The 57,671-nt window shown below is 40.2% G+C and carries 53 protein-coding genes, 2 riboswitches and 1 other annotated feature (2 of these 56 cut by a window edge); of the genes, 26 read left to right on the top strand and 27 right to left on the bottom strand.

All coding sequences use genetic code 11. The features are described 5' to 3' along the window. The 4 genes from R4146_RS00610 to R4146_RS00625 all read right to left on the bottom strand — a co-directional run. Positions 1–730, bottom strand: the 5' portion of a protein-coding gene (locus R4146_RS00610; protein ID WP_339959532.1) for an ABC transporter permease. 299 nt of this gene lie to the left of the window's left edge; 730 of the gene's 1,029 nt are visible here — the first part of the coding sequence; the start codon lies at positions 728–730; its stop codon lies beyond the left edge, outside the window. Positions 731–733: 3 nt separating this feature from the next. Further along, positions 734–1,663: an oligopeptide ABC transporter permease gene (gene opp3b / locus R4146_RS00615; protein ID WP_339959533.1), complete on the bottom strand. Its 930-nt coding sequence runs from the start codon at positions 1,661–1,663 to the stop codon at positions 734–736. A gap of 96 nt (positions 1,664–1,759) precedes the next feature. After that, the gene (locus tag R4146_RS00620) at positions 1,760–3,400 is read right to left on the bottom strand and encodes a peptide ABC transporter substrate-binding protein (protein ID WP_339959534.1); all 1,641 of its coding nucleotides are present in this window, start codon (positions 3,398–3,400) and stop codon (positions 1,760–1,762) included. 239 nt (positions 3,401–3,639) lie between these two features. After that, the gene (locus R4146_RS00625; protein ID WP_339959535.1) at positions 3,640–4,710 is read right to left on the bottom strand and encodes a M24 family metallopeptidase; all 1,071 of its coding nucleotides are present in this window, start codon (positions 4,708–4,710) and stop codon (positions 3,640–3,642) included. Between the two features lie 149 nt (positions 4,711–4,859). Between R4146_RS00625 and hflX the strand changes: the two genes are divergently transcribed. Next, positions 4,860–6,140: a GTPase HflX gene (hflX, locus tag R4146_RS00630; RefSeq protein ID WP_339959536.1), complete on the top strand. Its 1,281-nt coding sequence runs from the start codon at positions 4,860–4,862 to the stop codon at positions 6,138–6,140. A gap of 45 nt (positions 6,141–6,185) precedes the next feature. Here the strand turns inward: hflX and R4146_RS00635 are convergent, their stop codons facing one another. From R4146_RS00635 to R4146_RS00650, 4 genes are all read right to left on the bottom strand, one after another. Continuing rightward, positions 6,186–7,007, bottom strand: coding sequence for a DUF6681 family protein (locus tag R4146_RS00635; protein ID WP_339959537.1), 822 nt, complete (start codon positions 7,005–7,007; stop codon positions 6,186–6,188). A 14-nt stretch (positions 7,008–7,021) separates the two neighbouring features. Continuing rightward, the gene (locus tag R4146_RS00640) at positions 7,022–7,507 is read right to left on the bottom strand and encodes a hypothetical protein (RefSeq protein ID WP_339959538.1); all 486 of its coding nucleotides are present in this window, start codon (positions 7,505–7,507) and stop codon (positions 7,022–7,024) included. Between the two features lie 91 nt (positions 7,508–7,598). Beyond that, positions 7,599–8,177 (bottom strand): guanylate kinase, encoded by a 579-nt coding sequence (locus R4146_RS00645; RefSeq protein WP_339959539.1) that lies wholly within the window; start codon positions 8,175–8,177, stop codon positions 7,599–7,601. Between the two features lie 11 nt (positions 8,178–8,188). Beyond that, positions 8,189–8,602, bottom strand: coding sequence for a bis(5'-nucleosyl)-tetraphosphatase (locus R4146_RS00650; RefSeq protein ID WP_339959540.1), 414 nt, complete (start codon positions 8,600–8,602; stop codon positions 8,189–8,191). A 95-nt stretch (positions 8,603–8,697) separates the two neighbouring features. Here R4146_RS00650 and R4146_RS00655 point away from each other — a divergent pair, with 95 nt between their 5' ends. Together R4146_RS00655 and R4146_RS00660 are read left to right on the top strand one after the other, a co-directional pair. Continuing rightward, complete coding sequence (locus tag R4146_RS00655) at positions 8,698–11,142, top strand: Xaa-Pro dipeptidyl-peptidase (RefSeq protein ID WP_339959541.1); 2,445 nt, start codon at positions 8,698–8,700, stop codon at positions 11,140–11,142. Positions 11,143–11,188: 46 nt separating this feature from the next. Beyond that, positions 11,189–12,100, top strand: a complete 912-nt coding sequence (locus R4146_RS00660; RefSeq protein ID WP_339959542.1) for a proline iminopeptidase-family hydrolase — start codon at positions 11,189–11,191, stop codon at positions 12,098–12,100. A 43-nt stretch (positions 12,101–12,143) separates the two neighbouring features. On the opposite strand, the gene R4146_RS00665 is transcribed toward R4146_RS00660, so the two are convergent. After that, complete coding sequence (locus R4146_RS00665; RefSeq protein ID WP_339960619.1) at positions 12,144–14,249, bottom strand: glycoside hydrolase family 32 protein; 2,106 nt, start codon at positions 14,247–14,249, stop codon at positions 12,144–12,146. A 118-nt stretch (positions 14,250–14,367) separates the two neighbouring features. Next, positions 14,368–15,921: a ribosomal protection-like ABC-F family protein gene (abc-f, locus tag R4146_RS00670; RefSeq protein ID WP_339959543.1), complete on the bottom strand. Its 1,554-nt coding sequence runs from the start codon at positions 15,919–15,921 to the stop codon at positions 14,368–14,370. Between the two features lie 136 nt (positions 15,922–16,057). On the opposite strand from abc-f, the gene R4146_RS00675 reads away from it, so the two are divergent. The 7 genes from R4146_RS00675 to R4146_RS00705 all read left to right on the top strand — a co-directional run bounded on the left by R4146_RS00675 (position 16,058) and on the right by R4146_RS00705 (position 22,558). After that, positions 16,058–16,447: a VOC family protein gene (locus R4146_RS00675; protein WP_339959544.1), complete on the top strand. Its 390-nt coding sequence runs from the start codon at positions 16,058–16,060 to the stop codon at positions 16,445–16,447. Positions 16,448–16,450: 3 nt separating this feature from the next. Next, complete coding sequence (locus R4146_RS00680; RefSeq protein ID WP_339959545.1) at positions 16,451–17,134, top strand: CPBP family intramembrane glutamic endopeptidase; 684 nt, start codon at positions 16,451–16,453, stop codon at positions 17,132–17,134. Between the two features lie 131 nt (positions 17,135–17,265). Then, positions 17,266–18,885 carry an APC family permease gene (locus R4146_RS00685; protein ID WP_339959546.1) on the top strand — a complete coding sequence of 540 codons (1,620 nt, stop codon included), beginning with the start codon at positions 17,266–17,268 and terminating at the stop codon, positions 18,883–18,885. Positions 18,886–19,280: 395 nt separating this feature from the next. Next, entirely contained in the window at positions 19,281–20,276 is a 996-nt protein-coding gene (gene trpX / locus R4146_RS00690; protein ID WP_339959547.1) for a tryptophan ABC transporter substrate-binding protein, read from the top strand. After that, the gene (locus R4146_RS00695) at positions 20,273–21,172 is read left to right on the top strand and encodes an ABC transporter permease (protein WP_339959548.1); all 900 of its coding nucleotides are present in this window, start codon (positions 20,273–20,275) and stop codon (positions 21,170–21,172) included. The genes trpX and R4146_RS00695 overlap by 4 nt, the downstream gene beginning before the upstream one ends. Further along, complete coding sequence (locus tag R4146_RS00700) at positions 21,165–21,935, top strand: ABC transporter ATP-binding protein (protein WP_339959549.1); 771 nt, start codon at positions 21,165–21,167, stop codon at positions 21,933–21,935. Before R4146_RS00695 ends, R4146_RS00700 begins: the two co-directional genes overlap by 8 nt. Positions 21,936–22,036: 101 nt before the next feature. Next, the gene (locus tag R4146_RS00705) at positions 22,037–22,558 is read left to right on the top strand and encodes a hypothetical protein (RefSeq protein WP_339959550.1); all 522 of its coding nucleotides are present in this window, start codon (positions 22,037–22,039) and stop codon (positions 22,556–22,558) included. A 56-nt stretch (positions 22,559–22,614) separates the two neighbouring features. Here R4146_RS00705 and R4146_RS00710 read toward each other — a convergent pair whose 3' ends face one another. Continuing rightward, positions 22,615–24,138, bottom strand: a complete 1,524-nt coding sequence (locus tag R4146_RS00710; RefSeq protein WP_339959551.1) for a glycosyltransferase — start codon at positions 24,136–24,138, stop codon at positions 22,615–22,617. 17 nt (positions 24,139–24,155) lie between these two features. Further along, positions 24,156–25,763, bottom strand: a complete 1,608-nt coding sequence (locus tag R4146_RS00715; protein WP_339959552.1) for a glycosyltransferase — start codon at positions 25,761–25,763, stop codon at positions 24,156–24,158. Between the two features lie 196 nt (positions 25,764–25,959). On the opposite strand from R4146_RS00715, the gene R4146_RS00720 reads away from it, so the two are divergent. Further along, positions 25,960–26,469, top strand: coding sequence for a YbhB/YbcL family Raf kinase inhibitor-like protein (locus R4146_RS00720; protein WP_339959553.1), 510 nt, complete (start codon positions 25,960–25,962; stop codon positions 26,467–26,469). Between the two features lie 36 nt (positions 26,470–26,505). On the opposite strand, the gene R4146_RS00725 is transcribed toward R4146_RS00720, so the two are convergent. Continuing rightward, positions 26,506–26,832, bottom strand: a complete 327-nt coding sequence (locus tag R4146_RS00725) for a hypothetical protein (protein WP_339959554.1) — start codon at positions 26,830–26,832, stop codon at positions 26,506–26,508. A gap of 118 nt (positions 26,833–26,950) precedes the next feature. Between R4146_RS00725 and R4146_RS00730 the strand changes: the two genes are divergently transcribed. Further along, a complete protein-coding gene (locus R4146_RS00730) occupies positions 26,951–27,604 on the top strand; it encodes an NAD(P)H-hydrate epimerase (RefSeq protein WP_339959555.1) in 654 nt (217 codons plus the stop codon). Further along, positions 27,604–29,433, top strand: coding sequence for an FAD/NAD(P)-binding protein (locus R4146_RS00735; protein WP_339959556.1), 1,830 nt, complete (start codon positions 27,604–27,606; stop codon positions 29,431–29,433). Before R4146_RS00730 ends, R4146_RS00735 begins: the two co-directional genes overlap by 1 nt. Positions 29,434–29,478: 45 nt before the next feature. Here R4146_RS00735 and R4146_RS00740 read toward each other — a convergent pair whose 3' ends face one another. The 3 genes from R4146_RS00740 to R4146_RS00750 all read right to left on the bottom strand — a co-directional run bounded on the left by R4146_RS00740 (position 29,479) and on the right by R4146_RS00750 (position 32,049). Beyond that, positions 29,479–30,093 carry an LVIS_2131 family protein gene (locus tag R4146_RS00740; protein WP_339959557.1) on the bottom strand — a complete coding sequence of 205 codons (615 nt, stop codon included), beginning with the start codon at positions 30,091–30,093 and terminating at the stop codon, positions 29,479–29,481. Positions 30,094–30,181: 88 nt separating this feature from the next. Beyond that, the gene (locus R4146_RS00745) at positions 30,182–30,913 is read right to left on the bottom strand and encodes an HAD hydrolase family protein (RefSeq protein WP_339959558.1); all 732 of its coding nucleotides are present in this window, start codon (positions 30,911–30,913) and stop codon (positions 30,182–30,184) included. Between the two features lie 92 nt (positions 30,914–31,005). Beyond that, the gene (locus R4146_RS00750; RefSeq protein WP_339959559.1) at positions 31,006–32,049 is read right to left on the bottom strand and encodes a serine hydrolase; all 1,044 of its coding nucleotides are present in this window, start codon (positions 32,047–32,049) and stop codon (positions 31,006–31,008) included. Between the two features lie 179 nt (positions 32,050–32,228). Beyond that, positions 32,229–32,318: riboswitch (TPP riboswitch) on the top strand. A 107-nt stretch (positions 32,319–32,425) separates the two neighbouring features. Here R4146_RS00750 and R4146_RS00755 point away from each other — a divergent pair. The 4 genes from R4146_RS00755 to R4146_RS00770 all read left to right on the top strand — a co-directional run bounded on the left by R4146_RS00755 (position 32,426) and on the right by R4146_RS00770 (position 35,417). Then, the gene (locus R4146_RS00755; protein WP_339959560.1) at positions 32,426–32,983 is read left to right on the top strand and encodes an ECF transporter S component; all 558 of its coding nucleotides are present in this window, start codon (positions 32,426–32,428) and stop codon (positions 32,981–32,983) included. 97 nt (positions 32,984–33,080) lie between these two features. Further along, positions 33,081–34,511: an ABC transporter ATP-binding protein gene (locus R4146_RS00760; RefSeq protein ID WP_339959561.1), complete on the top strand. Its 1,431-nt coding sequence runs from the start codon at positions 33,081–33,083 to the stop codon at positions 34,509–34,511. Next, the gene (locus R4146_RS00765) at positions 34,508–35,158 is read left to right on the top strand and encodes an energy-coupling factor transporter transmembrane component T family protein (protein WP_339959562.1); all 651 of its coding nucleotides are present in this window, start codon (positions 34,508–34,510) and stop codon (positions 35,156–35,158) included. Before R4146_RS00760 ends, R4146_RS00765 begins: the two co-directional genes overlap by 4 nt. Before the next feature lie 70 nt (positions 35,159–35,228). Then, positions 35,229–35,417 (top strand): LBP_cg2779 family protein, encoded by a 189-nt coding sequence (locus R4146_RS00770; protein WP_339959563.1) that lies wholly within the window; start codon positions 35,229–35,231, stop codon positions 35,415–35,417. 47 nt (positions 35,418–35,464) lie between these two features. Here the strand turns inward: R4146_RS00770 and R4146_RS00775 are convergent, their stop codons facing one another. Next, entirely contained in the window at positions 35,465–36,655 is a 1,191-nt protein-coding gene (locus tag R4146_RS00775; RefSeq protein ID WP_339959564.1) for a hypothetical protein, read from the bottom strand. A gap of 17 nt (positions 36,656–36,672) precedes the next feature. Next, entirely contained in the window at positions 36,673–37,647 is a 975-nt protein-coding gene (locus tag R4146_RS00780; protein ID WP_339959565.1) for an asparaginase, read from the bottom strand. Between the two features lie 99 nt (positions 37,648–37,746). Further along, positions 37,747–37,845, top strand: a riboswitch (purine riboswitch). Between the two features lie 64 nt (positions 37,846–37,909). On the opposite strand from R4146_RS00780, the gene R4146_RS00785 reads away from it, so the two are divergent. Continuing rightward, on the top strand, positions 37,910–39,208 hold the full coding sequence (locus R4146_RS00785; RefSeq protein WP_373695323.1) for a nucleobase:cation symporter-2 family protein: 1,299 nt from the start codon (positions 37,910–37,912) through the stop codon (positions 39,206–39,208). A gap of 58 nt (positions 39,209–39,266) precedes the next feature. Here the strand turns inward: R4146_RS00785 and R4146_RS00790 are convergent, their stop codons facing one another. Together R4146_RS00790 and R4146_RS00795 are read right to left on the bottom strand one after the other, a co-directional pair. Then, positions 39,267–40,007, bottom strand: coding sequence for an amino acid ABC transporter ATP-binding protein (locus R4146_RS00790; RefSeq protein WP_339959567.1), 741 nt, complete (start codon positions 40,005–40,007; stop codon positions 39,267–39,269). Further along, entirely contained in the window at positions 40,000–41,445 is a 1,446-nt protein-coding gene (locus R4146_RS00795) for an ABC transporter substrate-binding protein/permease (protein WP_339959568.1), read from the bottom strand. The genes R4146_RS00790 and R4146_RS00795 overlap by 8 nt, the downstream gene beginning before the upstream one ends. A 242-nt stretch (positions 41,446–41,687) precedes the next feature. Here R4146_RS00795 and R4146_RS00800 point away from each other — a divergent pair, with 242 nt between their 5' ends. Both R4146_RS00800 and R4146_RS00805 read left to right on the top strand, forming a co-directional pair. Further along, entirely contained in the window at positions 41,688–42,050 is a 363-nt protein-coding gene (locus tag R4146_RS00800) for a hypothetical protein (protein ID WP_339959569.1), read from the top strand. Between the two features lie 55 nt (positions 42,051–42,105). Then, positions 42,106–42,447, top strand: coding sequence for a hypothetical protein (locus tag R4146_RS00805; protein ID WP_339959570.1), 342 nt, complete (start codon positions 42,106–42,108; stop codon positions 42,445–42,447). 39 nt (positions 42,448–42,486) lie between these two features. On the opposite strand, the gene argH is transcribed toward R4146_RS00805, so the two are convergent. Both argH and R4146_RS00815 read right to left on the bottom strand, forming a co-directional pair. Next, the gene (gene argH, locus R4146_RS00810) at positions 42,487–43,866 is read right to left on the bottom strand and encodes an argininosuccinate lyase (protein WP_339959571.1); all 1,380 of its coding nucleotides are present in this window, start codon (positions 43,864–43,866) and stop codon (positions 42,487–42,489) included. Beyond that, a complete protein-coding gene (locus tag R4146_RS00815) occupies positions 43,856–45,142 on the bottom strand; it encodes an argininosuccinate synthase (RefSeq protein WP_444939755.1) in 1,287 nt (428 codons plus the stop codon). Before R4146_RS00815 ends, argH begins: the two co-directional genes overlap by 11 nt. Positions 45,143–45,424: 282 nt before the next feature. On the opposite strand from R4146_RS00815, the gene R4146_RS00820 reads away from it, so the two are divergent. Beyond that, positions 45,425–46,123 carry an aquaporin gene (locus R4146_RS00820; RefSeq protein WP_339959572.1) on the top strand — a complete coding sequence of 233 codons (699 nt, stop codon included), beginning with the start codon at positions 45,425–45,427 and terminating at the stop codon, positions 46,121–46,123. Here the strand turns inward: R4146_RS00820 and fakB are convergent. Further along, positions 46,120–46,965 (bottom strand): DegV family protein, encoded by an 846-nt coding sequence (gene fakB, locus R4146_RS00825; RefSeq protein WP_339959573.1) that lies wholly within the window; start codon positions 46,963–46,965, stop codon positions 46,120–46,122. The genes R4146_RS00820 and fakB overlap by 4 nt on opposite strands. A 158-nt stretch (positions 46,966–47,123) precedes the next feature. Here fakB and R4146_RS00830 point away from each other — a divergent pair, with 158 nt between their 5' ends. Then, complete coding sequence (locus R4146_RS00830) at positions 47,124–49,505, top strand: ATP-dependent DNA helicase (protein ID WP_373695342.1); 2,382 nt, start codon at positions 47,124–47,126, stop codon at positions 49,503–49,505. A gap of 34 nt (positions 49,506–49,539) precedes the next feature. Here R4146_RS00830 and R4146_RS00835 read toward each other — a convergent pair whose 3' ends face one another. After that, positions 49,540–50,595 carry a lactonase family protein gene (locus R4146_RS00835; RefSeq protein WP_339959576.1) on the bottom strand — a complete coding sequence of 352 codons (1,056 nt, stop codon included), beginning with the start codon at positions 50,593–50,595 and terminating at the stop codon, positions 49,540–49,542. Positions 50,596–50,735: 140 nt separating this feature from the next. Beyond that, positions 50,736–50,968: a binding site (T-box leader), on the top strand. Positions 50,969–51,000: 32 nt separating this feature from the next. On the opposite strand from R4146_RS00835, the gene R4146_RS00840 reads away from it, so the two are divergent. The 4 genes from R4146_RS00840 to R4146_RS00855 all read left to right on the top strand — a co-directional run bounded on the left by R4146_RS00840 (position 51,001) and on the right by R4146_RS00855 (position 54,311). Further along, positions 51,001–52,404, top strand: coding sequence for an amino acid permease (locus R4146_RS00840; protein ID WP_339959577.1), 1,404 nt, complete (start codon positions 51,001–51,003; stop codon positions 52,402–52,404). Then, a complete protein-coding gene (gene mmuM, locus R4146_RS00845; RefSeq protein WP_339959578.1) occupies positions 52,397–53,332 on the top strand; it encodes a homocysteine S-methyltransferase in 936 nt (311 codons plus the stop codon). The genes R4146_RS00840 and mmuM overlap by 8 nt, the downstream gene beginning before the upstream one ends. 27 nt (positions 53,333–53,359) lie before the next feature. Further along, positions 53,360–53,743 carry a hypothetical protein gene (locus R4146_RS00850; RefSeq protein ID WP_339959579.1) on the top strand — a complete coding sequence of 128 codons (384 nt, stop codon included), beginning with the start codon at positions 53,360–53,362 and terminating at the stop codon, positions 53,741–53,743. Positions 53,744–53,852: 109 nt separating this feature from the next. Then, positions 53,853–54,311, top strand: a complete 459-nt coding sequence (locus R4146_RS00855) for a Fur family transcriptional regulator (protein WP_339959580.1) — start codon at positions 53,853–53,855, stop codon at positions 54,309–54,311. 51 nt (positions 54,312–54,362) lie between these two features. On the opposite strand, the gene ppcA is transcribed toward R4146_RS00855, so the two are convergent. From ppcA to R4146_RS00870, 3 genes are all read right to left on the bottom strand, one after another. After that, positions 54,363–55,844 carry a phosphoenolpyruvate carboxylase gene (ppcA, locus tag R4146_RS00860; RefSeq protein ID WP_339960621.1) on the bottom strand — a complete coding sequence of 494 codons (1,482 nt, stop codon included), beginning with the start codon at positions 55,842–55,844 and terminating at the stop codon, positions 54,363–54,365. Positions 55,845–55,905: 61 nt separating this feature from the next. Beyond that, positions 55,906–56,982, bottom strand: coding sequence for an aspartate-semialdehyde dehydrogenase (locus R4146_RS00865; protein WP_339959581.1), 1,077 nt, complete (start codon positions 56,980–56,982; stop codon positions 55,906–55,908). A gap of 29 nt (positions 56,983–57,011) precedes the next feature. Then, positions 57,012–57,671 carry the 3' portion of an aminotransferase class I/II-fold pyridoxal phosphate-dependent enzyme gene (locus R4146_RS00870; RefSeq protein WP_339959582.1) on the bottom strand. Its footprint extends 525 nt past the window's final position, so only the last 660 of its 1,185 coding nucleotides appear in the window; its start codon lies beyond the right edge, outside the window — the gene reads right to left on this strand; the stop codon is at positions 57,012–57,014.

Consider the following 57,671-nt stretch of genomic DNA (forward strand, 5'->3'; position numbering starts at 1 on the left):
TTTCACCCAGTGTCCGAGCTGCTAATACGAATTCTTGGTCCTTAAGTTCCAAGGTTTGTGCCCGTACTAGCCGAGCCATATTAATCCAACTAGTAAATGCAATGGCAATGATAATTGCAGTCATACCGGGTTTTAATACTAAGATCAAAAGTACCATAACCACTAAGTTTGGAATTGAAAGCATAATTTCAATGATCCGTTGCATAACACTATCAGTAGTACCGCCCTTCATTCCGGAAATTAATCCGTAGGCAATTCCAATGGTTAAATCAAAGAAAGTTGCAACTAATGCGATAATTAATGAAATCCGCGTCCCGTATAGGATTCTGGATAGTAAGTCCCGACCTAAGTAGTCAGTTCCTAACCAGTAGTTAACCCCATTTGCAATGTGGGCTTGCGCATAAGCATCCACTCTCGTGCCACTTTGGACCAACGTTCCATTTAATCCTGGAATAAATTCAAGGAATGGAATCCGTGGTGGTAAGTTAGCATGACTGGGGTTCGTTGCGTTTGGATTAGCTGGTGACCAAATCATTGAGCCAAAAGCTAATACAAATAAAATAATTAAAATAACTAGTGAAACCATTGCGGCTTTATTTTGCTTTAAACGACGCCAAGAGTCTTGTAAGAAAGTAAGTGATGGCGCAGCAATTTTTTCACTATCTAGATGCGCACCATCTGGTAAGCGGTCAAACGCATCTGCTGGTAATTGTTGTTGTTTATCTGCCATCTATTAACCCTTCTTTCCTGTAATTCTAATTCTTGGATCGATAATTCCATAAACAATGTCAGTTAATAATAACACCACACAAAGCATGAAACTATAAACAATCGTTAATCCCATGATGGTTGGATAGTCATTAGTCAACACGGACTTAACAAATTGTTCCCCAATCCCAGGAATGGAGAAGATGTTTTCCACAACCATTGATCCAGTCATGATGTTAACGGCCAATGGTCCCACGATCGTTACCAATGGAATTAAACTATTTCTTAATGCATGGTGATAGATAACCCCAGTTTTACCGAGTCCCTTGGCCTTTGCTAATTCGATGTAATCAGAGTTCAAAACATCGATCATTTCAGTCCGCATAAATCGAGCTGATTCAGCAAATGGTAATGCTGCTAATGCTAGGGTTGGTAATACGGTGTAAATTGGGCCACCCCATTCAGCAATTGGGAACCACCGTAGTTGAAGTCCGAACCAATTTTGGAGTAAGACTGCCAACACGAATGAAGGAACGGATACCCCTAAAATAGAAATAATGGTAGTCGTAGTATCTACCCATGTGTTCCGCTTGATGGCTCCAATGGCACCAACGACAATTCCGGCTAGCACTCCAATAACCATGGCTTGAATCCCCAATTGTAATGAAGCCCCGATCCGACTAGAAATTAAATATGAAACTGGTTGATCACTGAATTGGAATGATGTTCCAAAGTTACCAGTGATGGCGCCACCTAGATAGGATAAATATTGTGCCCAAACTGGCTTATCCAATCCGTATTGCTTATAAATCATCTGAATTTCAGATGGTGATAATTTTTCTTGGTTCGTTAGCGGTGTCCCAGGCATTAACTTCATCATGAAAAACGTAATGGTGGTAACGATGAATAAAGTTAAAATGAGGTAAAAGATCCGCTTACTTAGGTACTTTACCATTAAATCTCCTCACAATCTGTGTTAATAATCAATCTATAAACAGCAAAAGTAATACCATTGGATGATATTACTTTTTGCTAGTATTAATAATAACGTCTACTTAAGGTATGCGTCACGGAAGTTAAATCCAGCACCAGTGGTGGAGTATTCAAGTCCTTGAACTTTATCCTTACGAACTTGTGGTTGAACTTGTTGATACAATGGAACAATTCCATCATCTGACATTAATGTCTTTTCAGCATTTACAAGATCTTTCCAACGTTCGCCAGCATTATTAGCATTCTTGCCTTCAGCTTCGTTAATGTATTGGTCGTACTTAGCATTCTTCCAGTGACCATTGTTGTAAGCATTGTCAGAAGTAAATAGGTCTAAGAAAGTAATTGGATCTGGGTAATCAGCAATCCATGCACTAACAACTAAGTCAAACTTACCACTTTGTGAGTAACTTAAACGTGTCTTAAATGGAAGGTTTTGGTTAGTAATCTTCAATCCAGGTAACTTAGTAAGGTTACTTTGTAGTGCTTCAGTTGTCTTTGTACCAGCAGGAGTATCATCAGCAAGTAGAGTTAAACTAACACTCTTCTTACCTACTTCTTTAAGTCCCTTAGCCCAGTACTTCTTAGCTTCAGTTAAGTTGTAAGAAACGTCATTAGCAGTAGCATCTTTACTTTCAGAAGCATCAGCGAAGTCGGTTCCTTTGTATGATGATAACTTAGTTGGTACTAATCCCTTAGCTGGGAATGATCCATCACCTAAAACATCACTAGTAAGTGACTTACGGTCTAATGATAATGAAATTGCTTTTCTAATGTTAGCATTCTTCAATACAGGATTGCTCTTTTGATTCATTTCTAGATAGAAAGTAGCAGCTTGTGGCAATTCATGTAATTCAGGTGAATTCTTGAAGTTATTAACTTGTTGTTTACCAGATAATGTCGCAACATCAAACTTACCAGCTTGGTATTGGTTCAATGTAGTTCCAGCATCCTTAGAAACGATAAAGTTAATCTTATCTAACTTAGTCTTACTATTGTTGTAGTAGTACTTGTTACGAGTTAATGTCCACTTATCATTAGTTCCAGTCCAACCGGTTACCTTGAATGGACCGTTGTATACTTGGTCAGCACTCTTAGTTCCATAAGCCTTACCGTACTTTTCAACCACTTTTTGTGATTGTGGATAAAGTGGTGTCATTGAAGCAATGTACTTGAAGTAACTTTGTGGCTTGGAGAGGGTAATTACTAACTTGTAGTTACCTTCGGCCTTAACCCCTAATGATGAAACTGGCATTTGTTTCTTAGAAACAGCTTCATAGTTTGCGACATGGTCTAATAAGTATGAATATTGAGAAGCAGTCTTTGGATTAGCAGTTCTTTGAATTCCATAAACGAAGTCCTTAGCGGTAACTTCTGAACCGTTACTCCATTTTGACTTACGAAGGTTGAACGTATATGTTTTCCCATCCTTTGAAACTGTATAACTCTTAGCAACTCCTGGTTCAATCTTGTTATCCTTACCAACCATTAATAGTCCTTCGTTACTATTATTTAGTGTTTCAGCACTAATATGGTCAGTAGCATTAGATGGATCAAGAGTTGGTAAATTGGCTGATTCCTGCCAATTTAAGGTCTTGGTACTACCTGATTGTGAGCTACTATTGCTACTCCCACAGGCAGCTAATCCAAGGGCGGTAACTAGTGTAACACTACCGACCTTTGCTAACGTCTTTAACTTCATATGAACTCCCCCTGTTTTAACTAACTTAATAGTTAAATATGTTTAAAAATATTAATTGAGTCTAATATTAAATTAATATTAGATTAAAATCAATACCTTTTCACATTTATTTTTAATCAAAGGTGAATTGTTTTCATGATTAATGCTTACAAAAAGTTAAGAACACGCGCTTTAGCACCATTAGCATGTAAACAAAAAAATCGTAACTAATTTTAATTTAATTACGATTTTACAGCTAATTATTTAATAATGATCAATTCTCGGTTACTATGGGTCAACAATTCATATGCCGTTCCCTTGATCAAAACATCATCTTCAATTCTGATGCCACCCTTGCCAGGAAGATAGATTCCTGGTTCAGCCGTCATTACATAACCATCATAAATTTGTTGGGTTTGATTAGGGCCTAGAATAGGACCTTCATGGATGTCTAGGCCAATTCCATGACCACTACCATGACCAAAGTATTCACCATATCCTTGTTCTTTAATAAAATCACGGGCAGCCGCATCAACGTCCTTGCCAATTGCCGCACTATGCATTGCCGCAATCATCCTAGTCTGTGCTTCTTGGACTACTGCATATGCTTGTTTTAGCTCTGCTCCTGGATCACCAACCGCAAAGGTTCGCGTCATGTCAAAAGTATAATCGTCATAGTAAAATCCATAGTCAACGGTTACTAATTCACCTGATTGAATCAACTTATTAGTTGCTCCACCATGTGGTAATGCTGAACGATAGCCACTAGCCACGATTGTATCAAAACTTGGTTTACTAGACCCATGACTAGTCAACCAATCATATAAAAACCGTTCCACATCCCGTTCCGATAATCCAGCATGAACATAGTTTAATAAAGCTGCATATGATTCATCTGCTAGTTCAGCACTTTTCGTTAACGTTTGAATTTCTGCATCATCCTTTACGAACCGAATCGTTTCAATCAATTGATTAGTAGCCTGCAGCCGGTTGCCAAACAACGTTGCCAGTCGTTGATATGTAGCAAAATCTAATGAATCTTCAAAACCAACTGGCGATTCATTTTCATGCAATTGTTCAGCAGCTGCTTGATAATAATCCCGAGTAATTACCAGTTCAATGTCAGTATTAGCTAATTTGACTTTCATTTCAGTTTCATAGCGGCTATCCGTAATTAAAACGGCATGCTGCTTAGTGATGACCATGCACCCATCCCCCGCCAAACCATGAAAGCCACTTAAATAAATCAAGTTAAATTGGTTCGTCACGATCAAAGCCGCCATTCGCTTCGCCTTCATCGTAGCCCGTACCTTCTCAATCCGATTATTCATTATCAACACCCCCAAAATTAATTAGTAGCTATCATAAGTGGATTTGAGCTGAAAATCAAATAATTGACCACCGATTACTAGCTATCATTAGGCAAATTCGCAGAAATAGCTTAAAATAGTTAATAATAGTTTTATTTAGGAGGTTCTAAATGGAAAAATCATCAACTGAAATTCAACCAACCCCAGTGGTTACGATTGGATTGAACATCAAGGATAAACACTTTGATTACTCAATGGATGAGCTCAATAACCTGGTTACTGCTAATAACATGACCGTTACTGAGACCCTCGTTCAAAAAACCGACCATACCGATGCAGCGACTTACTTTGGTAAGGGGAAAGTCCAAGAATTAGCGACCGTCCTTGCTGATGATGGCGTTAGCACCGTCGTTGTTAACGATGAACTAAGCCCTAGTCAGATCCGGAATTTAGAAAAGCAAACCCAAGCTAAAATTATCGATCGAACTGGTTTGATTTTGGAAATCTTTGCTAACCGGGCGCGGACCCATGAAGCCAAGCTCCAGGTCCAATTAGCCAAGTTACAATACCAACTCCCTCGTTTGCACACCAGTGCTAGTCAACGCCTAGACCAACAAACTGGTGCTGGGGGCGGTGGCTTTACTAGTCGTGGTTCTGGTGAATCCCAATACGAATTAAACCGACGGACGATTCAAAACCAAATTTCCCACATCAAACATGAATTAAAACAAATTCAAAAGTCTGATCAAACCCAACGAAAACAACGTGAAGCAAATCAAATTCCAACGATTGCGTTGGTAGGTTATACTAATGCTGGTAAGTCCACCATTATGAACGAGTTGCTCGAACGATTCGGGGAAGCAGATAAGCAAGTGATGGTTAAAAACATGCTCTTTGCCACCCTAGATACTAACGTTAGACGCCTAACTTTCCCTGATAATAAAAAATTATTGATCAGTGATACCGTTGGATTCGTTAGCAAGCTTCCCCACCAATTAGTAAGTGCATTTCGCTCTACCTTGGCTGAAGCTGCTAGTGCTGATTTATTAGTACAGGTAGTCGATTATTCAGATGAAGATAGGCAATTAATGATGAACACTACTGAACAAACGCTAAAGGAAATTGGGGTCCCTAACATCCCCATGATCACGGTTATGAATAAGGCAGACTTAACCGACAGCCATTTTCCATTTCGCGAAGGCAATAATTTAATTATGTCGGCTAAGGATCCCAAATCCATCGATGAATTAGTAGCGATGGTCAAAGAACAAGTCTTTAAGAACTACGTGACGAAGGAATTATTAATTCCATTTAGTGACGGCCAAATCGTTGCTGAGTTAAACGAACGCGCTACCGTCCTTAAAACTGAATATTTGGATTCAGGAACCCAACTGACCGTTGAAATGCCTGAAAATGAACTACACCGGTTCGCTAAATACGTCCAAGCATAAAAAAGAAGAATCAACCTCCGTTGAACGGAATTGATCCTTCTTTTTTTAGCGTTTAAACGCAATTCGCATCTGAATGCGATAGGGTTGTTCTTGATCGACCGTACCGGCACGACCATTAATTTTGGAATTACCACCGACCATAATTGCGGCCGCAGCAAATAATTGGACCCGTTGTGGATTAATGCTGCGAATTGATTGTAGTCCTACTCGTTCAATAATTCCCACCCGCAGTAAGTGGGCTTGATTAATCCCTGCATAGGCTACGTAGTTACCAGCTTCTAGCTTTAAACTAAAGTGTGGAATCAACGCCCCGGCACAAATTGCATATGCCGGTTTGCGACTTTGTTGTAAGTAGTTTAATAAATCGTGTTCGCTTAGTCCAGCATAGTTATCAGTCATTAGTTCATTCGTCAACATATCATGAGCAATCATGTCAATGTTCTTTAATTCTAGCTCGCTACTATTGAGCTTAGCAGGTAACACGTGTTTCGGATCATAAAACCCATCGAGCGGAATTTGCCGAGGATTTTGAATATCATCAATGACGGGTTTGATCGAAACCCCTGCAGCTGCTTGTCTGGGCTTAATACCGAATAACTTTTCCACCTTAGGTGAAATATCAAATGGCGCCCGTCGTTCCGTAAAATAATATACGATATTTAAAAATAAAAAGTACAATAACACCGTTGCCGCGACTAAAAAGCCGACCCCTTGAAGCCAGATGTGATTCTTCAAGAACTTTACGGCAACGTAAAATAAGTAGAAATTAGCTAGTCCACCCACAATCGTGTAAATACGATTTTTTAATTTAGGACTAAAATTAATGTACCCGAGGTACTGATTAACTGCATCTAAAAAAGTAAACATTAAATTAGCCCTCCTTAATTATCCTGATTGTCGTCTGAACTGCTGCTACTGCTGCTATTATTACTTGATTGTGAACTATCGCTACTACTGCTTGCAGTTTTATCACCATCATCATTACTGGAACTAGCGGCTGATTGATCGTCCTTCCCAGAGGATGTCTTATCACTGCTGCTACTATCACTTTTATCCTTATTATTATCAGAGTGACTACTGCTACTATTATCGCTATTTTTACTACTGTCATCTCTACTACTGTCACTACTGCTATCTTTCGATTGGCTACTACTGTTATCTTTGCCCTTGTCCTTATCGTCACTTGGCTTTTTAGCACTGTTATCGTTATTACTAGGTTTATTAAAGCCACCTACTTCAGAAGTACGCACTGGTGCACCTTCATTCGTATTCGTAACCTTATTATTAACGATGTTAACCGCACTCATTGCCAATGCAATCGATAGAATTGCAAACGGCGTAATCAACGGCGGTGTTCGTTTATCCATTCAAAATCATCCCGCTTCTAAAATTAGTAACAACCAGTGTATCAGACATTGATAAAGAAACGGTTAAGGAAAGTTTAAAGATTGATAACTTTTATTGTAACTTTGCTAATAATTGTTCAATGAACTGATCTGCTTGTTGTTTCGCTTGTTTTAATTCGTTATTTTTAATTACCACCGCATGGCCAACTAGCGCTGATGGTAATTGTTGGTCGCGTGCGTATTCAGCACTTTTGACCCGCATCTTGATTTTAACAGGGTCGTCCCCCCGGGCTTCCATTCGTTTGCGCAGTGCTTCTGAACTATTGGGTCCTACGTCAATCGTTAAAAATAGGACCGCGACTTGATTCCCTAATTGCTTTAAGTATTCGACAGCGCCCTTCGTATCCAATACGATACACGCTAATGGAGCCTTTTGCCATGCAGCCTGCAGTCCTTCCATTGAAGAACCATACTGCGCACCGGCGTAATGGACGGACTCTAAAAAATGTTTACGAGCAAAACTAGCATCGTTTTCAAAGTAATAATCCACACCGTTTTGTTCTCCCGTCCGGGGTGCCCTTGTGGTATGAGTCACTACTTTAGGCAGATGATAATGTTCACAAAGATACTTGCAAAGGGTTGTTTTACCACTCCCGGCTGCACCAGTAATCACTAATACCATATTATTCATAATTAATCACCCTATCGTTCAGAAATGTATTTATTAGCAGCATCCATCAACGTCTTTAAGTTATCAAAGGTTAATTGCTTACGTGCTTGTTGATAATCAAACCAACCATAATTACTAATTTCAGCCACCTGGCGCGTAATAATTGAATCAGCAGGAACTAGTGCGGCAAAGAACTTAACCGTCTTGTGGTGCCCATTGTTCATATCATATTCCAAATCGTAATTAAAATTCGTATCTAACGTGATGTCTAAATTAGTTTCTTCCTTAGTTTCACGAATGGCAGCCGCTTCAAAATCTTCATTGCCTTCTAGATGCCCCTTTGGGAAGCCCCAAAAGTCAGCACTGGCACTCTTTAACAATAAGTATTCCGGATGATTATCAACCATTCGGTAAACAATTGCCCCACCGTCTAATTCAGTTTTCATAATTAATTCATCCTTTCAGTTGTTATTTTCTCATTTTTATTTCATAATTTTGATAATATATACTTTAATTATAACAAATCATAGGAGGTTTTTAGATGAAAAACCATCAATTTGCCATTGTTCCCACTAATTTAAACCAAATGATTGCTGAACTACATGCAATCCAGTTTCTCGATCAACAGAACGAAAAATACGAGTCAGTTCAATTATTGCACAGTTTGCTAACAAAGACGCTATTAAATTATCATTCTACGGCAAGCCAGAAAATCGCATTAGCTGACATTATGGTGGATGCCAATCAAGATGCCCGTGAATTCTTTAATCACGCCCATACCGTTACCCAACAGCAATTTTACAATATTGCACTACAACTCCTGGGGTTTCAAACGAATGAAGATTTCAAACTAGATGAATCACTTGAAACCATGCAGAAATTCAACCTCCCAATTCACGAAACTGCCGACCAAGAATTTGATACAGAAGCCATCATTAGAGCGTGGTACCTCCTATTAAATACCCACACCAAGGTCGGTCAAACCTACTTAGACGTGCTTGCTGGGGATGGGTACTTTGCACAATTTAATCACTTAACGAAACCCCTTATCTTTAATGGTAAGGCCCAACCAGTGTTTAACACTGATCAATTAATTCGTGAAGTCGTCTATGTTGAATCTGATTTAGATACTGATCACGATGACAAACGGGACCTACTAAAGGCGGAAATCATTCGCCCCCAAGAAACTGAGACCGGATTAAAGGTGCCAATCTTATTCACCGCTAGTCCATACAATCAAGGGACCAACGATAAAGCAGGCGCTAAATTGACCCACCCCGTTAACCATCCCATTGCCCGTAAACAACCCAATAACTATCAATACTCAGACATTGAAAGTAAGCCTACTGAAGAAGACTTACCGGATAAACGTTCTGGGAACGTCCAAACCGTAAAACACGCTGAAGAACACTTCCAAAATGGTTGGGGATACACATTAAATAATTACTTTTTAGCCCGCGGCTTTGCCGTTGTCTATGCCGCTGGAATTGGTACTAAGGATTCAGACGGCCTAAGAACTACTGGTGATCGAGCAGAAACCCTTTCTACCACTGCCATCATTGAGTGGCTCGATGGGAAACGTAATGCTTATACCAATCACGATGGTCAAGTCCGCATTGATGCTTGGTGGTCCAATCACCACATTGGGATGACTGGGCGTTCATACTTAGGAACGCTGCAAACCGCTGCTGCTACGACCGGTGTTGAAGGACTTAAGACTTGTATTTCAGAAGCTGCAATTTCTAGTTGGTACGATTACTACCGAGAAAACGGCCTAGTAGTTGCCCCGGGGGGCTTCCAAGGTGAAGATGCCGACGTATTAGCCGAAGAAACCTTTAGTCGCGCACAACGGGCCGGTGACTATCACCGCATCAAGGCTAAGTGGGACCAACAACTCGCTGCGCTTACCAAGGATCAAGACCGGCAAACTGGTAATTATAACCAATTCTGGGATGCTCGTAACTATTTAAAGGATGTTCAAAACATTAAAGCCGACATGGTCCTAGTTCACGGGCTCAATGATTGGAACGTAAAACCACGTAACGTGGAAAAACTATACCAGGCACTACAATCCGTTCCCGTTACTACTAAGCTTTTCTTGCATCAAGGTCAACACATCAACATCAATAACTTCCAATCCCTTGATTTCACCGACATGATGAACCTATGGCTAAGTAATAAACTATTAGAAATTCCTAACCAGGCGAATGATTTAATTCCACCGGTGGTGATTCAAGATAACGTTAAACCAGAAACCTGGCATCAACTTCCTAAATGGGAAGCAGCCCCTAATTGGCAAGCGTTACCGCTACAAGATCAAACCAAATTTAGCACCCATCCCGGCGACATCACTCCATCATTTGTTGATCAACTATCTGCTGATCAATTAGCGGAATACACTAAACATGAAGGAACTGGACAATACAATGAATGGATGGACGACCTAGTAAATAATGTTAATAGCCCCATTCAATCCACACGGCTCCTGTTCAAAACGAACCCACTCACTACTGAAAATACCATTAATGGAAAGGTGCGGGTCAACTTAAGCGTTGCATCTGATCACAATATCGGATTAATTAGTGCCATGCTCATTGACTACGGAAAGGCCAAACGACTTTCCACCAGTCCAGTTATGCTTGCGCCCAACGCCATTAACGCTGGGTATCAATGGACCAAGGATGACTTACGCGAATTCAAACTGCAAAGTCTCCCTACCGATTACAAAATGATCACGATTGGGCATATTAACATGCAAAACCGGCAAAATAGTTATCACGTTGACGATTTAAAAGCGGGTCAATACTACACACTAGATTTTGAGCTCCAACCCACTTACTACACCCTTCCTGCTGGTCGGCAATTAGGGCTAGTTATTTATGCGACCGACCTATCCATGACGGTTCGGGGCACGATGGGCGTTAAGTACACATTGAATACTAATCAATCAACATTAAACATCCCATGGGTTCACAAAAAAGATTAAAAAGTGGTAAGATAATAAGTAAATAATTAGAAATGAGGGTTTGCAAATGAAACAAGGGACCAAAATCATCACCTTAGATAATGGTTATCATCTCTGGACACATACTGCTGGGACGGGAACCATTCACCTCCTTGCCTTACATGGTGGCCCGGGTGGGACCCATGAATATTGGGAAGACACTGCTGACCAACTTAAAAAGCAAGGCTTAGACGTTCAAGTCCACATGTACGATCAATTGGGGTCATGGTATTCAGACTCCCCTGACTTTGATGATCCAGCAGTAGCCGACAAGGTGCTTACCTATGACTACTTCTTAGATGAAGTGGAAGAAGTTCGGCAAAAATTAGGGTTAGACCAATTCTATTTAATTGGTCAATCCTGGGGTGGTTTACTAGTGCAACTATACGCCCAAAAGTATGGTCAACACTTAAAGGGTGCCATTATCTCATCCATGGTGGATGAAATCGATGACTACACCAAACACCTTAATCAAATCCGTGAAAAAGAATTTGCGCCAGATGAATTAGCGTTCATGAAAGAATGTGAAGCCAACAACGACTACGATAATGAACGTTACCAAAACGATGTTGATCAACTTAATCGTGATTACATTGATCGAAAGCAACCACCAGCAATTGCTCATTTAACTAGTTTGGCTAACACGACGATCTATAACGCCTTTCAAGGTGATAATGAATTCGTGATTACCGGTAAACTAGGCGAATGGCATAATACGGACAACCTAAAGAACATTAAGGTCCCAACGTTAGTTACCTTTGGGGAACATGAATCAATGCCGTTGGCAACTGGTAAACGAATGGCTGAAATGATTCCAAACGCACAATTCGTTTCCACCCCGAACGGTGGTCATCACCATATGATCGATAACGCCCCCGTTTATTACAAACACCTGGCTGATTATATTAAAGCCGTTGAAGCTGGCACGTTCAATCAATAATCCAATCAAAAAGCTAATGCAGAACGAACTGCATTAGCTTTTTTTAGGCTTTAATATATACTAATTGACGATTAATTTGGACTTGTTGCCAGATTTGACCACTTCGTTCAACTACTTTGCGCACGGTCACTGATTTGAAACGCTTAGTCGTCTTATGGCTTTGCTTACTACCAACTTGAGCGTAGTATCGCGTCCCCTTATCAATATTGACTTTAATGAACCCAGCATTAACCTTCACATTATTTAGCCAATCATTAAAGTTACTTTCAACCGTTGCTAACTTGAGATTACTGTTAGCACTAGTAAGTTGGGTGCGGGTCGTACGGGCTTTTTGATCGACCGTCTTTACTAGCTGGCGATGATTACCGCGGGTTAGGTGATTCTTCAATCGATCGACCACCGCTGATTGTTGATTTAAAACGCGTTGCTTAGCCTGCTGTTTAGCAACGGCCATTTGACTCCTGCGATCAGCTGTGGTGGTCGTTTGCAAATTATCCGTAAACATTGAATAGTCAAGCGTTGCATCACTAGTTACCGTCATTTTATATGGACTATTTTGGGTATTGCTCAACGTCATTAAGGTATACATCTTATGCACCTCTGGGAAGTAGACCTCAATTGAACTGTTATCCACGTATAAGACAGCCTGGCCTAAGTTCTTGCCATAATCGTTTGTGGTGACCTTATTCATACTCTTATGAAAATTCCAACTTCGTGAAATGGTCACAACACTACCGTTAACATCAATTCGAACGTTGTTACCAGTTTTATCCTGGCGGGTCAACTTAATGGATTGATTACGGTTACTAAAGTCCAAGGCCACTTTATTATTAGTCCCGACCATAAATGAATGATTCGCCTTTAATTGGTATTCGCCAATTTGTTTGTGATCAGGCTCGATTGGGTCGACCAAGAAATCCCCGTTTTGGTATTGAATCGTTCGCGCCAGCGTATAGGTCCCAAAGTGCTGATTATTATCATATGAATTTAAATTGGGGCTGTAAGTCCAATTCCCCAGCCATGCCATCGAAATTAACTTTTTGGAATTGAGGTTAGTATAATTACCAGCAAAGTTATCGAATCCGTTATCCAATTTCGTGATTTTACTATTCTTAGTTGGCGTAAAGATCCCATCAGAATTAAAACTCCCGGTCATTACATAGTCACCACTTTGGTTACCAGTATAATCCTTACTGCCGGCGATAAAGAACATCATTGGTTGCCCATTGACCGTTTTAACCACTGGCATTTCAGCAACGTTATAACCCGTTAAGTCAATTGTTTCGTCGGGGTGAAAGTCCCAATTGACCCCATCGGAGCTGGTAAAGACATACATTACATTGGCCAAGCCTCCCGCAACGTATGCAACTAGCTTTCCATTTGCGAGGCGTTCAACATATGGATCTCTAAAGTCGACTTTATTTTTTAACCCACTAATTGTATCGGGATGCATTACTGCCTTGGACTTATACGGCTTAAATTGTTCGCCGTTGTTACTGTAAGCTAAATGAATACTTTGCCCATTAGAGAAGTTAGTAAAGTACGCTAACTTAGCATGATAGTCAATGGAGTTTCCAAATTGATCCTTAGTTAATAAACCGTTGTTATCGATCACAGAGCCAGAAGCAGCGGCACCCCATGGATATTCGTTTTGATTATTGGCAATTTGGAATGGTTGATTATTGCTATCCAAGTAGTATTTATCCGGTAGCGCTACGTTGTTTAGACTATACCGATTGGAAGGATCAGCATCACTGAAGGTCTTAAAATCCTTCGTCACCATGTGCTTCCATTCGTATTGCACCCCTTGAAGACGGGCCAATGGTTGGGCAATATAATAAATATCCCAATGATCAATTGCGCCATTTCTACCATAGTGAGGCAGAATGGATTGAATATCATTCGCAAAACCATCCGATGCATTAAAGTGGAAGTTTTGGTCCCACGTGGATTGAATTACGTTTTGATTTTTAGCAATGTAGCTATTCATGGTATCAATGGCATGACTGTTCGCATTATAACTAGCGCTTGAAGAAGCACTAGCAGCACTACTAGCTACATTACTACTCTGTTGAGTAACTAATTCGGTGGCAGCACTACTTGCGGCATTGGCACGATTGGCCACCGTTAATAATCCGGTCGCAGTCATTGCTGCCACCACGGTCGTTGTGTATAAATATGGTTTGATTTGTTGTTTAATAATGATAATTCCCCTTAATCTAATAAAAGCCGCAATGGGAAAACCCCATTTCGGCTAGTAATGATAATTACTTTGGTTGTGAACGTAGGCTTAGTTTTTCAACATCAATTATCTTATCCACTAAGTGATCATAGAATGACGCTTCGTGACTAACGATAATAGCATTGCCTGGAAACTTATTAATCGCCCGTTTTAAGGCATCCTTGGTTTCATCGTCCAAGTGGTTCGTCGGTTCATCCATGATCAAGAAATTACTTGGGACAAATTCCATCATCGCTAACTTAACCTTCGTTTGTTCCCCACCAGAAAGATCATTCATTGGTTTACTTACGTTATCTGGACCAATTCCACACTTAGCTAATTTAGTCCGAATGTCACGTTGATCTAACTTAGGAAAACGATCTTGCACAATCTGCATCGGCGTCATTTGCGGATTACTCCACACTAAATCCTGACTAAAGTAATTAACTTTAGCCGATGGTGAAAATTCAGCCTCCCCACCTAATGGTTTGATCATCCCTAAGATCGTCTTAATCAACGTAGACTTTCCAACCCCATTAAATCCTTGTAAGCCAATCTTTTGATCGGTGGTCACCGTAAAGGTCACGGGTTGGAGCAGTGGCTTGTTATAACCAACTGATAAGTGGTCCACGCTCAAAGCATTTTGTGAGCCAGTATCTAAATATGGGAAGTCGAACTTAGCATGTTCATTTGCCGAAGGTGGATCAACAATTTCCATATGGGATAGTTGCTTTTCTCTGGACTTAGCCATCTTAGACTTACTACCAGCTTTGTTTTTCCGAATAAACGCCTTTGCTTTTTCAATTTCAACTTGTTGTTTTTCATAGGCCTTTTCTTGGGCTTTTTCACGTTCATCCTTTTGACGCATAGCTTGCTTAAAGCTACCCCGGTACTTATGAATTTGACCGAAAGCCACGTTTAAAATACAGTTAGTAACCCGTTCCAAAAAGTCATAATCATGTGAAATGACAATAAAGGAACCGTCAAAATTATTTAGATAATCTACCAACCAATCAATATGGGCAGTATCCAAGTAGTTCGTCGGTTCATCCAACAAAATAACTTCGGGTGATTCTAAGATCAACTTCGCTAGGATGATTTTAGACCGTTGGCCCCCACTCATTTTCGCAACTGGCTGGTCGCGACCTACATCATCAAGGCCCAATCCAGTAATTACTTGTTCAATCTTAGTTTGAATATCATAAAAACCATTTGCTTCTAGTTGTTCTTGAATCCGACCAGCTTTTTCTAACAGCTTATCATCCATGTTAGTAGCGTAGTCTTCGTATAACTGCGCCATCCGGTCATTCATATCATAGAGGTTCTTATATGCGGTGTGGAGGAATTGAATCAACGTCATTCCATCCGGAATATCTGCATACTGGTCCAAATAACCAATGCTAACCCCTTTTTGCCATTTAATTGAGCCGGTCAGGGGAAGTTCAACTCCCGTAATAATTTTAATCAACGTACTTTTTCCGACCCCGTTTTGACCAACAATTCCCATGTGCTCTCCCTTATTTAATTGGAAGTTAGCATCTTCATAGAGGGTTTTGTCAGCAAAACTCATGCTCAAATCTTGAACATCAAGTAATGCCAATACTGTTCACTCCTTATTTTTCGTACAATAAATCCTATTATATTGTAAACTTTTCAAACCGTTTTGACCACCGATTTTAAGGTTTTCAGCTATGTTATAATGATATTATAATTTTTGAACAAGGAAGGAATCCACTATGAAGATTAAAGACATTGATCAAATCACCGTGACCGTGACTGATTTAAAGGCTACCATGCGTTTTTACCATGAGGTGTTCGACTTACCAATTATCAGCATCGATGATGAACACCTAGCCATTCAAATTGGCCACCAAAAAATTGTCTTCGTCACCGTTGAAACCGCCACTACAAACAAAATCGCTACCCCCACCCCTGGAGCTAGTAGCATCACCTTAATCGTCAAAGATTCCCTTGATTATGTCATTAATCACATGGCAAATTACGGAGTCGATGTCATTGATGGCCCCACTGAAATCAAGGGTAGTAATGGTCCCATGAACGCCATTTCAGTTTATGATCCAGACCAAAATGTGATTCAACTATGTGAAACTAAACGAAAGGGGTAATCTATGACTGCTGTAAAAAATAGTTTTCACTATCTCAGTACTAAGGGATTAATGGTTTTAAAATTTATTGGTTTTATTTTAATCTACCAAATTAGTTCTGCCATTTTAGAGAATGCACCAGCGACTAATAATAAGGCACAATATTACCAGGTATTACTTTATGGCGTGGTCGCAATTGCAATCTCCATTGCCTTCATTGTTTGGCGTTATCGTAAACAACTTAAAGCTCATAATCCATTTCATTTTAAACGGCGAAAGTTCGACGAAAATGCCCTTATTATTTTTATCATATTGTTAATATCAATGATCGTCATTCAAGTCATCTGGTCATCGTTAATTGCTAACCATATGATTAGTGAACCAACCAATCAAAAGGACGTAGAAGCCATCTTAAAAAGTGCACCACTGACTAACTACATCTTTGCAGGTGTATTTGCCCCCATTTTTGAAGAGCTGATTTTTCGGGGCATCTTTTTCAATTACTTTTTTAAGCTAACCAATGGTATAATTACCCGAATTATTGGCATCATTGTATGTGGTGGAATCTTTGGATTTATGCACACCCTTACTTTTGACATTAATTGGGTCTTTTATTCCCTACTGGGAGTAGTGTTAAGTACCACTTACTTAATCTTCAAAGATATTCGATACGATACAGCATTGCACATGATTAATAATTTAATTTAAGACTTTTTACGATTGTGAAATCGGTATTGGTTAACGAGATGAAAGCGCTTAACATCCCGCCAATGCTGATTTTTTCATTTGCAATTATTCTTATATTTGATAAAATACTAAAAGACCGTGAAAGGAGAACTATGTCAAAACAAAATAGTAAAAGAAAAATTGGTTTATTTCAGATTGTAATGTTAGGTTTAAGTTCCATTATTGGTTCAGGATGGTTATTCGGTTCCTGGGAAGCTTCCAAAGTTGCCGGACCGGCTGCCATTATTTCCTGGGTTATCGGGGCAATCGTGATTGGTTCAATCGCATTTAACTACATTGAATTAGGTACGATGTTCCCAGAAAGTGGTGGAATGAGTAAGTACGCTCAATACTCACACGGATCCCTACTAGGATTCATTGCAGCGTGGGCCAATTGGGTGTCCCTTGTTACTTTAATTCCAATTGAAGCCGTTGCCGCGGTTCAATACATGAGTTCATGGCCTTGGTCATGGGCTAACTGGACCAGAGGGTTTTTAAGCAATGGAGAAATTACTAATGAAGGACTTTTCATTGTCTTCTTATTCATCTTGGTATTTACCCTCTTGAATTACTGGTCTGTTAACTTGTTAGCAAACTTCACGAGTGTGATTTCCATTTTCAAACTAGCCATTCCATTAATTACAATTGTAATGTTGTTAGTTTCTGGATTTACACCACATGATTTTAATAACCCTTCATTGGGTGGTTTCATGCCTTATGGTAGTGCTCCAATCTTTGCTGCCACTACCGCATCCGGAATTATTTTCTCATATAATGCCTTCCAAGTGGTTATTAATATGGGACGTGAAATCGAAAATCCACGTAAAAACATTTCACGTGGGATTGTTATCTCATTAGCAATTAGTACAGCTATTTACGTATTACTTCAATTTACGTTTATTGGTTCTATTGAACCTAGTAATCTAGCTAATGGTTGGCATGGTGTTAACTTTAATTCACCATTTGCCGATATTGCAGTTGGATTAAACCTTTACTGGTTAACTGTCCTACTATATGCGGATGCCTTTGTTTCACCATTTGGGACTGGGGTTTCATTCGTTGCTCAAACTAGTCGGACGCTAGCTGCAATGGTTACTAACGAACACATGCCTAAGTTCTTAGGTAAGATCAACAAACGTTGGGGTGTTCCTCGGGTAGCCATGGTTGCCAACTTAATTATCTCTGTCTTATTAGTTGCTTCATTTAGAAGTTGGGCTACACTGGCTAGTGTTATCTCCACTTCTACTTTGATCGCATACCTTACTGGTCCGGTCACTGTCTCAACATTGAGAAGAATTGCGCCTAACTTTACCCGGCCAATTCGTTTGAAGTTACTGAAGTTTATGGCTCCATTTGCCTTTGTAATGGCTAGTTTAGCTACCTACTGGGCTAAGTGGCCTACGACAATTGAAGTTATCTTAGTAATCCTATTAGGACTTCCATTCTACTTCTACTTTGAATGGAAGAACCAATGGAAGGAAACTAGAAAACAATTCGTTTCCGCATTATGGATGATTGTTTACCTAGTCTTCCTATCCGTAGTATCATACCTTGGAAGTACCCAATTTAACGGAATCAATGTGTTACCATACCCATTAGATTTCGTTGTAATCATTATTGTGGCATTGGTATTCTACTACTGGGGAATTTCTAGTTACAGTTTCCAAACTGATGATGATTTAGATAAAGCTAAAGAAGTAAATGATACGGTCGACGATGATTTATTAAAATAAAATATCAACACCAAAAAAGAGATTAGCAATTGCTAATCTCTTTTTTATGCTTGACAAGTTAATAATGAGTATATTAAAATAAATTTAATCTTAAAACGTAGAAAGGAGAAAGATCCAATGAATAATTTAAAATCCATTAACTCATCCATTCGTTGGCAAAGCCGGTCATAGGTCGTTATCTTATTTCAGATACGACTTTATTTAAGCATGTGCAAAGGCGTATCTGGACCGGCTCTCTTTCTTCTCGAAATATTTCAGCTTGTTCGGATCTTACTTAAACCGTTCCTGGCTGAAACCTTACAATTGGCGAAATGCTTAGGACTGTCTAAGTGTTTCGCCTTTTTGTTTGGATATGTACGTTAAATACTTAACTTTAAATTTAAGGAGCTTGATTTATGAAACGAATGTATGCACTAATCACGATTCTACTGGTTTTTCTAGGGGTGGCCTATTTTCAAGAACAAAATCCAACCCAAACCAGTAGTTCTAAGGTTCCCACGCTAGGAATTTTACAATTAATGACCCACCCTTCCCTTGATGCCATTCACCATGGAATCATCCAAGGATTAAAGGATAGTGGTTATCAACCTGGGAAAAACATTAAGATTGATTACCAAAATGCGCAAAATGATCAAAGTAACTTAAAGACCATGAGTACTAAGTTCGCCAATGAAAATGCAAATGCATCAATTGGAATTACCACGCCATCCGCACAAGCATTGGCTAGCACGATTAAAACGAATCCCGTTATCTTAGGTGCGATTACCGACCCCGTTGGTGCTGGATTAGTCAATAGTTTACAACATCCCGGTGGACATATTACAGGTGTATCCAATGGATCACCCCTTCAAAAGCAACTGGATGTTATTAAAAAGTTCATGCCAAAGCTAAAGACGTTAGGCATTATTTATACATCAAGCGACCCTTCTTCAACTTCGCAAGCTAAACAGTTTGCGGTTCTATGTAAGAAGGAAGGTATCAATTTAAAGACATATACAATTGCTAATTCCAATGATTTAAACCAAATTTCCAGCCAAATGGTAACTAAGGTCCAAGCCGTTTACGTTCCTAACGATAATACAATCGCTGGAGCTATGGATACCCTAGTTGCCAATGCGGATAAGGCTAACGTTCCAGTATTTCCATCCGTGGACTTCATGGTTAAATCAGGTGGAATCGCTACCTATGGAGTTGATCAATTCCAAATGGGCGTTACCATCGGAAAAATGACAGCTAAAATCTTACGAGGCGAAAACCCTGCTACCACACCAGTTAAGGTCTTTGACCAAGGTAAGATGATCGTTAACGTTAAACAAGCTAAGAAATTACACATTACAATTCCAGCTTCAATTATGAAGGAAGCTGAAACGAAGGGCGAGGTGATCAAATGAGTTTAATTGTTTCTGCTATCGGTCAAGGACTTCTATGGGGAGTACTTGGCATCGGGCTATTTTTAACCTTTAGAATTCTTAATTTTGCTGATATGACGGTGGAAGGAACCTTCCCAATGGGAGCTGCAATTGCAGCCACTTCCATTGCTCATGGTTTCTCACCAATTGTTGCCACCCTCTTTGCATTTGGTGGTGGTGCAATTGCTGGATTGATCACTGGTCTACTTTACACCAAGGCTAAAATTCCAGTGCTATTATCCGGGATCTTGGTTATGACGGCAGCCTACTCCGTTAACCTCCGGATTATGGGTGCTGCCAACGTTTCCCTATTGGGTAAGGGTAACTTATTAAATGCTAAAATCTTCGATGGTCTTCCAAACTACTTCAATAGTGTTGCGTTAGGACTAATCGTAATTACCATCGTAACGGTACTGATCGCCTACTTCTTACAAACTGATTTAGGCCAAGGCTTTATTGCTACTGGTGATAATGAAAATATGGCCCAATCCTTAGGGATTAATACCGATACCATGAAGTGTCTGGGGGTAAGTGTCTCAAACGGAGTAATTGCCTTAGGTGGTGCTTTAGTCGCCCAAAATAACGGTTATTCAGATGTTAACATGGGAATTGGAATTATCGTGGTTGCGCTAGCATCCATCATCATCGGTGAAGTTGCCTTTGGTAATCTAACCATGAACCAACGCCTAGTTGCTGTGACCCTCGGTAGTATCCTATACCGTTTCGTATTGTTGATCGTATTACAACTAGGGTTCAACGCTAACGACTTAAACTTAATTTCATCTATTATCTTAGCATTATGTATGAGTTTGCCTGCCATCAGGAGCAAGTTCAATATAATTCAAATTTTGAAACGGGGGTTAGAACGTCATGAGTAAGCCAATTTTTCAACTAAAGGATGTTGTTAAGACTGTGTATCCCAATGGTAGTAAGCCATTAAACATCCTGGATCATATTAACTTAGACATTTTTCCTGGTGACTTTATCACCATCTTAGGGACGAACGGGGCTGGAAAATCCACCCTATTTAACGCCATTGGCGGTAACTTACCAATTACTAGTGGCAACGTCTTATTAAATGATAAAGACATCACGAAAACCTCCGTAACTAAGCGGACTCGGTTTCTTAGCCGCGTCTTTCAAGACCCTAAGCTCGGTACGGCGCCACGAATGACGGTGGCAGAAAATCTGTTACTTGCTGAAAAGCGCGGCCAACATCGCTTGTTAAAGCCTCGGCATTTAAAGCGCGAAATGCCTAAGTATAAGCAAATCACCAGTCAATTGCACAATAACTTAAGCAATCGACTTAATACCCCCACGGGAAACCTATCTGGTGGACAACGCCAAACGTTAAGTTTCTTAATGGCTACCATTAAAAAACCAGAAATTTTATTACTCGATGAACATACGGCGGCATTAGATCCAAATACATCACAAGAACTGATGAATTTAACTAACCAGACCGTCAGTAATCAACACCTTACCTGTTTAATGATTACCCACCATCTAGATGATGCCCTAAAATACGGTAATCGATTGATCGTATTAAACCACGGTCAAGTCGAACATGATATTCAAGGTGCAGATAAGGCCAACTTAACAAAGGATCAATTATATCAATTTTTCGATCCCCAACAATAGTCCATATCAAACAGTCAGAATCCGAAAAATAGGCATTCTGACTGTTTTTTGGTATAATAGACGTAATGCTTTTGTTGGCATTAATTTATGGAGGGATTTATTTGAACAATCAAGAACCGCAGTCGCGAGTAAAACGTTATGATTTCAATAAGGGCTCTAAACAGCCTGATCCTAATCCTAAGAACTTTAAGGTCTGGCCTTGGATTTTAGGACTGGTAATCGTAATCGGGTTGCTCGTTGGTGGTATCAAATACCTAACTTCTGGTAATAATAATACTGCCCAACCCACACAAACATCATCAATGGCAAGTTCGACTAATTCAAGCAGTCAATCAACATCGAATAGCCATTCCAGTAATAGCAATTCAACAAGCTCTGCCAAACAAAATAGTAGTAAAAAGACCGCTGCTAGCCACGCTAGCAATCGTCCGCCACAAAATAACAATCAATCTAAGGCGCCTGCCAACGGTGGATCGTTTAGTACCCCACGTCAGTTTAGTACGGTTCAAGATGCTACTAATTGGGCTAAAGCCACTCAATCGAGTTGGATTCAGGCCGGCTATAGTAACTACACCATTACATCTGATGGTCAAGGCTTTTACGTTTTAAACTTTATCAAATAAAAAAATCCTGTGAATTATAAAATTCACAGGATTTTTTATTTTAGCAAGTGATGAAATTATTTAATTTGATTCCATTGCTTAATAACGTTAGCAGAACTGAATTCCTTAGCCTTAACTAATGAACCATTACTCAACTTCTTGAATAATGCGTTATCTAACATAATGTCATCAATATGACCAGCAGCTTCACGAACGTTACCAGCAGGTACTAAGTAACCATTAACGTCATTGTCAATGATGTTAAGAGGACCGTAGTTAACATCGTATGCTACTTCTGGAAGTCCATATTCAAGACCGTTAACTAATGACATACTCAAACCTTCACCAAATGAAGTTTGTAGCATTACCTTAGCTTGGCTTAATACAGCTTCTTTATCCTTACCAATTAGGTAACCCTTGAAATCAACGTTAGTGTCAAGACCTAACTTCTTAACAAGGTTTAATAATTCTTGACGGTATTCTTCAGATTCAAAGTAACCAATTACATCCAAGTGAATGTCTGGTACTCGGTTCTTAGCAAAACTAACCGTTTGAATTAATTGGTCGATATGCTTGTCACGGAAAATCCGTCCAGCATAAACAACGTTGTTTGAACGGTCATCTTCAAGTGACTTGCGAATTTCTTCAGCTTGGTCATTGAAGATTGCGCTATCAAAGATAGCGTAAGTCTTTACTTCTGGGAAGAGACGACTTAAGTCATCACGTTGTTGTGGAGTTGATACGATTAAACCATCGTAATCTTGTAAGTGCTTGTGGAATAGGTTTTCCAAGATTGGGTATAACTTACCCTTAGCACTACCAGCTAAATTAGCATCAGTAGTTTGTTCGTTGTGCAAGAATTGGTATCTAGCAGCCACATTCTTAACATTCGCAACTACATCAGTTAATGTAGGACGATCATTAATTAAGATTGTCTTCTTAGGATCAGAAATTTCGTTTAAGAAGAATTCGAATAATTCATCTTCAGTATTGAAACGCATGTTACGACCCTTGTAGTTCAATAACTTGAACATCGTTGGGTGAACTTGACCATTAATGTTCATGTGAGTAATTTCCATTACTGGATTACCATCATAGTCAAATAAGATTTCGTGCCCAACTTGGCCATCTGGATGAAGGTATTGAGTCTTAGAACGGAATCCACGACCATCCCATACATCCCGACTACTAGTGTTACCAAAACGGTCAAAGTAATCAACCGTTCCGATTTCACCAATCGTAAGTGGGAAGATGTTTACTTGCGCAACTACCTTACCCTTTTGTTCGATGTATGACTTGTTGTTGTCAACTCCATCGATTTTGTATTCGTTCTTATCAACCATGTCAGAGTAACGTAAGTAAGCATGCTTGTGAGGAACGTCAGTTACGTTTTGGAAGTAATCGTACATGTTTAAAATGTCGCTACTTTCCAAACCGTACTTTTCGATTTCTTGATGTAATCCTTGGTTATAATTACGAGTAACAATCTTAGAATCTTTTTTGTTCGTCTTAAATAATTTTTGACGGTTCATTGCGGAAAATTCAGTTCCGGAATTAAACGTAAAAATATTTTCATTTACAAATAAAAATGTTTTAGCCATATCTATTCAACCGCTCCTTAATCTAATTTTTCGAGACCCTTTTCGATATCAGGGTTCCAAACTGCCATCTTGTGTTTCCAAGTCTTGTTGGCATCATCTAATAATGCTTTCCAGTCTTTCCAAACGTTAGTTTCTGAGTAACGTTCTGAAAGTTCGTAAGCCTTATCAGACATCTTTTGTAATTGATCAGGGTTGGTGAATAGGTCAGTCATGTATTGACCCATCTTCTTGTAATCACCGTAATCAACAATGTAACCATTTTCGTTGTTAACTACTAATTCGTTAGGACCATAGTTAACATCGTAAGTGATTCCAACATCACCTTCGGATTGTGCTTCCATCATGGCTAAGTTAAATCCTTCCATGACAGATGCTAAACCATAGATTTGAGCGTTCTTTTGAACGATTGAAACGTTGTTAACGTAGCTGTGGATGTGAACCGCATCTTCCATGTGGTAATCCTTGATTGCTTCGTTAATCCGCTTCATGGCGATATCATCATTTGAGTGGTCAACATATCCGTATAAGTCAACAGTAACTTCTGGAACCGTCTTACGAGCAATTCCGGCAGCACGGATAACCTTATCTAATTGCTTTTCTGGCGCAATCCGCGCAGTAGCAATAACACTACCGAACTTACGGTCCTTCATTGGAACCCGTGGTTCGTCAAAGTGCTTGTCAGGAATAACCCCAACTGGAATGGTAAACATAGCAGCCTTAGGATCAAATCTGTGCTTAACATCTTCAGTTTGTTTGTGAGTAGCAGAAATGATTGCATCATAACGGTTTGCATCAGTCAAACTGTATTCATAATTATTATTCATAATTGAAGTGTGTGGCTTTTGTGCATCACCAGCATGGGAGTTATGAAGGTGCAATACAGTGTATGCAGGTTCACGTAGTTCTGGTAATAATTCTTCATATAGATCAGAACGGTCCATAATAAAGATGTTTGGCTTAGTCTTACGAAGGTACTTGTGGTTAGCAGCATTTAAGAATTCTAATAACACACCATCAATTGTATCGTATTGACGAACAGTACCCTTAGCATCCACCGTCTTCCAACCAGACTTGTCCATCTTACCTTGTGCATTTGGACGGTAGTAGTCTTCAACTACTGGACGACCAGATGGAGTGTACCAAGTTTCAGTCGCAATCTTGTTGTCTGGAGTATACCATTGAACCATGGACTTGAATCCACGACTATCGTAGAAATCAACCCGGTATAAGTTGGCAAAACCATCAAATAACTCAACGGATTGAACGCGCATGTCATCACTAATGTCCTTACCGAAGCAGTTAACACGAGCAATAATTAGCTTGTCCTTGAATACAATCACCCGATTGTGTTCTTCATCACGTTGGTAAGTTAAATCAGAAACACCGAAATCGATGTCTTCTGGCTTAACAATTTTTTCCTTAACATCTTCAGCTTCTTGGAAGAAGTCAAACATGTTTAAAATTTCATCATCGTGAATACCAACATTATTCAAATGGAAATGAAGTAATGGGTTCCATTCACGGAATACTAACTTGTAAGCTTCCTTATTCTTACGGAATAAGAAGGCCCGCTTTAATTGGGCATGTTCAATCCCAGAGTTTTTAGCGTTAAAGCTTGAGTTCATAAAAAAGTTCATAAAATTACCTACCTTATGTAACGCTTTATTTTCAGTACATCTAATACTGTCTAATAGGTATTATATAATAAAACGAGTAAATAAAACAGTCAAAAAATGAAATTGGAAATATCATTTAAAAAATCCTTTAACATTTTAAATAATAATCAATGTTATATAATATATCTAAAAGGAGGACTTGAATATGAAAATCAACGTACCATTAGTAAACGGCCACCTAGGCGACAAGTACACTAAGCATGCTGCCAATGACCAAAAATTAAACCACGTTCCATTTATTTCTTTTCCAATTGAAATTAGTGACGTCCCAAAGAATGCCCAATCACTTTCTTTAGTCATGCTCGATTGGGATTCAATTCCAGTGTGTGGGTTTGCATATATCCACTGGGTAGCAGCTAATATTGACCCTAAGACCACTTTGATTCCGGAAAATGCTAGTCATGAAGACTTAATTCCATTGACACATGGTAATAATAGTACCGCAGGACCATTAGCGGGACCAATGGATCCCACTATTAGCCAACGCTACTTGGGCCCCACCCCACCTAATCAAGATCATAACTACCAACTAACGCTGTATGCTTTAGATACTAAACTACCACTTAACGATGGTTTTTGGTTAAACAAAATGCAAGCAGCAATGAAGGGACACGTCCTAGCTAAAGCAAGTGTTGAATTACCAGTCTTAAAATAACAAATAAAGCACTTCACGATCGTGAAGTGCTTTATTTTATTGGGCTGCAACATCATAGGCAACATCTGATAGATGCATTAATAATTTTTCTGAATCGGTCTTAAAGTCATCGGCAAAACTATCGCCATTGGCTACTTCTTCGTGAATGACCTGATTCGTTAAGTCAAACACTTGTAATAAGTTCGGCTTAGTTAATCTAGCCGTATCATAGTGCCCTTCTTCGGCTTCATCTAGATAGATTTGAAATAAACTTTCCACGTTTTTTCCAATAAATTCATCTTGGTCAACGTGCTTGCCTTCATCTTCAAAGTCTACCATTGCATGCCGAACTTCGCGCATGTTTTCAGGTACGAATTCGCTCATTTCAATCACCTTTCTCCATTTAGATTCATAATAAAATTATAACACGAGTCGCTTTATTTAATTTTAGTTTTGATTGATAATAATAAATATATCACTAATCATAAAGGACGTGAAAAATTTGAAAACAATCTCAGTTAGTGATGCCAAAGCATTTGATGAATACACAATGCGTGAAGTTGGCATCCCCTCCCTCGTTTTAATGGAACGAGCCGCACTAAAGAGCATTGAAAATATCGACCAATTAAAGTGGGACTTAAGCCACGTATTAGTCGTTGCCGGATCTGGTAATAATGGTGGTGACGGACTAGCCATTGCCCGCTTATTAAAACTAAAGGGCGTATCAGTCGATGTCTTTTTAGTCGGTAATCCTGAACACGCCACCATCGAACGGACTCAACAATTAATGTTCGCGCAAAAATATGGAGTCAACGTAATCAACGGTAACCCAATTGATTGGCAATCATACACTGTCATTATTGATGCCATCTTTGGCATTGGCCTATCCCGTGATGTTAGTGGTAACTACCAAGCCATTATTCAATCCATTAATGATAGCAATGCCAAGACCCTTGCCATTGATGTGCCATCTGGTTTAAACGCCCAAAGTGGTGAAGAAATGGGTATTGCTGTCCACGCTAACGCAACGGCTACCTTTGCCTATGCTAAACAGGGGATGGCATCAACCACAGGCCAAGCTTACTGTGGTCAATTATTTGTTGATGACATCGGAATCTATGATCCTAAAACAATTCAAATGGGAGGAACTCAATAATGAACATCGGAATTATCGGTGGTGGGCCCCGCGGGTTAATTACCCTATCCCACCTCGTCCAAAATTTTCAGGCCAGTTCCAGTTCAGAACTGACGATCGATATCTTTGATCCATACCCAGCAGGTGGCCAAGTATGGCGAGTGGATCAACCAATTGAACTAATCATGAACACGATTGCAAGTGACATTACGTTATTTGATCATCGCCATCAAGTGGGCCCAAGCCTTTCAGATTGGGCTAATCACTTAGCACCACAATACATTCAATCCCGGCACTTAGATGCTCGCTTGGAGCAATTAGCCCGTCAACTAACGCCAAATGGATATGCCCCCCGGGCACTCGTAGGCGCATATGCCCAATGGTTTTACGATCAATTGATCGCTAATTTACCTACTGGCGTTAACGTTAACTACCATCTTTCAGTCGTTAATAACATTACAAAAAATGGAGATCAATGGACCATTAAGACCGATGATGAAGCCGTTAAAGCCGACCAAGTGGTCTTTACCATCAACGCCAGTGCTCACCAACGAACGACTAGTGAACAATCGCTTCATAAGTATGCTGATGAGCATCACCTTTACTACCAAGCCCCTGCATACCCTGGTGACATTGCCAATTATCACTTTGCACCCCATCAAAACGTTATTATTCGCGGGCTCGGGATGAGCTTCTTTGATGAAATAATTAAGTTGACCGTTGGGCAAGGTGGGCAATTTAAAACTGACGAACATGGCCAACTAAAGTACTTACCATCCGGGAATGAACCCCACTTATTTGCCGGTTCTAGACGGGGCGTGCCCTATTATCCCAAGGCCGTAGTTAATGATGATTATCAATTTACGTCCCACTTTGTTACCGACGAACAGGTCGCTAAGTTAAAGAACGATGGGCATATTACGGTTAATCAATTTCAACAGTTAATGCGTCATGAAATTGAATTAACTTACTATCAACTCATTTTAAAACAACACCATCCCGAAGTAGATGTACAACAATTCACCACTGAGTTTGTTAATAACCCAGATGCGGCGGTTGATAATGCACCCTTTCAACCCAATGAATTATTGCGGTGGCCACAACTACTTAATCCAGTAGCTGGGACCCCAATCACCACTACCGCTGATTATCAACAAACCCTCTTGAATTGGCTTAAGGCAGTTGCTAGTGATGCCACCGCCGGATTAGGTAAGGGTCCATTGGCTACCGCGTTGACCACGTTCAAGGAAGTCAGAGCAACCTTTAGAAAGGTGATTGGAGATCATGATTTCACCAATGATGACTATGTCGAAAACTTCCTCACGGGTTTTAAAGCTAACAGCCAACTGCTTTCCAATGGTGCCCCTGCCATTCGCTTCCACCAATTAATCGCATTAATGAATGCTGGCATTGTCACTATTTTAGGACCACAGATGAATGTGATCGGCGCTAATCAACACTTCGTTGCCATGTCCAAGTTCTATCCTAAAGAACCCGTCATTGCCGATGCGTTAATTGAAGCCCGCATTCCTAAATTAAACCTAGCTGCTGATACCGGTTCCCTAACCAAGCAATTGGTCAACGAACAAACCATTCAACCAGCTGCGTTTAAGTTAAGCGATGGTAAGACAGTCCAAATTAATGCCATTCAGATCAATGCTACCGACCAAGCAGTTAACTCTACCGGTCAAGTTGACAATGGACTGATTGTATTCAGTACCATGACCGAAGGTATTCATTGGCTAACCACGGTCTTTCCAATGATGGGCTTAGATGATAATCATGAATCTGCGGAACAGATCAGCCGCCAATTATTATCACTTCCAAGCTCTCAATCAGATTCAATGTAAAACAATAAAAGGACGATAACGTCGAATAACGTTATCGTCCTTTTATTAATGATAGAAAATAAACGACTGGTCAGGAACCCGAATAATCGAGTACCGACTCGCCTGTCTACCAACCCGCATTCCGAGACCATTCCAGAAATTAGGTTTGTACTTAGTCGTAATGGTTTCAATCCATGCTTTTTGATACCGTTGATCTAATCGCTTCATCAATTTAGGATCAGAGCGATAGGTCATTGTGGGCAACGAAAAGGAAGACTCATAGCCATTAATAATCATTGCATTACGACTGGATACTTTGTAATGCTCACCCTTAGTTAAATAGGTGTAATACTTTTGGGATGGGCGCTTGGCATTATAAACATTCACATAGTATGACTTGTGACCATCGGTATCCAAGACGATGGGTTTATAATTTCTAGCTAAAGAAACATTGCTGAGATGTTTATTCCCACTAAAAGAAATAATTGTCATTGCTAAAATTGAGCCAATTAGGACTAACCATTGGGACACCATTATCCAACGATTCTTAAGTCCTAACTCTTTATTTGGTTGTAATAAGGCCTGTTGGTTTCGCTTTCGAGTGAAAATTATCATTGAAATAAGCCATCCAATGATTAAAATCCAGACAAAAAGCCCAATCACATTCCAGGCTGATATCATAAACAAGCTCCTTTAAACCATAGTAACTTTGTAACTGACCATTATTTTATTGTACATGGTTATGAACTAGATAACAAATTTTGGCGGGTTACTTAATTAATTGGTCAATGGCATCATAGCCACTTTTAGTTGCTGGATCATCAAATAATTGATCAATGGCATCGGAATGATCATTAATTACCGTTACATCAGCATCATTAAGCGATAATTCTGTTTTCAAACCATCGATGGAATTAGCATAGGAAGCCTCAACTGCAGTAATTGCTATTTGATTGCCTAACGCATGGGCTACTAACTTCCCGTTAAAGTGGTTATTAAAAGTTTGGGCCTTATTTTCAATTTCTTGGTCGTCATCAAAAATCAAGCGAATTTGGTAAACTAAATCGCTAACTAATTCAATGTTTTTAATTTGGTAGCGTGAAGGATATTCGGCCTTAATTTGTGGATATGCTTTACTATCGGGGGTTGCATCTGTATATGCGTTTAATTTGCCAGATAGGACAATGTAGGCCGTGTTGAAATCACGGTTTGATTGGACCCATTGTAGCGCTGATTGCCAAATGTGATAATCAATTGTCGCTTCATCCTTAACCACCCGGTCCACAATCGTTTCGGCGCCTCGTTCACAAACAACCACTGCGGGGGCTTGCATCCCCTTAAATTGTTGGATTACCTTTGCATATGAATTTGCAGTTAAAAAGCCTAGCTTCGTCCCTTGGGCAGCTAGTTTCGTCATTTGTTCGTTTAATCGTGATTGACCAATTTGGTCCGTCCGTGTTTCAAAGCCATGATCCAAATCAGCTAAAATTAACTTAGTCACGTTCAATTGCCTCCTCAAAATAAAAAACCTTACGATTGAATCGTAAGGTTTAACATATTGATAATTATATCATTTTTGATTTAGTTTGACGATTACACGTCATCGTCAGTATCAGAACTACTATTGGTATTGAACAATGAGGAGTTCTTATAGATGTAGCGCATTAAATCCCGTTGATCACTAAATTCGTAATTATCATTGATCGTAATTGTAATCAAGCGATCCTTGCCTGGTACTTGACCCGTCCCAACAAAGCTAAGACCAGCGGCTGGAGTGTAACCAGTCTTAAGCCCGTCGACATATAGGTCAGGCGCATAGAACGTCCGCCCCTTTAACATATTGTTGTAGTTGTAAAGTCGTTGCCCATCAACGGTCGCAGTCCCCTTCTTTGAATCCTTTAGGATCTGTGGGTAGTACGCTAATACGTGTTGGGTAATGGTTGCTAATGCCTTAGCACTTACCATGTTACCGGCATTGGCGCCCCCTTTATATTTAAAGCCATAGTGAACTAAGTCCGTATTTTCTAATCCAGATGCAGAATTAAATGTCGCATCGATGTCCCATGCGGCTGCTTGTTTATTCATCATATCAATAAACTTACCGTTAGAACCAGCTACCCATTGGCCTAGCGCAATGGCTGCATTATTGGAGGATTGGATTAACGTTGCCCGGTATAATTGTCTAACTGTATACTTGTGGCCAGGTTTGAACTTAAATCCGCCCCCGATGTTATTATTGTAGCTCATGTTCACTAAGCTAGTGCTAGAAGTATTAACGACTTGATTCCAGCCGTTCGTTTCTTGCGCCTTACGGATCACTAAGTATAAGGTCATTAACTTAGCTGTCGAAGCAACTTTTAACTTTTGATTGATGTTTTTAGCGTACACAATTTTACCGTTATCCGCATCAACCGCAATGGCCGCCTTGGCATTCTTCATTTTGTAATTACCAGGCACAATTGCGTTACCAGTCAATCCAACGGCTCCATCATCATAATCATAGTCATAATTATAAGTCGCCGCATTGGCCGTTTTTGTCGCCCCAGAATTAACCAATGAATTAATTCCAGAACCCGAAGCGATTCCGACAACAGCAACCAATGCCACCGTGAATCGTTTTAATTTTTTACTAATCATATCCTAAATCCTTCCCAAAAATTAAGTAATTTAAATCTTATATAATAAATTACCATTTTCACAGTCCTTAGACAATTGGTTTAAGCGAACTGTAAAGGAAGTGTTATTTAAGCATTGTGATTGTAACAAACGACCTTGCAATTTGTTTAAGACTAAGTTAAACTAGTCAAAGTTAAATAAATAGATGTTTGGGGTGCCGTTCGGCTGAGATAATACCCATTGAACCTGATTCAGTTAGCACTGGTGGAGGGAAACAATGCACTTTAGTGTGCTCAATGGCGTACATACCAAAGGGTCCTCAAAATATTTGAGGACCCTTTTTCTATTTGTTTAAAAAATTATTGATGGATCTATGTTGAAAGGAAGGTTTTTAGCAATGGCTAAAAAATGGAGTCTTAGAAATATTATTTTAATTGCGTTGATCGCAATCGTCTGTGGGGTTATTTTCTGGTTAACTAGTTTTATTTACAATGCGTTGACCCTAATTTTAACTCCCATCGGATTAGCACCGGCTGCCAATGATTTATCACTCGGTTTATGGATCGTCGCTGGACCACTAGCTGGTGCCATCTTCAAGATGCCCGGAGTTTCAATCTTCAGTGAAGTAGCTGGAGCCGTAGTTGAAATGTTCTTAGGTGATCAATGGGGCGTTATGAACGTGGTTTCTGGTTTAATCCAAGGAGCCGGTGCTGAATTAGGATTCGCCGTTACGGGCTACAAAAAATATGGTCACTTCCAACTATTCTTAGGAGCGGTCTTTACCACCGTCATTACATTTACTTGGGATTGGTTCAAAAATGGTTACAATGCTTACCACGTGGGCTTTATTATTCTATTATTCATTCTTCGGTTTATCTCCGTATGGGTCTTTAGTGATCCGATTCCAACTGCAATTAACAAATTGCTTAACCGAAGCCATGCTATTGAAGCATAATTTAGTCGCGTTTTGATTCACAAGTCGTTAAAATAACATTAAAGCACTTCGAAAGCATTGCTTTGGGGTGCTTTCTTTATTATTTGGAGGAATTTTTATGACAACCGTCAATGTTAGTCATTTCACATTTACCTATGCTAAAAGTAAGCAACCCGTCTTGGCAGACGTGAACTTAACGTTTCCCAGTGGTCAAATTAGTTTGATTGCTGGGCCATCAGGAACTGGTAAGTCGACACTATTAAAATCAATCGCTGGTCTATATCCTGAGTTTGCCAATGGTGATTATACCGGCACCATCAGCTTTGACGACCAAGCAATCAACACCATCCCCGCCACTGACATGAGTGGCATCGTATCCATGATGTTTCAAAATCCAAATCAACAATTTACCATGACCAATGTTTACGATGAAATCCAATTCGCCCTTGAAAATCGCCGAATGGATCCAGCGGCTATCCCTGCCCGCATCGATCATGCAATGGAATTCGTTAACATTACCAAACTCAAGCATCGCAGCTTAAATGACCTGTCCGGTGGTGAAAAACAAAAGGTAGCCTTAGCCATTATTATCGCAATGGATTCAAAGGTTATCTTACTTGATGAACCATTTGCTAGTTTGGACCGGCAATCACGAAGTGACTTATTGCACCAACTAACACGTTTGCGCGATGAAAAACACAAAACCATCATTTTAGTCGATCATGACTTATCTGGCTATGAAGCAGTAGTTGATCACTTCTTTTATCTCCATGCTGACCAACATCAAATCACAGAGCTATCGCATCAAGACGTTGCGCAATTACTTACGCCGTTCGATAACCATGAATTAGCTGATGTTAAATTAGCCCTCCCGACTGCTGATGAACAAAGCGTCATTGACTTGGACCACCTAACGCTAAGTCAACACGATCAAGCCCTGTTAGCAATGGATCAATTTAAAATCTACCCTAACCGGACCACGTTGATTACTGGTGAGAACGGAATTGGTAAGTCCACGTTATTTAAGGCGTTGACCCGCCTATTTAAATACGATGGTACAATTTTATACCAAGGCAAAAATATCCAAAAAATTCGTAAAAAGCCTTACTTATCACATGTTGCACTTGTTTTTCAAGATGCTGAAATGCAGTTTGTCGATATTACGGTGGCAGAAGAACTACAATTATCACTTAAGAACGCCGTTCACCCCCACTACTCAACTGACGATGTGCAAGCAATGTTAAAGGAATTAAAGATTGATGGTCGTGAACAACAAGTGGTCTACACCCTAAGTGAAGGTCAGAAAAAGAAATTACAAATCTTAGAAATGTTAATCATGGGTAACGATGTGCTCTTAATGGATGAACCATTTAAGGGGTTGGACATTGAATCATTAACGACCGTAGTCAAGTTCTTAACCCAAGCACGCCAAAAGTTCAACCAAACCATCGTCATCATTAGCCACCAGCTTAGTGGGTTAGAAACCTTATTCGATTATCACATTCAATTTAAGGACCACCGATTAACCTATCAGGAGGGACTACTATGAACCCAGCAATTAAATTATTAATGGTCATCATCATTGGCGTGGAAATTTCTTTTATTCCCAACGTACCCCTTAACCTTTGTATCATGGCGATTAGCATGTTGTACTTGATTTTAAAACGCACTAAGTTCAAGTCACTTTTATACCTAATTCTATATCCCATGATTCCAGCCGCTGGACTATTAATCTCACAAGTCATTTATGGTGTCCAGGGATCTGAAATGGGCTGGGTCTTATTCACCCGGTTGTACACCTATGTATGGCTAGGAGCAACGTTTACGCTCACCACTAACATTGCTGATTTAGCGTTTACTCTCGAACAAAACTTTAAGTTACCGTCCAAATTTGCCTACGGGGTCCTAACTGCATTTAACCTCGTGCCACGCATCATCACTGAAGTCCAAACGATTCGCCACGCCAGTTTAATGCGGGGCGTAACGCTACAACTATGGTCACCAAAGCTTTACTTTAAAGCCATTTTAGCAGCCATCAATTGGTCCACCGATTTGTCACAGGCCATGATTTCACATGGGTTTGTCGAAGATGCGCCTAGGACCCACGTAAATAAGACCTATGTTCGTTGGACGGACTATGCAACCTGCTTGTTCTGGTTAGTATTAGTCCAAATCCCACTATTTATTCACTTCTAATAGCTCTACCTTTTAATTAATGGATAGTTATAATATAATTAAGTGAGATTATTTATTCAGGAGGCGTCCCATGACAAACGGAATTAGCAAAATTTCACAAGAAATCATTGATTACCAAAAAGCTACTGCATGGCCTGATACTCAATTAGCCTTCAACTTACACTTAAGTGTTGAACGACTACACGATATCAAATCAATGGAAAAACAACCTACTAATGAAGAAACTGAATTAATTGAAAACTTCATTAACAAAAACTAAGCTTGTTGCAAATTAAAAGCCAGCCGAAATTTCGGCTGGCTTTTTTGTTATAGTTCACGTTGATTCTTTAACCCATCATCGATAAAGAAAGCTTCTAAGTAGCCAAAAGAGAGTTCACCAATGTTACTGAGATGAATTTCAACGGGTTTCTCCAACCCTTCGCGACTATCATCCACTTCTTGAAAGACTAATTGATTCGTAATGGGGGTGATCTCTAATGGATAGCCTAACATCCCATGGGTCTTGGGTTGAGCGATCCGGACCAACCGGTTCAACTTAATTGCTTGCCGTAATAGGGCTAGCAATGCGTTATCGGTCATGTCAAATTCTCGATCCGCATTTAAAACTGGTTCCACGAACGTATGCGCGGCCTTATTTTCTGCCACTAAGTGATTAATTAAGGTCAAATAATCAGACTGGGTAAATAAGCTAGCAACCATTGAAGTTCGTAATAGCACGTAGCCACCAAACTGGCCACTCATGTTGACCAGATTAAAGATAATGAATTCTGAATTATAATTGACCACATAACCAATGTAATAATAACCATTGTCAGCAGCCGACTCCACTTCAATCAATTGATGATGTTTTTTAGAGTGGTCCAAAATAGCAGGAACGCTCAAATCACCACCACTGATTTGTTGGGTCGCTAGACTAGGGCCGAATAATAATGACCGGTTCTTAGTTAACAGGGTCAATTCCTTCCCTAAAAACTCGATGGTCACAATATCGCTTAGCGCTATTGAACGGGTCTGGTGATCAGCAAAGTCCATCTTATTAACGGTCGTAATGTTCACCACTTCACTGTTCACACTGTTGATCACACATTTATAGTTACCGGCAATCCCATTCCCATCATAGGTGGTAATCATCACAACTTGACCATCCACGTACGAACGCCCTAGGATTTCCAAGCGCAAGTTAGCCAACTTATTTAATGGCATCAAATCAGTTTCAGCAATTTCATCAAATTGATATAGCTCAGCTAGATCGATTCGGCGTTTCATATGCTTTAAATCTGGGCTATCGTTAACTTCGACATCATAGACCGTGGTCAAGTCCAAATAGACCATTCCATCGGGCATCCCCCACTCATCATAAGTGCGCAAGACCAATTGTTCATCAACATCGTCTAGCTTATACACGTACCCGGTGAAAAAGATTTCATCCATACGATAAACGTTGACAATTTGATTCTTCTTGGCTGCCACTTTTAAATTATTTAAAACAATCCCCATTTAAAAACCTCGCAATTTTAAGATATTGCAGTACTCATGTACTGTGCTAGGCGAGCGCCTTTAAGGCCGTTACTAATTCCTACGATTAGCTTAATGCGGGCTTTGGGACCGTTCAAGCCCCGACAAAGGCTAACGCCCATTTGTTCTAATTCAATTCCACCGCCTTGATAATCATAGATATCTTGGGCCATTCCATTATAACAACGCGATACTAGAATTACGGGAATACCACGGTCTAAAATGCGTTGTAATGCTGGTAATGTTGCTGGTGGTAAGTTTCCGGATCCCAATCCTTCAACAATCAATCCCTTAGTGTTGCCATTGTTCAATGCATCAAATAGGGTCCCATCCATTCCGGCGAACGCCTTTAATAGGAACACTCCTGATTCAACATGGTCAATGTTGAAGGAATCACTTTTGATTAACTCTTGGAAGAAGTAAGGTTTATGCTTACTGATGATTCCTAAGGGACCAAAGGTTGGGGTCTTGAACGTCGCTAAATTAGTGGTATGCGTCTTAGTCACGTAGCGAGCCGTGTGAATTTCATCATTCATCACTACTAAGACCCCTTTACCAATCGCATCATCAGATGCTGCTACGGCCACTGAGCTCTGTAGGTTGTATAACCCATCCGAACCAATTTCATTGGATGACCGCATTGCTCCGGTCAATACCACTGGTAGCCGGTTGGGTAACGTTAAGTCCAAAAAGTAGGCCGTTTCTTCTAGAGTATCGGTCCCGTGGGTAATTACCACGCCGTCAATGCCGTCTTGTTCGGCTTTTAAGATCCGGTCCCGTAGTTGTAACATCACATCTGGAGTCACGTGTGGAGATGGTAAGTTGAACATTGGATCATTAATTAATTCGACTTCACCGTCCAAAGTCACATCATGACTTGCGATTGGGTTTTCTTGATTGGGAATTACTTCCCCATTTTCATCGGCGGACATTGAAATGGTCCCACCAGTATGAATTGCTAAAATGGTTTTCACTAAAAATCCTCCTACTCCGTTTTTCACAATAATACATACAATTATAACCTTTATAGCCCAAATGTTCATTGTTTTTTGTCAATAAAAATGCTAGAGTATTTAAGTAATATTAAACGTGCCTATATAATGCCAAAATAAGGTTGGTCAGTTTCTACCTATACCCGTAAAGTATAGACTATAAGCCACAAAATTTCTGATACCATATGAAATTTTGATCAGCATACTTGGTCATTATTCCAGGACACTTGGAAGGATGATTATTTTGCAAGAGATTCGATCCGAATCTAAATTCAAGAATGCATTGTTAGGGTTCCAACACCTATTGACCATGTATTCAGGAGACGTTATCGTGCCCCTTTTAATTGGGACCGCTTTACACTTCAGCGCTGCTGAAATGACGTATCTAATCTCCACTGATATTTTCATGTGTGGGATTGCAACATTACTGCAATTAAAGCGTACCCCGTTAACGGGGATCGGACTACCAGTCGTGTTAGGATGTGCGGTTCAATATATCGCTCCCCTAAAGGCCATTGGGGGCCAACTCGGGGTGGGTGCCATGTACGGCGCCATCATTGGGGCTGGAATCTTCATGTTCCTAATTGCGGGACTCTTTTCCAAACTACGAAAATTCTTCCCACCAGTGGTTACCGGTTCATTAATTACCGTAATTGGATTCTCATTGATTCCAGTGGCAGTTCAAGATATCGGGGGCAGTGATCCAAGCGCTGCCAGCTTTGGAAATGGGACCCACCTCTTAATCGGATTGGCTACCCTGTTCATTATCGTGTTGTTGAACGTATATGCGAAGGGATTCTTCAAGGCTATTTCCGTATTGATCGGGATGTTAGCCGGAACCGTAATTGCTGGTTCTATGGGCTTAGTATCACTTAGTTCCATTAGCCAGGCCAGTTGGTTCAGACTACCAATTCCATTTTACTTCTCGACACCACATTTTGAATGGTCATCCATCGTTACCATCAGTTTAGTCGCATTGACTACCATGGTCGAATCAACAGGAGTGTTCTTCGCCCTTGGTGATATCGTTGACCGTAAATTAACCAGTGATGATTTGAAACGTGGTTACCGTTCTGAAGGGATTGCCGCCATCTTAGGTGGAATTTTTAATACCTTCCCATACTCCACGTTCTCTGAAAACGTCGGGGTGGTTCAAATCTCTGGGATCAAGAGTAGAAAGCCGATTTATTACTCTGCCGTCTTCTTGTTACTCCTTGGATTACTACCCAAGGCTGCTGCCATTGTACTAATCATGCCTGACTACGTTTTAGGTGGTGCCATGATTGCAATGTTCGGGATGGTTGGGGTTCAAGGAATTCGGGTCTTACAAAAAGTTGATTTTGACGACAATGACAATTTGCTTATTGTTGCCGTATCAGTTGGACTAGGATTAGGAATTACTTTCTACCCACAAATTCTAAAATCACTTCCTGAATCAGTTAACATCATCTTGAACAACGGAGTGGTAATTACGAGTTTGACTGCGGTCATCTTAAACGTACTATTTAACTTCAGAAAAAAGCCAGCTAAGGCTGAACAATAATTACATCAAAAAAAGACGCGGTTCCTAATTTGGAATCGCGTCTTTTTGCATGGATTAATTAAATTACTTTAGATAAGAAGTCTTGAGCCCGTTGGGTCTTTGGATGGTCAAAGAATTCCTTTGGCGCACCCTTTTCAACAATTTGGCCATCATCCATGAACCAAATTTGATTAGCCACGTTCTTGGCAAAATCCATTTCATGGGTCACCACTAGCATCGTCATCCCTTGTTGAGCCAAGTCTTGCATAACTGAAAGGACTTCGCCGACCTTTTCAGGATCCAAGGCACTAGTTGGTTCATCAAACAACATTACTTCTGGTTGCATTGCTAATGCTCTAGCAATTGCCACCCGTTGGGCTTGACCACCAGATAAACTGCTTGGATAAACGTCAGCCTTGTTATCTAGACCAACTTGGGTGAGGAGTTGATGGGCAATCTCAGTTGCCTTTTGATCAGAAACCTTTTTCACTTTAATAGGGGCCACCTTAACGTTTTCCAATACCGTCATGTTATTGAAGAGGTTAAAGTTTTGGAATACCATCCCCATCTTAGTTCTTAATTTATCTAGTTCTTTATCCTTACACTTAGTTAGGTCCTTGCCATCAAAGTAAACGGACCCTGAAGTGGGTTTGCCTAACATGTTTATACATCTAAGGAAGGTACTCTTCCCCGCCCCAGATGGTCCAATCAATGCAATCACTTGACCAGATTGAACATTGGCGCTGATGTCTTTTAACACCAAGTTGTTTTTGAACTCTTTTTTAATGTGTTCGATTTTTAAAATATCGGTATTATTCATGTTTTAATCTCCCTTCGAACAAGCCTAGTAATCTTGAAATCCCAAATGTTAGGATGAAGTAAATTACCATTACGATAAAGATTGGTACCACTCCTTGGTAAGTATCGGCTTGCACAATTCTTAATTGGTAAATTAAGTCGGTAACCCCGATGATGGATACAATTGAACTTTCCTTGATCAAGGATACAAATTCGTTCCCTAATGCTGGCAAGATGTTCTTAATCGCTTGAGGTAGGACCACGATTTGCATGGTTTGATGGTTAGAAAAACCTAATGATCTAGCGGCTTCACTTTGCCCATCATCAATTGATTCAATCCCACTTCTGATAATTTCAGCAACGTAGGCCCCCGAGTTGATGAACACGGCGATAATCCCGGCAGTTAGTGCAGGCACATTTACGATGGTTCCTAATCCGAAGTAAACGAACATAATTTGAACCATCAATGGCGTTCCTCTAATAAATTCGATGTAAGCAACCGCAACTGAATGGAATAAAATATTTTTAGATAGCTTCATTAGGGCTAATAAGATTCCAAGTAATAATCCTAAAATCGTCCCAACGATTGAAATTAAGATTGTGTATTCAGTTCCCTTAATGAAGTAGTCCTTGTAATCATACATTTGTTGCCAAACTGAGATTTTAGCTTTCTTAGCACCAGTTCCCATTTCCTTAGAAGCGGCTGGGATGAACTTGTTTTCAAATTCATGGCTCTTGTTAGCGGCCTCAATTGTTTTATTAGCGGCGTTAACTAGTGAAGTTGCGCCCTTGTGGAATGCCACAACGTTTTGAGCCTTTGCAGTATTGAACTTCGCATCAATTTGCTTAATTCCATCCGTGTTAGCTGCATAGGCTTCCCCGGTTGCACTTTCAACCGCAACGGCTTTAACCTTGTTCGTCTTTAAAGCTAGCACTAAGTCGTTAACACTTTCCATTCCCTTTAGGGTAGCGTTCTTTACTTGTTGCTTTACTAAGTTATATTGAGTACTTCCAGTTTGAACCCCCACTGGTTGGTTAGCTAAGTCCTTGTAAGACTTAATGCTATGGTCATTTGAATTGATCAATAAACTTTGCCCACCATTATAGTAAGGAATGGTAAAGTCAACACTCTTGGCTCTTTCTGGCGTCTTGGTCAATCCAGCAATAACCATATCCACCTTACCGGTTTGTAAGGCCACTAGTAAGGAGTCAAAACTCATGGACTTGATCTTAAGTTTAACCCCCATATTTTTAGCAATTTGCTTAGCTAATTCAATATCGGCTCCTAAGATCTTAGCCTGACCATTTTCGTTCTTAGTGAATTCGTATGGCGGATAATCAGGCGCCGTCCCCATCACTAAAGTGCCCTTCTTTTTAATTGTTGATAAATAATTATCACTGCTACTTGCTTGAGCATATGTATTTTTATTCAACAATCCAGTAAAAACACTAAATGTCATTATAAAAACCATTAATAATTTTACAATCTTGTTCTTCATGAATATCAAACCTTTCTCGCTTGTTTATGCTATATATAATAACACTCGATGAAATAATATGCAATATAATTTTAAAAATAAATATATTTATGCATAAAAGCTGAATAAGTAGCCATTGTATATTCAACTTTTGTTTATGCATGTTATTTCACTTTTCATTTTTAGGCTAAATCCTGTAAAATAGATGCTAAGGAGTGACGAGTATGGGTAGATACTACCAACCAAAAGATTCTAAAGATGCAATGCGCTACATTGAAAAACTATTTAATAGTTATAAAGATGAACCACTGACCCAAGAACTATTGACCTACCACCAAAACCTAATTAAACAGATTGCTGGTAACGTCATCCCCACCGCCGAACAAGAAGGTATTGCTGAACGCGTGGCTTCTGCTAAGTCGATGGAGACGGTCATGCAACAATGGATCAGGGCCAAATTAATGGGCCAACCATTTAATGGTCGGATGCATCATTTTCGATTTGAAGCCAACAATAGTAAGCCCAAGTTTAAACGACGGAATATTAAGGTAAATGGTAATAATAATTTACGTTCTAGTCGTCATTAACCTTGCAGATTATGGCATAATCAATTAGTATTAACAATAATGAGGTGATATTGAAATGAAGAGAAAAACCGAACGCGAAGAACGTAAAAAAGCAATCATTGATATGAATAGTTTCTTACTAACATATGCAATGAACGTTCTTCCTGATGGTACCAAGGATATCGCTGGGACCGTCTACAATGCTGCTAAAAATAATTTAAATGATTTAGATGCATTATTTAACGATGGCGGAATCGGTCGGACTTTAAAATACATGGACATTGCTGAAGGTTGTGTTAGAAACCTTTACGACCTTGCTCCAGAAGACGCTGAAAAAGAAGCTCAATCCGTTGGGGTAGAAGCAGTTAGCTACTTAGGCTCCAACATCGAAGCATTTAACCATTGGTTAAGTGAATAATGCAAAAAACCATTCATCAAAGCGATGAATGGTTTTTTATTATGCTAAATCAGCTTTAGCTTGTTCAATTTGATGTTTTACTGATTCAAACCCAGTCCCACCTAGTGATGTTCTCCGTTGAACGGCGACTTCTGGTTTTAAATCGTTATACACGTCCGGTTCGATTAAATCGGAGTATTCTTGCATGGTTTCAATTGGTAAGTCCTGTAAGTTAACATGTTTCACAATGCAATCGTACACCATTTGACCAACGATCGAATGGGCCTGTCTAAATGGCATCCCCTTCGCAGCTAAATAGTCCGCTAATTCGGTCGCGTTAGAAAAATCATGGGTCGTTGCTTGGTACATCTTATCCTTGTTTACCGAAATACCCTGAAGCATGTGCATAAATATTTTAATAGATGGGATAATGGTTTTGAATCCATCGAAAACACCTTCTTTATCTTCTTGTAAATCCTTGTTATAAGCGAGTGGCAATGATTTCATAGTTGCTAATAACCCAGTTAGGTGACCGTATACCCGGCCGACCTTCCCCCGAATTAATTCAGCCATATCGGGGTTTTTCTTTTGTGGCATAATGGAACTACCAGTTGTGTAAGCATCGCTAATTTCAATGTAGTTAAATTCATAGCTAGCCCACATACTAATTTCTTCACAGAACCGAGAGAAGTGCATCATCAAAATGGAAGCATTACTCAAAAATTCTAAGGCAAAGTCCCGATCAGAAACGGCATCTAACGAGTTCGCGTAAACTTGGCTAAATCCAATTTCCTTAGCCGTCATTTCCCGATCGATGGGAAAAGTCGTCCCTGCCAATGCGGCCGCTCCTAATGGTGACATATCTGTATGGTGTAGGTTAAATTCAAACCGTTCACAGTCCCGTTTGAACATTTGGTAGTACGCCATTAGGTAATGACCATATGAGATTGGTTGAGCGTGTTGTAAGTGGGTGTACCCTGGCATGATCGTTTCAACATTTTGATCTGCCAATTCCACTAGCGTCGCCATTAATTGCTTTAATAGGTCAATTACTTGGGGCAACCGCCGTTTTACATAGAGGTGAAAATCCACCGCCACTTGGTCATTTCTGGACCGTGCCGTATGCAATTTTCCGGCTACGGGACCGATTTGATCCGTTAATAGTTTTTCAATATTCATATGAATATCTTCGTTTTCATAACTAAATTTAACGTTGCCTGCAGCAACATCCTTTTGAATTTGCTTTAAGCCGGCTTCAATTTGGTCTGCATCAGCTTGATCGATGATGTTGGTCTTAGCCAACATATGCAGATGGGCTAGAGAACAGGTAATGTCCTCATCGGCCATCAGTTGATCAAAGTAAATGGAAGCCCCAAATTGATCTACTTCTTGGCTTGTGGGGGTTTGAAACCGCCCACCCCATAGTTTTTTATTTGTCATCTGATTGCTCCTTATTCTTAGCCGTTACGTATTCAGCTTGCTTACTGCCTTGCTTATTAATGCTATCAATCAATGCATGTTGTTGGTTCTTGATCTTTACTTGGGAGTAAACCTTAGTTGGTAAGCTCCAAAGCTTGATGAATCCTTCAGATGCTAATTGGTCGAATGAATCAGCAGAAGTGTAAGTAGCTAAATCATCATCGTAAAGTGAGTTGATTGACTTTCTACCTAGCACAATGATGTTTCCCTTGAACAACTTCAACTTGATGGTTCCACTAACCATTTCTTGAGTACTATCAATGAATTGCTTTAAAGCATCCATTAATGGGGAGAACCATAGTGCATCGTAAACCATGCTACTCATCTTTTGGTCGATCATTGGCTTAAAGTGCGCTACATCTTTTTCTAACGTTAAGTCTTCTAATTCTTCGTGAGCCTTTAGTAATACGAATGCAGCTGGTGTTTCGTATACTTCTCTAGACTTGATTCCCACTAATCTGTTTTCAACGTGGTCAATTCTTCCAATTCCATGTTCACCAGCTACTTGGTTTAACGTTTGGATAATGTCCTTAAATGACATTGGCTTGCCATCTAATGCCACTGGAATACCCTTACTGAAGTCGATGTCCACGATCGCTGGTTCATCAGGTGTCTTTTCAATTGGGTTCGTAATGGCAAATGCATCTTCTGGTGCTGGGTTCCATGGGTTTTCTAATACCCCACATTCGTTGGCCCGTCCCCAAATGTTAGCATCGATTGAGTATGGTGAGTCTAAATCAATTGGAATTGGAATGTTGTGTTCTTTAGCATAGTCAATTTCTTCTTCTCTAGACCAGTGCCAATCTCTAACTGGGGTTAATACTTCTAAATCAGGATCTAGGGTATTAACTGCGGTTTCGAACCGGACTTGGTCATTTCCCTTTCCAGTACAACCATGTGCCACTGCGGTTGCGCCTTCCTTATGGGCAATTTCGACTAATTTCTTACTGATCAATGGTCTGGATAATGCAGAAACACAAGGATATGCATTTTCATACATTAAATTCCCTTTTAACGCATATGATAAATATTCATCTGCGAATTCATCTAATCCATCAATTACATAAACGTTTTTAGCCCCTACTTTAAGCGCCTTATCCTTAACTTTATGTAAGTCTTTTCCTTCACCAACGTTAATACAACAAGCGATAACGTCATAACCCTTGTTAATTAACCACGCAACTGCAACTGAAGTATCTAATCCACCGGAATAAGCTAAAACTACTTTTTGATTCATAAATATGCACCGTCTTTCGAAATATTTGATTTATTATGCATAACTTTAACACCCTTTTTGAATAAATACAACCCTTTTTTGCATTTTTATGTTTAAATATTAAATATATTGCTAGAAAATGGATATTTACGCATTTAATTAAGGGCATCTTTCATTAATGATTGCTTTATTGTTCCTATTAAATTAGCTATAATAAAGTTATTCGATTTTTAACGCCAGCAAATAAAAAAGATCGCTAAATTGCGATCTTGATCAATCATATATTTAAGGAGGCCTATTCCAATGGGTTTAATTATTGGAGAGTTCATTGGTACATATTTAATGCTAACGCTCGGGTTTGGTATCAGTGAAATAATCAACTACTTCTTATATCCGAAGTTACAAACTAGATATATTACCGGATTTTACTGGGGACTCAGTATTTACTTTGCATCCCTAGTTACCGGGCTAATTTTTGGGACATCAAATTACAATCCCATCTTTTCAGCCGTTCAAGCCATTAACGGACAAATTTCGTTTTGGATCATGTTATTAGAAATGATCGCCCAAGTGGCTGCTGCATGGCTAGCTGCGCAAACGACATGGACCGTTTGGGAACGCTGGCTTTACACACTACCAGTCAACTTGAACTTCTATGCGACCGTGCCTAGTAACGTTAACCATCACTGGCGTAACTTTCTCTGGGAAGCCGGTGGGACGGCGGTAATTGCGATTAACTCGCAGGTATTAGGATTATTTAAATTTAATTCCTTTATCAACATCACGATTTCATCATTAGTCGTTGCATGCTGTATTACCGTTGTTTGTCCCATCACCGGGGCCGCATTTAATCCGACCCGGGACTTAGTACCGAGAGCCTTTTTCTCAAAGAAGTTCAATCCCGCCCTATCTCAATGGCGGTACGCGTTGATTCCAACGTTTGGTCCAATTACTGGGGCAGCTGTGATTATCATCATTAAGAAAATCATCTTGGCGATTTAGTCAAAGACGAATTCCATTCCACAAGCGCCTAACCCAGCGTGAATTGAAACAATTGCGCTGGTGTACATAATTTTTACTTCCACATCTGGAAATACAGATTTAATGGTTTCTGAAACAAAATCAGCAAAGTCGGGATCACCAACATAACTTAGTCCCACAAACTTTAAGTTCCGGTCCTTAATGGAATCCACATATTCACGGACCCATTTCTTAAGGGTTTTATTTCCCCGTCCCTTCGCTCTTAGGGCTAGTTCTTCATCGGTTAAGTGCAGCACCACATGTAGGTTAAATAATTTAGATAATAACCCGGTAACTCGATTGATTCGGCCCCCGCGTTCAAGATTCTTCAGCGTACTTACGGCAATGTATAGTTCACTGTTGTTAATAATCGCATGGACCCGATCAGTAATTTCCGTTAATGAATAATCACCCGCTTTAGCCATTTTAGCGGCCTGTAAGACTTCATAGCCTAATAGTTGGTCGGTCGTATGCGAATTAATGACCGTGACCTTATTATCGCCAATCATGCGGGCTGCTTGTTCAGCGGAATTCACCGTTCCGCTAAGGATGTCGGTCATGTGAATTGAAATGACCTGACTACCATCCTTGGTTAGTTCTTCATAGGCTTCGATGAAGTCCCCAATCGCTGGTTGACTGGTGGTTGGAAAAGCCTTATTCGGATTATTTTCGATGTATTCAGTTAATTGTTTACCATCAATGGTAATTCCATCTTTATATACTTCATCCCCAATTAAGACGTTCAATGGGATGACCGTAATTCCATATTCATTCGCTTGTTCTTCAGTAATTAATGAGGTTGAATCCGTTACAATTTTAATCATGTTTAACGACTCCTTAGCAGTTTGTTATCACCATCTATTTTAATGGATATTGCATTAAAATGATAATGTTAAACCGTGATTTAGCTGAAAAAGACAATCCTTATCCATAATTTAATCATTACTAAACCTTTAATTTGTAACACTTAGGAGGTGCGCATATCGCAACTGTTAAAATTGGGGTCCGCGATTTAGTTCAGTTCACCCTTAGAAGTGGTGACTTAAACGCCAGCTTAAATAGCCAAAATACTAGTCAACAAGGCGCTAGGATTCACCGCCAGATTCAAAAGCACCATTCGGAAGCTAACTATGAATCCGAAAAATACCTAGATGAATTAGTGGATATTAACCACAAGCCATACTTAATTAACGGCCGGGCTGATGGAATCATTAATGCTAAGACCCCCATCATTGAAGAAATCAAAACATCAGATGCTAACTTCAAAGACCTGCCCGCTAGCATTTTAAAATTATACTGGGGGCAAGCTAAGCTTTACGCCCACTTATTGATGCATCAAGATCCACAAGTCAAGACCGTTAACCTAAAGTTAACCTACGTGCAAACGCCAGATCAAAAAGTCACGCGTCAGACACAAACCATTGACCGAGATACTGCCAAACAGTTTTTCACCCAAGTCATTGATGAATATCGCGAATGGTTAGTATTACGCGAACAACTAACCCAAAACCGGATTCAAAGTGCGCAACACCTGCAGTTTCCGTTTAAAGCCTTTCGAAACGGGCAACGTGATTTTGCAGCTGTGGTGTATAAAACAATCGTTTTAGAAAAACACCTCTTTGCAGAAGCGCCCACTGGTACCGGGAAGACCATGTCGACATTATTTCCCACTATCAAAGCCATGGGGACCGAAATGACCGACCGTTGTTTTTATTTAACCGCTAAGCAAAGCACCCGCCGGGTAGCTGAAAATGCGATTCAAATCATGGCTGACCATGGGTTGAACATTAAAAGTATTACCTTGACCGCTAAGGATCAGATTACGTTCGAACAAGCACGTGAACTAGCTCCAGATGAGAATCCATATATGATTGGTTATTATGATCGCCTAAAACCAGCTTTAAAGGATGTCTTAGCCCACGAGACCCAAATTACCCGGGCAACGGTGGAAAAGTATGCGGAACAATATAAATTAGACCCCTTTGAATTTTCTCTGGATTTAAGCGAATTCTGCGATGTTATTATTGCTGACTATAATTACCTATTCGATCCCCAAATCCATCTAGCACGTTTCTTTTCCGTGCCTGACGACCGCAATTGCTTCTTAATTGACGAAGCCCATAATCTAGTGGAGCGTTCCCGTGAAATGTACTCAGCAGAAATCTCGAATGCTGATTTAAAGACCATCATTAAACAATTAAAAACTGAACCCGTAGCCAATGAAGCGCTCATCAAACGAATGCAGTCCATCAAACGCTCGTTCGATCACTACGATCGTCTCTTAGGGAAGGAACAAGTCGAAAGTATGGTATTCGAAGAGCCGTTGACTAACATCGTTAAACACCTCAACGACGCGGCCTTAGAGATCCATCGCTGGTTACCTAAACAAGATGCTAAGTCACCAGTTACTGAAGCCGTCCTGGATTTTTATTTTCAATGTCTAGCCTACCTCAAAATTAATGATCTATATGATTCTGAAATTTATCGGACCCGCATCATTCGTAATCAATTTTCAGTCACCTTCCGGCAATTTTGCATGGATCCTAGTGAATTTATCGCTGAATCACTGAATTTAGGTGGTAGTGCCGTTTTCTTCTCGGCCACGTTATCACCAATTCAATACTACCAACGGGTGTTAGGTAACGAAGCTGATAGTTTAGCTTATCAACTACCCTCCCCATTTCCACCTGAGCATCAATTAGTCGTAACTGCCGGACAAATTCAGACTACTTACTATCAACGAACCGCTAGCATCCCTAAAATTTGTGAGCTGATAATGACGTTTACTAACAGTAAACCCGGGCACTACCTCTTTTTCTTCCCGTCGTTCAAGTACATGCAACAAGTCTACGACTTCATGATTCAACACTATCCAGCATTTAATATCTTATTGCAGACTCGGCAAATGACCAGTGAGCAGCGTGAAGCATACCTGCACCAATTTAACGACGATGACCAAGTCCCATTAATGGGCTTTGCAATTCTCGGTGGTATTTTTGCGGAGGGAATTGACCTTGCTGGGACAAAGTTAATCGGCGTGGGCATTATTAGTGTCGGCCTTCCTGGATTAAATGAAGAAACCAATCTGGTTAAGGATTACTTCAATGCTGAAAATGGTGAGGGATTTAAGTATGCGTACCAACTGCCGGGGTGGAATCATGTGGTCCAAGCCGCCGGACGTCTAATTCGCACCGCTACGGACAAGGGCATCATCTTATTAATGGACCGTCGTTTCAATCAATTTCAATATCAACAGTTATTTCCAGCCAATTGGAATTACCGAACCACCATTAATACCGCCCAACAACTTGACCAACTAGCTCAATCATTTTGGCAATCAAAAAAGGATTCATCGCAATCATAATGCGACGAATCCTTTTTCAAATTGGTTAATTTAATTAATCTAAGAATTCAGCTTCACGAGCCACACAAACGGCAGCTGGGACGGTAAAGTCCTTTTGTACTACCGTTAGCTTACCAGTGTCAGCGTTACGTTCAAATACCGTTCCATTATCGGATTCTTGGTTCACTACTACCAAGAGACTTTGATCAGCACTTAAGTTAAAGTCACGTGGGAAGTCACCTTCAACGGATGCCCGTTCAACGAACTTCAAGCTGCCCTTTGCATCTGATTCAAATACCGCAATGGTGTTGTTTCCACGGTTAGAAACGTATACGAACCGACCGTCATTGGATACCCGAATAGCAGCACAACCATTGTGTTCAGTCCAGTCTTCTGGAATCGTTGAGTGGATTTCACGAACGGTGAACTTACCAGCAGCAGCATCGTAGTCTAATACAGCAACATTACTACTTAATTCACCAACTAGGTATGCAACACCCTTGTCAGCATCAAAGCGAATGTGACGAGGACCAAAACCAGCTTCCATGTCCAAGTGGCTAACTTCACTAAGCTTACCGTTATCACTAACGTCATATAGGTAAACCCGGTCTTGCCCTAGGTCAACTACTACTAGGCGACCATCTGGAGTTAAGTCAGCAAAGTGAGGGTGGGCACCGTCTGCTTGTTCTGGACGTGGACCAACATTACCCTTGTGAACTACTTCGTCCACTTTAGCAAGAGTCCCATCAGAAGCAATCTTGTAAACGTTGATAACCCCAGTATGGTAGTTGGCAGTGTAAACTAGTTGACGACCTTCATCTACAGAAATGTAAGCAGGGTTCGTGCCCTTGTCGAAATCTGTTTCGATCGTTCCAGCTGGGCGTTCCTTACCATCAAGGACTAATACACCACCATGAACGTCATCGCCATTTACTTCCTTCGCAACGGAGTAAATAATGTTCTTCTTAGATAACGTTACGTAAGTTGGGTTCGTAGTTTCAGCTACTAATTGGAGGTTTTGAAGTTGCTTTTTATCAGTATCTAATTCGACTTCGTAAACCCCTTTACTTGCACGCTTGGTATATGTTCCGATTAAAAATTTTTCAATCATTGTCAATCGTCCTTTTCATCATTTATTTTGTTCCTATACCTATATTATTACATATTTCAAAATAAAAACGAAATCAAACACCGCTTAAAATTTAATTTGACAAATTAATAGATTATAATATAATTAGCATTAAATAATAAAATTAAGCGTTGATGAGAAAAAGTAGTTAGCGGTTCACACTTAGAGAGTCTGTGGTTGGTGCAAACAGATTGGAATTCGTTAATGAACAATGGTCTTTGAGCTGTTTGTCGGTGAATGATTAGCCGACAACGACTGCCACCCGATACCGTGGACCGGAATGAATTCGTTCCGGACTGAGGCTAGTTGACTTAACTAGCAAATAAAGGTGGTACCACGAGCATTCGTCCTTTCGAGAGGACGGGTGCTTTTTTTATTTAGAAAGGAATGAGTCATTTGGCAAAGCAATCGTTTACCAAGTCGATGGAAAGTCGGCATTTAATTACCCTTAGTTTGGGCGGGGTAATTGGAACTGGGATTTTCATGAGTTCTGGATATCTGATCCAATCTGCCGGAGCAGTCGGCACCATTATTGCATATGGAATCGGCGCCCTCTTGGTGTGCTTAGTAATGTTATGTTTGGGCGAATTAACCGTCCATGATCCTAACACCGGTGCTTTTCACCGGTACGCTAGTAAGTATATTAGTCCGGGGGTAGGGTTTGTAACCGCTTGGCTATACTGGTTAACCTGGACCATTGCATTAGGCTCTGAGTTCGTTACTCTCGCCATTTTGGCCCAAAAGTGGTTCCCTACCATCCCGACGTGGGCATGGACCATTGGCTTTACCATTTTAATTTTTGCAATTAACTCGTTTAATCTGACCTTCTTCAATCGAACTGAATTTTGGATGTCGATCATCAAGGTCTTTGCATTAATTGCATTTATCGTCCTCGGACTGGGCATGATTTTTAAGATTATCCCCGTTCACCACGCTAATTTTGCGCCATTCTTCAAGGAAATCATCAAACCCGGTTGGTTCCCCAATGGATTTGGTCCCATCTTTTCAGTCATTTTAGCTGCGAACTTCGCGTTCTCTGGAACTGAAATGATCAGTGTGGCAGCTGGGGAAACTGATAATCCTAAAAAAGCCATTCCAAAAGCGATTTTTCAAACCTTAGTGATCCTAATCGTTTTATTCATCGGGACCATCGTTATCATGGGAGCACTCTTACCACAAAAATCAGCTGCATTAACTGACAGTCCATTTATTGCAGTATTAAACAATTGTGGAATTCCATATGCCAGCGACATTATGAACTTCATCTTGTTCATTACCGTCCTTTCAGCAGCTAACTCCGGGGTCTATGCGGCTTCGCGGATGATCTGGTCATTAGCTGATCAAAACACGCTCCCTAAGAGATTAGCTAAACTAAGTAAGAACGGTATCCCCGTATACGGGTTAGCATTGACCATTTTAGGGGGATTATTAGCCCTTTTCTCTAGCGTCTATTCACCTAAGCTTGTCTACCTAGCCCTATCCGCAATCTCTTCGTTTGCAGTGGTGATGGTCTGGTTAATTATTGGTTGGGCTCAATTAAACTTCCGCAAGCAATTTCTCAAGTCGGGACACCAACTAAGTGAACTAAGCTATCGCACTCCGGCTTATCCATTAGTACCATGGTTAGTAATTATTATTTGTGCAATTTCGTTAGTTGGTATCGCATCCGATCCGAACCAACGGATTGCCCTCGAAGTGGGAATTCCGTTCTCAATTCTATGTTATGCATATTATCAATTAGTTTATCGTAAAAAAGTTCAAACCGTAAATGGAGGTAATGATAATGAGTAAAATTAAAAATTGGATTGACCAACAAAACAACATCTTAATCGACTGTGCAATGTCATATGGACTAGAAACTCGTAACATACAACTTAACAACAAACTTTGGACCGCTAGTGCCCTCGATAGTCATCCCGACATCGTCCAAGCCATTCATAAGGAATACTTAGATGCCGGTTCTAACGTTACGGTCACTGACACCTACCAAGGCAGTGTGCCTGGCTTTGTTGCTGCTGGTTATACTGAAGATCAAGCCATTGCCCTGATCAAAAAATCAGTTCAACTAGCCCGCAATGCCGTTGCAGCAAGTGATACCCCTCAAACTAAATGGGTGGCAGGCGCTATTGGACCATATGGCGCTTTTCTAGCTGATGGTTCCGAATACGTTGGTAACTATGGCGTTAGCGACCAAGTGCTTACTGATTTTCACAAGCAACGATTAGCGACCCTCGTTGATGCAGGCGTAGACCTACTAGCTTTTGAAACGATTCCAGATTACAACGAGTTAAAGGTCATTAAAGCCCTGCTCAGTCAGTATCCAGATACCCCTGCATTCATCTCCTGTTCAATTAAGGATGAACACCACATTAGTGACGGGACCGATTTATTGAAGGTCCAAAAATTGATTGAATCCATCCCAAACGTAGTCGCATACGGGTTTAACTGTAACCATCCTGAATACACCGTTCCCGCTTTAAACTACTTAAAGCAACATCAAACCACTGACCAATCGCTAATCGTATTCCCTAATTCAGGCGCTCACTATGATCCAAGTACTAAGCAATGGTCAGATACCCCAGACTTTAGTTTTGGTAAGGCTGCAGCTGAATGGCGTGACGCGGGTGCTAAGTGGATCGGCGGGTGCTGTGAAGTATCCGTAGCCGATGAATTAGCGATGAGAGATACTTTATTTCCACAAACAAGCAAGGTACAATAAGTTTAAATTGTAAGTGGAGATGAATTTATGAATAATTTTGAAGGACTACACCCTATTATGACTGCTAGCTATAATTTAGACTGGTTAACAAAGTACAAGGTCAAAGACGTTGAAACCCTAAGAACCAATCTAAACGCTGATCAAGGCCCAGCTGACTCCAGCACATTCGTCAACGATGTGATGCGTAAAATTATGGATGGCCAACAATTATGTTGGGGCATCAGTGACAAGGCTGGTAATTTAATTGGAATCGTTGCGATTTATGACCTTAGTCATCCAGCCGTTGATGTTCACTACCAAGTGGCTTCTGCACACCAAGCTAGTTTTAATGCGGCTGAAGTAAAGACCAGTATTGATAGTTTATTAGCTGGGATTAACCATCAAATCGATCAATGGGTCCCTCATCTTTAAGGAATCATTATATTTGAGCTAAAAATTTGATTATTAAACAAACTTCCTTTATATTTATCGTAATAAGACTTAATTGATAATTGTTATAAAGTGGCAGGGGGTTTTAATAATGAATAGTGAGAATGTTTATGACCAATCAATTGCCATCTTAAAAAAGAATAAAGTACGAATCACCCCACAACGTCAGATTATCTTGAAGTATTTAATTAATCATCATAACCACCCTTCAGTGGAGACGATTTATGAGGCATTAGCAAACGACTTTTCTAATTTAAGTATGGCTACTGTGTACAATACATTGAGGTTGTTAGAGGACTTAAACATCATCATCCAGCTTCCCAATAAAGATGGTGGCGTGCGATTTGACTTCTTCGGTGAGCCCCATTTTCACGCAATCTGTGAGAATTGCGGTAAGATTACCGATATTAAGTACCCTAAGTACAGTCAATTGGACCAAGAGTTACGTGATATCACTAGTCAACAAGATCCGGGCTTTAAACCGACTAAGTCCAAAATTGAAGTTTACGGTCTCTGCAAGGACTGTCAAGCAAAATTAAATCATAAGTAACTAAAAAATCCTGATTGAATTAATTTCAATCAGGATTTTTTTATTGATTAATTAACCTAAGAACTTACGTAACTTAGCCATTCTTTCGATTAACATGGTTCTAGTTTCCTTATCGTTGATCCGATCTAAGTCAGCAGCTAATTCTGCATGCTTAGCTTCGTTATCATTCGTAGGACCAGCTTGAATATCGAATAGTTCATCCATTGCGAGCACATCTTGTTCAACTGCTTCCCATGCTGGGTTGTGTTGCTTCAAGACTTGCATCCCTTCTGGACTGTAGAACTTAGAAACTTGTTCGAAATCTTTTCGAATGTTTGGATAGTACTTAACTAGGGTTTCGAATTCCTTCTTGCTTAGGCGTTGCAATACTCGCCCGGTCCCAATTAATTCTGGTGGTACCCCTACTGAGTACAATGCACCAGTAAATGTAATGGCCCGTGGCATCTTGTATCCATCAACGTCCCGTGAGTATCCAATAATTCCAACGTGTTGGTGACGATCACGACGCTTTGGAAAGGCATCGAAAACGGGTTGTAAATCATTGATCAATGGGTCAAGGGTTTCGTGATATTCCTTCGCTGTCTTAGCAGCAATGCTTAGGAGTACCTTTTGATCTTCAGCCTTAATTGGCCGGAAGTCATTTTGTTGTAAACCTTCCCGTAATTTCTTGATGGCTGGTTTAACAACATCCAATGGATAGTCATATCTAAATGCGGATTGAATGGTAGCAGTCTTTAAACCAGGGAATTCTTGTAAGTAACGATCAATCGTTAGTGGTGATAATCCCCCTCTAAAGATGGTACTACCAGTCCCTGCGATTGGATAAACTGGTAAGTTAACTTCATCTGAAAATTCAGCTAACTTCGTTAATGCTAACTTGTTACCAATAATACTGTTAATAAATCCATTTGAAAGGGCTGAATCAGAACCAGCTAGGAAGACCCGTAAGTAAGGCACTTCACGGTTAAAGTGTTCCTTGTATAGTTCAACGAACTTCTTAAGCACTTTAGGCGCGTTCAATTGAGCTTCAAAGCTTTCGAATAGTGGAATCATTTGTAATGTATCCGCATTCTTATAACCTTGACTGAATTCTTTGTCCTTAAAGTGAGCTAACCGGGAGAACTTTTCTTCCATTTCAAATAGTTGGTCAGCAGATTGAGTCATTGGTAAAATGGCTTCAAATAATGGCCGATTTTCGAATTGAAGATCCTTAGCAAAGTCTTCTGCAAGTAGCATGGTCGTCATGGCTTGCATTAAACTATATCCCTTTTCTTCCCAAATGTTAGGTAAACGGAAAGTTAAGAACTTATCCTTACCAAGGGGGTGTTTTTTAAAGTATTCGTAATGTTCCGTGTATAAACGGTCAATTACTGATGAGTCAGCGTGTTTACCTTCCCAGTCCCACATGTATTCATCTGCATCTAAGCGTGAAAAGTTTTCGTAAGCTTCATCAATTTCACGAGCAGCTGAAACGAATGGTCGGGTATGTTTAAAGAATGGAATGTTGGCATTGTCTGGGTGTTGGGTCCCCATAATGTTTGGAATTTTGCGACTCAAATTTAAAACCTCCTAATATGGCTGTTACCGATTTATTTTAACCTTGATAGTAATCCTTTGGAACGCGAACTAAATCTTGTTCTACTAGGCGTTCTGCATTTTCAACTGTGTTCCATGCAGCACCCTTTAACAAGTTATCAGCAACTACCCAAAGATGGAAGCTACCTTTGTTTTCTAAGTCTGGACGAATCCGACCAACGAATGTTTCACGGTGGCCTTCAGCAGTATGTGGTTGTGGATAAATTTGGTGTTCAGGATCATCTTGTAAGGTTACCCCATCAGCATCCCGAATTGCTGCCTTAATATCTTCGGCAGTTGCACTCTTATCTTCAACTTCAAAGTATACGGATTCACCATGAGAAACTGGAACTGGCACCCGCACACAGGTAGCAGTTACCTTAATGCGTTCGTCATCCATATCATTTAACATGATCTTCTTGGTTTCGTGAATCATCTTCCATTCTTCGTGTGTGTAGCCTTCATCTTCGAAGACATCAATTTGTGGAAGGAGGTTAAATGCTAGTGGGTAATGCTTCTTGTCACTAGCCGTTGGTAAGATGTTCGCCTTCATTTCCTTACCATCTAAGTAATCTTGAGCTTGTTGGTAAAATTCGTTCAATGCAGATTGACCAGCACCGGAAGCAGCTTGGTAAGTGGAAACGATAATTTGCTTTAAACCGTACTTCTTGAAGACGGGTTGTAATGCAACCACCATTTGAATCGTGGAACAGTTAGGGTTAGAAATAATTCCCTTGTGGTTCTTTAATTGTTCAACGTTAACTTCTGGCACTACTAATGGCACTTCTGGATCCATCCGATAAGCACTTGTATTATCAACACAGACAGCACCGCGCTTAACTGCTTCTGGCAAGAACTTCTTAGAAGCAGCCCCACCAGCTGAAGCTAATACTAAGTCCACCCCATCAAATGATTCGGGAGTAGCTTCTTCAACCGTAATTTCTTGATCCTTAAACTTTACCTTCTTACCTGCAGAACGCTTGGAAGCCAATAACTTCAATGACTTCACCGGAACTGTAGAATGAGCTAATTGATCTACCATTCGCATTCCAACGGCACCAGTAGCACCTAAAATTGCGACATTATATTCTTTCATTTGATATCATCCTCGATTCAGTAATTTGGTTAAATGTTTTGAGCAAGGAAGGTTTCGATGCGATCCATTGCAGTCTTGATGTCTTCGTCAGAAGCAGCATATGACATCCGAATGTAGCCTTCACCACCAGGTCCGAATGCACTTCCTGGAATTACACCGACTTTAGCTTCCTTAGCTAAGGTCAATGCAAACTTAACATCATCTTGTTCTAAGCCCTTAGGGATTTTAGCAAAAATGTAAAATGCACCTTCAGGTAACGCCGTTTCAAACTTCATTTGGTCCAAACGATTACTAATGTAATCACGACGACGTTCATAAATTGCCCGCATTGAAATTGGATCATCTAATCCATTTTGCAATGCTTCCGTGGCAGCATCTTGGTCAACGTCTGGTGGACATGTAACCATAAAGGCATGGGTCTTAATGATCTTTTGCACAATTGGCTTTGGTCCAGCAACGAATCCAATCCGCCAACCAGTCATGGCATGGGACTTAGAAACCCCATTAATGTAAATGGTTTGTTCTGGAATAAATTCAGCAATGGAATGGTGTTCCACGCCGTAAGTTAATTCACAGTAAATTTCATCAGAAAGAACAAAGATATTGTGCTTTTTGATCACACTCGCTAAGTCCTTAATTAATGATTCAGAGTATTCAACTCCGATTGGATTACTTGGGTAGTTTAGTAA

It is taken from the genome of Nicoliella lavandulae (assembly GCF_037546185.1).
GTDB lineage: Bacteria > Bacillota > Bacilli > Lactobacillales > Lactobacillaceae > Nicoliella > Nicoliella lavandulae.

Excerpts from the sequence above, each read along its gene's own strand:
- opp3b (WP_339959533.1), bottom strand. The coding sequence starts at position 1,663 with ATGGTAAAGTACCTAAGTAAGCGGATCTTTTACCTCATTTTAACTTTA.
- R4146_RS00620 (WP_339959534.1), bottom strand. The coding sequence starts at position 3,400 with ATGAAGTTAAAGACGTTAGCAAAGGTCGGTAGTGTTACACTAGTTACC.
- R4146_RS00625 (WP_339959535.1), bottom strand. The coding sequence starts at position 4,710 with ATGAATAATCGGATTGAGAAGGTACGGGCTACGATGAAGGCGAAGCGA.
- hflX (WP_339959536.1), top strand. The coding sequence starts at position 4,860 with ATGGAAAAATCATCAACTGAAATTCAACCAACCCCAGTGGTTACGATT.
- R4146_RS00635 (WP_339959537.1), bottom strand. The coding sequence starts at position 7,007 with ATGTTTACTTTTTTAGATGCAGTTAATCAGTACCTCGGGTACATTAAT.
- R4146_RS00640 (WP_339959538.1), bottom strand. The coding sequence starts at position 7,507 with ATGGATAAACGAACACCGCCGTTGATTACGCCGTTTGCAATTCTATCG.
- R4146_RS00645 (WP_339959539.1), bottom strand. The coding sequence starts at position 8,177 with ATGAATAATATGGTATTAGTGATTACTGGTGCAGCCGGGAGTGGTAAA.
- R4146_RS00650 (WP_339959540.1), bottom strand. The coding sequence starts at position 8,602 with ATGAAAACTGAATTAGACGGTGGGGCAATTGTTTACCGAATGGTTGAT.
- R4146_RS00655 (WP_339959541.1), top strand. The coding sequence starts at position 8,698 with ATGAAAAACCATCAATTTGCCATTGTTCCCACTAATTTAAACCAAATG.
- R4146_RS00660 (WP_339959542.1), top strand. The coding sequence starts at position 11,189 with ATGAAACAAGGGACCAAAATCATCACCTTAGATAATGGTTATCATCTC.
- R4146_RS00665 (WP_339960619.1), bottom strand. The coding sequence starts at position 14,249 with ATGACTGCGACCGGATTATTAACGGTGGCCAATCGTGCCAATGCCGCA.
- R4146_RS00675 (WP_339959544.1), top strand. The coding sequence starts at position 16,058 with ATGAAGATTAAAGACATTGATCAAATCACCGTGACCGTGACTGATTTA.
- R4146_RS00680 (WP_339959545.1), top strand. The coding sequence starts at position 16,451 with ATGACTGCTGTAAAAAATAGTTTTCACTATCTCAGTACTAAGGGATTA.
- R4146_RS00685 (WP_339959546.1), top strand. The coding sequence starts at position 17,266 with ATGTCAAAACAAAATAGTAAAAGAAAAATTGGTTTATTTCAGATTGTA.
- trpX (WP_339959547.1), top strand. The coding sequence starts at position 19,281 with ATGAAACGAATGTATGCACTAATCACGATTCTACTGGTTTTTCTAGGG.
- R4146_RS00695 (WP_339959548.1), top strand. The coding sequence starts at position 20,273 with ATGAGTTTAATTGTTTCTGCTATCGGTCAAGGACTTCTATGGGGAGTA.
- R4146_RS00700 (WP_339959549.1), top strand. The coding sequence starts at position 21,165 with ATGAGTAAGCCAATTTTTCAACTAAAGGATGTTGTTAAGACTGTGTAT.
- R4146_RS00710 (WP_339959551.1), bottom strand. The coding sequence starts at position 24,138 with ATGGCTAAAACATTTTTATTTGTAAATGAAAATATTTTTACGTTTAAT.
- R4146_RS00715 (WP_339959552.1), bottom strand. The coding sequence starts at position 25,763 with ATGAACTCAAGCTTTAACGCTAAAAACTCTGGGATTGAACATGCCCAA.
- R4146_RS00720 (WP_339959553.1), top strand. The coding sequence starts at position 25,960 with ATGAAAATCAACGTACCATTAGTAAACGGCCACCTAGGCGACAAGTAC.
- R4146_RS00725 (WP_339959554.1), bottom strand. The coding sequence starts at position 26,832 with ATGAGCGAATTCGTACCTGAAAACATGCGCGAAGTTCGGCATGCAATG.
- R4146_RS00735 (WP_339959556.1), top strand. The coding sequence starts at position 27,604 with ATGAACATCGGAATTATCGGTGGTGGGCCCCGCGGGTTAATTACCCTA.
- R4146_RS00740 (WP_339959557.1), bottom strand. The coding sequence starts at position 30,093 with ATGATATCAGCCTGGAATGTGATTGGGCTTTTTGTCTGGATTTTAATC.
- R4146_RS00750 (WP_339959559.1), bottom strand. The coding sequence starts at position 32,049 with ATGATTAGTAAAAAATTAAAACGATTCACGGTGGCATTGGTTGCTGTT.
- R4146_RS00755 (WP_339959560.1), top strand. The coding sequence starts at position 32,426 with ATGGCTAAAAAATGGAGTCTTAGAAATATTATTTTAATTGCGTTGATC.
- R4146_RS00760 (WP_339959561.1), top strand. The coding sequence starts at position 33,081 with ATGACAACCGTCAATGTTAGTCATTTCACATTTACCTATGCTAAAAGT.
- R4146_RS00765 (WP_339959562.1), top strand. The coding sequence starts at position 34,508 with ATGAACCCAGCAATTAAATTATTAATGGTCATCATCATTGGCGTGGAA.
- R4146_RS00770 (WP_339959563.1), top strand. The coding sequence starts at position 35,229 with ATGACAAACGGAATTAGCAAAATTTCACAAGAAATCATTGATTACCAA.
- R4146_RS00775 (WP_339959564.1), bottom strand. The coding sequence starts at position 36,655 with ATGGGGATTGTTTTAAATAATTTAAAAGTGGCAGCCAAGAAGAATCAA.
- R4146_RS00790 (WP_339959567.1), bottom strand. The coding sequence starts at position 40,007 with ATGAATAATACCGATATTTTAAAAATCGAACACATTAAAAAAGAGTTC.
- R4146_RS00795 (WP_339959568.1), bottom strand. The coding sequence starts at position 41,445 with ATGACATTTAGTGTTTTTACTGGATTGTTGAATAAAAATACATATGCT.
- R4146_RS00800 (WP_339959569.1), top strand. The coding sequence starts at position 41,688 with ATGGGTAGATACTACCAACCAAAAGATTCTAAAGATGCAATGCGCTAC.
- R4146_RS00805 (WP_339959570.1), top strand. The coding sequence starts at position 42,106 with ATGAAGAGAAAAACCGAACGCGAAGAACGTAAAAAAGCAATCATTGAT.
- argH (WP_339959571.1), bottom strand. The coding sequence starts at position 43,866 with ATGACAAATAAAAAACTATGGGGTGGGCGGTTTCAAACCCCCACAAGC.
- R4146_RS00815 (WP_444939755.1), bottom strand. The coding sequence starts at position 45,142 with ATGAATCAAAAAGTAGTTTTAGCTTATTCCGGTGGATTAGATACTTCA.
- R4146_RS00820 (WP_339959572.1), top strand. The coding sequence starts at position 45,425 with ATGGGTTTAATTATTGGAGAGTTCATTGGTACATATTTAATGCTAACG.
- fakB (WP_339959573.1), bottom strand. The coding sequence starts at position 46,965 with ATGATTAAAATTGTAACGGATTCAACCTCATTAATTACTGAAGAACAA.
- R4146_RS00835 (WP_339959576.1), bottom strand. The coding sequence starts at position 50,595 with ATGATTGAAAAATTTTTAATCGGAACATATACCAAGCGTGCAAGTAAA.
- R4146_RS00840 (WP_339959577.1), top strand. The coding sequence starts at position 51,001 with ATGAGTCATTTGGCAAAGCAATCGTTTACCAAGTCGATGGAAAGTCGG.
- mmuM (WP_339959578.1), top strand. The coding sequence starts at position 52,397 with ATGAGTAAAATTAAAAATTGGATTGACCAACAAAACAACATCTTAATC.
- R4146_RS00850 (WP_339959579.1), top strand. The coding sequence starts at position 53,360 with ATGAATAATTTTGAAGGACTACACCCTATTATGACTGCTAGCTATAAT.
- R4146_RS00855 (WP_339959580.1), top strand. The coding sequence starts at position 53,853 with ATGAATAGTGAGAATGTTTATGACCAATCAATTGCCATCTTAAAAAAG.
- ppcA (WP_339960621.1), bottom strand. The coding sequence starts at position 55,844 with ATGGGGACCCAACACCCAGACAATGCCAACATTCCATTCTTTAAACAT.
- R4146_RS00865 (WP_339959581.1), bottom strand. The coding sequence starts at position 56,982 with ATGAAAGAATATAATGTCGCAATTTTAGGTGCTACTGGTGCCGTTGGA.